51 protein-coding genes and 1 pseudogene (2 of these 52 running past the window's edge) are annotated in these 57,671 nt (G+C 34.3%); 27 read left to right on the top strand and 25 right to left on the bottom strand.

The window, feature by feature from the left end; genetic code table 11:
* Nucleotides 1-960: the final stretch of a glycine--tRNA ligase gene (locus PC_RS03325; protein WP_011175243.1), read on the top strand. It extends 2,094 nt beyond the left edge of the window; only the last 960 of its 3,054 coding nucleotides appear in the window; its start codon lies beyond the left edge, outside the window; it ends in the stop codon at nt 958-960.
* Nucleotides 961-1,798: 838 nt separating this feature from the next.
* Here the strand turns inward: PC_RS03325 and PC_RS03315 are convergent.
* Nucleotides 1,799-2,215: a thiol-disulfide oxidoreductase DCC family protein gene (locus tag PC_RS03315; RefSeq protein ID WP_011175241.1), complete on the bottom strand. Its 417-nt coding sequence runs from the start codon at nt 2,213-2,215 to the stop codon at nt 1,799-1,801.
* Nucleotides 2,212-3,990 carry a DNA primase gene (gene dnaG / locus PC_RS03310; RefSeq protein ID WP_011175240.1) on the bottom strand — a complete coding sequence of 593 codons (1,779 nt, stop codon included), beginning with the start codon at nt 3,988-3,990 and terminating at the stop codon, nt 2,212-2,214. The genes PC_RS03315 and dnaG overlap by 4 nt, the downstream gene beginning before the upstream one ends.
* Nucleotides 3,991-4,305: 315 nt before the next feature.
* Between dnaG and recD2 the strand changes: the two genes are divergently transcribed.
* From recD2 to truA, 9 genes are all read left to right on the top strand, one after another.
* The gene (recD2, locus tag PC_RS03305) at nt 4,306-6,471 is read left to right on the top strand and encodes an SF1B family DNA helicase RecD2 (RefSeq protein ID WP_011175239.1); all 2,166 of its coding nucleotides are present in this window, start codon (nt 4,306-4,308) and stop codon (nt 6,469-6,471) included.
* Nucleotides 6,471-7,595, top strand: coding sequence for a phospholipase D-like domain-containing protein (locus PC_RS03300; protein ID WP_011175238.1), 1,125 nt, complete (start codon nt 6,471-6,473; stop codon nt 7,593-7,595). Before recD2 ends, PC_RS03300 begins: the two co-directional genes overlap by 1 nt.
* On the top strand, nt 7,592-8,263 hold the full coding sequence (locus PC_RS03295) for a 4-hydroxy-tetrahydrodipicolinate reductase (RefSeq protein WP_044044861.1): 672 nt from the start codon (nt 7,592-7,594) through the stop codon (nt 8,261-8,263). Before PC_RS03300 ends, PC_RS03295 begins: the two co-directional genes overlap by 4 nt.
* A gap of 21 nt (nt 8,264-8,284) precedes the next feature.
* Complete coding sequence (gene dapA, locus PC_RS03290; protein WP_011175236.1) at nt 8,285-9,187, top strand: 4-hydroxy-tetrahydrodipicolinate synthase; 903 nt, start codon at nt 8,285-8,287, stop codon at nt 9,185-9,187.
* Complete coding sequence (locus PC_RS03285) at nt 9,180-10,415, top strand: LL-diaminopimelate aminotransferase (RefSeq protein ID WP_044044859.1); 1,236 nt, start codon at nt 9,180-9,182, stop codon at nt 10,413-10,415. Before dapA ends, PC_RS03285 begins: the two co-directional genes overlap by 8 nt.
* Before the next feature lie 669 nt (nt 10,416-11,084).
* Nucleotides 11,085-11,243 (top strand): hypothetical protein, encoded by a 159-nt coding sequence (locus PC_RS11065; protein WP_181679040.1) that lies wholly within the window; start codon nt 11,085-11,087, stop codon nt 11,241-11,243.
* 160 nt (nt 11,244-11,403) lie between these two features.
* Nucleotides 11,404-12,000 (top strand): MarC family protein, encoded by a 597-nt coding sequence (locus tag PC_RS03280; RefSeq protein ID WP_011175234.1) that lies wholly within the window; start codon nt 11,404-11,406, stop codon nt 11,998-12,000.
* 31 nt (nt 12,001-12,031) lie between these two features.
* On the top strand, nt 12,032-12,631 hold the full coding sequence (locus PC_RS03275; RefSeq protein WP_011175233.1) for a MarC family protein: 600 nt from the start codon (nt 12,032-12,034) through the stop codon (nt 12,629-12,631).
* Between the two features lie 14 nt (nt 12,632-12,645).
* Complete coding sequence (truA, locus tag PC_RS03270) at nt 12,646-13,392, top strand: tRNA pseudouridine(38-40) synthase TruA (RefSeq protein WP_044045385.1); 747 nt, start codon at nt 12,646-12,648, stop codon at nt 13,390-13,392.
* 40 nt (nt 13,393-13,432) lie between these two features.
* Here the strand turns inward: truA and PC_RS03265 are convergent, their stop codons facing one another.
* Both PC_RS03265 and PC_RS03260 read right to left on the bottom strand, forming a co-directional pair.
* Entirely contained in the window at nt 13,433-14,599 is a 1,167-nt protein-coding gene (locus PC_RS03265; protein ID WP_044044852.1) for a DUF368 domain-containing protein, read from the bottom strand.
* Nucleotides 14,599-15,042, bottom strand: a complete 444-nt coding sequence (locus tag PC_RS03260; RefSeq protein ID WP_226988475.1) for a helix-turn-helix domain-containing protein — start codon at nt 15,040-15,042, stop codon at nt 14,599-14,601. The genes PC_RS03265 and PC_RS03260 overlap by 1 nt, the downstream gene beginning before the upstream one ends.
* A 235-nt stretch (nt 15,043-15,277) precedes the next feature.
* Between PC_RS03260 and rnhC the strand changes: the two genes are divergently transcribed.
* From rnhC to recN, 3 genes are all read left to right on the top strand, one after another.
* A complete protein-coding gene (rnhC, locus tag PC_RS03255; protein ID WP_011175229.1) occupies nt 15,278-16,183 on the top strand; it encodes a ribonuclease HIII in 906 nt (301 codons plus the stop codon).
* Between the two features lie 94 nt (nt 16,184-16,277).
* Complete coding sequence (locus PC_RS03250; protein ID WP_011175228.1) at nt 16,278-16,718, top strand: hypothetical protein; 441 nt, start codon at nt 16,278-16,280, stop codon at nt 16,716-16,718.
* A 5-nt stretch (nt 16,719-16,723) separates the two neighbouring features.
* Nucleotides 16,724-18,349 (top strand): DNA repair protein RecN, encoded by a 1,626-nt coding sequence (gene recN / locus PC_RS03245; RefSeq protein ID WP_011175227.1) that lies wholly within the window; start codon nt 16,724-16,726, stop codon nt 18,347-18,349.
* A 13-nt stretch (nt 18,350-18,362) separates the two neighbouring features.
* Here recN and PC_RS03240 read toward each other — a convergent pair whose 3' ends face one another.
* On the bottom strand, nt 18,363-20,264 hold the full coding sequence (locus PC_RS03240) for a ubiquitin carboxyl-terminal hydrolase family protein (RefSeq protein WP_044044850.1): 1,902 nt from the start codon (nt 20,262-20,264) through the stop codon (nt 18,363-18,365).
* Between the two features lie 382 nt (nt 20,265-20,646).
* Between PC_RS03240 and PC_RS03235 the strand changes: the two genes are divergently transcribed.
* Both PC_RS03235 and PC_RS03230 read left to right on the top strand, forming a co-directional pair.
* Nucleotides 20,647-21,609, top strand: a complete 963-nt coding sequence (locus tag PC_RS03235; protein ID WP_011175225.1) for a DUF6268 family outer membrane beta-barrel protein — start codon at nt 20,647-20,649, stop codon at nt 21,607-21,609.
* 318 nt (nt 21,610-21,927) lie between these two features.
* Entirely contained in the window at nt 21,928-25,392 is a 3,465-nt protein-coding gene (locus PC_RS03230) for a leucine-rich repeat domain-containing protein (RefSeq protein ID WP_011175224.1), read from the top strand.
* Nucleotides 25,393-25,450: 58 nt separating this feature from the next.
* Here the strand turns inward: PC_RS03230 and PC_RS03225 are convergent, their stop codons facing one another.
* Both PC_RS03225 and PC_RS03220 read right to left on the bottom strand, forming a co-directional pair.
* Complete coding sequence (locus PC_RS03225; RefSeq protein WP_044044849.1) at nt 25,451-26,347, bottom strand: TIGR01777 family oxidoreductase; 897 nt, start codon at nt 26,345-26,347, stop codon at nt 25,451-25,453.
* 81 nt (nt 26,348-26,428) lie between these two features.
* Nucleotides 26,429-27,844: a cryptochrome/photolyase family protein gene (locus PC_RS03220; protein WP_011175222.1), complete on the bottom strand. Its 1,416-nt coding sequence runs from the start codon at nt 27,842-27,844 to the stop codon at nt 26,429-26,431.
* Nucleotides 27,845-28,772: 928 nt separating this feature from the next.
* Here PC_RS03220 and gatC point away from each other — a divergent pair.
* The 5 genes from gatC (at nt 28,773) to rpmB (ending at nt 33,176) form a co-directional block, all read left to right on the top strand.
* Nucleotides 28,773-29,072: an Asp-tRNA(Asn)/Glu-tRNA(Gln) amidotransferase subunit GatC gene (gatC, locus tag PC_RS03215; protein ID WP_011175221.1), complete on the top strand. Its 300-nt coding sequence runs from the start codon at nt 28,773-28,775 to the stop codon at nt 29,070-29,072.
* A gap of 16 nt (nt 29,073-29,088) precedes the next feature.
* Complete coding sequence (gene gatA, locus PC_RS03210) at nt 29,089-30,558, top strand: Asp-tRNA(Asn)/Glu-tRNA(Gln) amidotransferase subunit GatA (RefSeq protein WP_011175220.1); 1,470 nt, start codon at nt 29,089-29,091, stop codon at nt 30,556-30,558.
* Nucleotides 30,555-32,039 (top strand): Asp-tRNA(Asn)/Glu-tRNA(Gln) amidotransferase subunit GatB, encoded by a 1,485-nt coding sequence (gene gatB, locus PC_RS03205; protein WP_011175219.1) that lies wholly within the window; start codon nt 30,555-30,557, stop codon nt 32,037-32,039. Before gatA ends, gatB begins: the two co-directional genes overlap by 4 nt.
* 228 nt (nt 32,040-32,267) lie before the next feature.
* Nucleotides 32,268-32,711, top strand: a complete 444-nt coding sequence (locus tag PC_RS03200) for a hypothetical protein (protein WP_044044847.1) — start codon at nt 32,268-32,270, stop codon at nt 32,709-32,711.
* 189 nt (nt 32,712-32,900) lie between these two features.
* Nucleotides 32,901-33,176, top strand: a complete 276-nt coding sequence (gene rpmB, locus PC_RS03195) for a 50S ribosomal protein L28 (protein ID WP_011175216.1) — start codon at nt 32,901-32,903, stop codon at nt 33,174-33,176.
* Between the two features lie 229 nt (nt 33,177-33,405).
* Here rpmB and metG read toward each other — a convergent pair whose 3' ends face one another.
* The 14 genes from metG to PC_RS03120 all read right to left on the bottom strand — a co-directional run bounded on the left by metG (nt 33,406) and on the right by PC_RS03120 (nt 46,019).
* The gene (gene metG / locus PC_RS03190; RefSeq protein WP_044044845.1) at nt 33,406-35,475 is read right to left on the bottom strand and encodes a methionine--tRNA ligase; all 2,070 of its coding nucleotides are present in this window, start codon (nt 35,473-35,475) and stop codon (nt 33,406-33,408) included.
* Nucleotides 35,476-35,479: 4 nt separating this feature from the next.
* A complete protein-coding gene (locus PC_RS03185; RefSeq protein WP_011175214.1) occupies nt 35,480-36,073 on the bottom strand; it encodes a hypothetical protein in 594 nt (197 codons plus the stop codon).
* A gap of 14 nt (nt 36,074-36,087) precedes the next feature.
* Nucleotides 36,088-36,411 carry a DNA-directed RNA polymerase subunit omega gene (locus tag PC_RS03180; RefSeq protein WP_011175213.1) on the bottom strand — a complete coding sequence of 108 codons (324 nt, stop codon included), beginning with the start codon at nt 36,409-36,411 and terminating at the stop codon, nt 36,088-36,090.
* A 24-nt stretch (nt 36,412-36,435) separates the two neighbouring features.
* A complete protein-coding gene (gene gmk, locus PC_RS03175) occupies nt 36,436-37,029 on the bottom strand; it encodes a guanylate kinase (protein ID WP_011175212.1) in 594 nt (197 codons plus the stop codon).
* Between the two features lie 877 nt (nt 37,030-37,906).
* On the bottom strand, nt 37,907-38,791 hold the full coding sequence (locus PC_RS03170) for a YicC/YloC family endoribonuclease (RefSeq protein WP_011175210.1): 885 nt from the start codon (nt 38,789-38,791) through the stop codon (nt 37,907-37,909).
* A gap of 211 nt (nt 38,792-39,002) precedes the next feature.
* The gene (locus PC_RS03165) at nt 39,003-39,527 is read right to left on the bottom strand and encodes a hypothetical protein (protein WP_011175209.1); all 525 of its coding nucleotides are present in this window, start codon (nt 39,525-39,527) and stop codon (nt 39,003-39,005) included.
* A 151-nt stretch (nt 39,528-39,678) separates the two neighbouring features.
* Nucleotides 39,679-40,347, bottom strand: coding sequence for a ribonuclease HII (locus PC_RS03160; RefSeq protein WP_011175208.1), 669 nt, complete (start codon nt 40,345-40,347; stop codon nt 39,679-39,681).
* A gap of 115 nt (nt 40,348-40,462) precedes the next feature.
* Nucleotides 40,463-40,864, bottom strand: a complete 402-nt coding sequence (gene rplS / locus PC_RS03155; RefSeq protein ID WP_039357365.1) for a 50S ribosomal protein L19 — start codon at nt 40,862-40,864, stop codon at nt 40,463-40,465.
* 97 nt (nt 40,865-40,961) lie between these two features.
* A complete protein-coding gene (gene trmD, locus PC_RS03150; protein ID WP_011175206.1) occupies nt 40,962-41,630 on the bottom strand; it encodes a tRNA (guanosine(37)-N1)-methyltransferase TrmD in 669 nt (222 codons plus the stop codon).
* Nucleotides 41,631-41,636: 6 nt separating this feature from the next.
* Nucleotides 41,637-41,957: a 30S ribosomal protein S16 gene (gene rpsP / locus PC_RS03145; protein ID WP_011175205.1), complete on the bottom strand. Its 321-nt coding sequence runs from the start codon at nt 41,955-41,957 to the stop codon at nt 41,637-41,639.
* A complete protein-coding gene (gene ffh, locus PC_RS03140; protein WP_044044842.1) occupies nt 41,948-43,276 on the bottom strand; it encodes a signal recognition particle protein in 1,329 nt (442 codons plus the stop codon). Before ffh ends, rpsP begins: the two co-directional genes overlap by 10 nt.
* A 237-nt stretch (nt 43,277-43,513) precedes the next feature.
* Nucleotides 43,514-44,365, bottom strand: coding sequence for a peptide chain release factor N(5)-glutamine methyltransferase (gene prmC / locus PC_RS03130; RefSeq protein ID WP_044044833.1), 852 nt, complete (start codon nt 44,363-44,365; stop codon nt 43,514-43,516).
* Nucleotides 44,362-45,438, bottom strand: a complete 1,077-nt coding sequence (prfA, locus tag PC_RS03125) for a peptide chain release factor 1 (protein WP_044044831.1) — start codon at nt 45,436-45,438, stop codon at nt 44,362-44,364. Before prfA ends, prmC begins: the two co-directional genes overlap by 4 nt.
* Nucleotides 45,439-45,665: 227 nt before the next feature.
* The gene (locus tag PC_RS03120; protein WP_011175201.1) at nt 45,666-46,019 is read right to left on the bottom strand and encodes a type B 50S ribosomal protein L31; all 354 of its coding nucleotides are present in this window, start codon (nt 46,017-46,019) and stop codon (nt 45,666-45,668) included.
* 243 nt (nt 46,020-46,262) lie between these two features.
* Between PC_RS03120 and PC_RS03115 the strand changes: the two genes are divergently transcribed.
* Nucleotides 46,263-47,450, top strand: a complete 1,188-nt coding sequence (locus PC_RS03115; protein WP_011175200.1) for an OTU domain-containing protein — start codon at nt 46,263-46,265, stop codon at nt 47,448-47,450.
* Here the strand turns inward: PC_RS03115 and PC_RS03110 are convergent.
* Genes PC_RS03110 through PC_RS03100 form a run of 3 tightly spaced genes read right to left on the bottom strand, consistent with a single transcriptional unit; the run spans nt 47,434 to nt 48,914 of the window.
* Nucleotides 47,434-47,691, bottom strand: a complete 258-nt coding sequence (locus PC_RS03110; protein ID WP_011175199.1) for a hypothetical protein — start codon at nt 47,689-47,691, stop codon at nt 47,434-47,436. The two genes, PC_RS03115 and PC_RS03110, sit on opposite strands and share 17 nt — an antisense overlap.
* Nucleotides 47,692-47,730: 39 nt before the next feature.
* Nucleotides 47,731-48,231, bottom strand: coding sequence for a tRNA adenosine(34) deaminase TadA (gene tadA / locus PC_RS03105; RefSeq protein WP_011175198.1), 501 nt, complete (start codon nt 48,229-48,231; stop codon nt 47,731-47,733).
* The gene (locus tag PC_RS03100) at nt 48,231-48,914 is read right to left on the bottom strand and encodes a hypothetical protein (protein WP_011175197.1); all 684 of its coding nucleotides are present in this window, start codon (nt 48,912-48,914) and stop codon (nt 48,231-48,233) included. The genes tadA and PC_RS03100 overlap by 1 nt, the downstream gene beginning before the upstream one ends.
* Before the next feature lie 631 nt (nt 48,915-49,545).
* Here PC_RS03100 and PC_RS03095 point away from each other — a divergent pair.
* The 6 genes and pseudogenes from PC_RS03095 to PC_RS03070 all read left to right on the top strand — a co-directional run bounded on the left by PC_RS03095 (nt 49,546) and on the right by PC_RS03070 (nt 56,522).
* Nucleotides 49,546-49,914, top strand: a complete 369-nt coding sequence (locus PC_RS03095) for an IS630 transposase-related protein (protein ID WP_011175196.1) — start codon at nt 49,546-49,548, stop codon at nt 49,912-49,914.
* Nucleotides 49,908-50,396: pseudogene (locus PC_RS10295) on the top strand (transposase); the annotation flags it as partial. The gene PC_RS03095 and the pseudogene PC_RS10295, both read left to right, overlap by 7 nt.
* A gap of 980 nt (nt 50,397-51,376) precedes the next feature.
* Nucleotides 51,377-51,646 carry a 30S ribosomal protein S15 gene (rpsO, locus tag PC_RS03085; RefSeq protein WP_011175194.1) on the top strand — a complete coding sequence of 90 codons (270 nt, stop codon included), beginning with the start codon at nt 51,377-51,379 and terminating at the stop codon, nt 51,644-51,646.
* A gap of 614 nt (nt 51,647-52,260) precedes the next feature.
* Nucleotides 52,261-54,354 (top strand): polyribonucleotide nucleotidyltransferase, encoded by a 2,094-nt coding sequence (gene pnp / locus PC_RS03080; protein ID WP_044044826.1) that lies wholly within the window; start codon nt 52,261-52,263, stop codon nt 54,352-54,354.
* A gap of 668 nt (nt 54,355-55,022) precedes the next feature.
* Nucleotides 55,023-55,766, top strand: a complete 744-nt coding sequence (locus tag PC_RS03075) for a glycosyltransferase family A protein (protein WP_042280221.1) — start codon at nt 55,023-55,025, stop codon at nt 55,764-55,766.
* Nucleotides 55,767-55,775: 9 nt separating this feature from the next.
* Complete coding sequence (locus PC_RS03070) at nt 55,776-56,522, top strand: glycosyltransferase family 2 protein (protein WP_011175191.1); 747 nt, start codon at nt 55,776-55,778, stop codon at nt 56,520-56,522.
* A gap of 382 nt (nt 56,523-56,904) precedes the next feature.
* Here PC_RS03070 and ftsH read toward each other — a convergent pair whose 3' ends face one another.
* On the bottom strand, nt 56,905-57,671 hold the end of the coding sequence (ftsH, locus tag PC_RS03065) for an ATP-dependent zinc metalloprotease FtsH (RefSeq protein WP_011175190.1). 1,984 nt of this gene lie beyond the right edge of the window; only the last 767 of its 2,751 coding nucleotides appear in the window; the start codon falls outside the window, past its right edge — the gene reads right to left on this strand; the stop codon is at nt 56,905-56,907.

Genomic DNA, 57,671 nt, shown 5'->3' with positions numbered 1-57,671 from the left:
CTTCTCGGCATTAGCACGCCTATTTTAGTCGAACGTGCAGCTTTATTAAGTAAAGCTGATTTAGCATCTAATATGGTTTATGAATTTCCTGAATTGCAAGGAACAATTGGTCGTTACTATGCTCTTGCCAATCGAGAAGAGGCTGAAATTGCACAAGCGATTGATGAACACTGGATGCCAAGAGGAGAAAATGCCCCTCTTCCTGAAACAGAAACGGGAACCATTATTAGTTTAGCAGATAAATTGGATAACTTAATTGGCTGCTTTAGCATTGGTCTTAAACCGACGTCTTCAAGTGATCCTTATGCCCTCCGAAGACAGGTGTTGGGAGTCATTAAAATGTTAATTAAAGGCCAATATTCCCTGCATTTAGAAGAATGCTTAGAAAAATGTATTAGCCATTTTCCGACTCACATTGTGAAAGACAAAAAGCAAATGACTCAAGATATCTTAAGTTTCATTACAAATCGTATTAAAACCGTTTTCCAAGATTATGGATTTCATAAAGATGAAATTGAAGCTAGCTTAGCAAATGGTTGTCAAGACATCTATGACACTTTTTGTCGGGTGAAAGCGCTTCATAATTTTCGACAGGGTTCTGCTAGCCAATTTCATTCGCTTTATGAGGTTTATAAACGGGCAAAAGGTCAGTTAAACGGTTACCAAACGTCAAATATATCTGCTGAATTATTAAAAGAGCCTGCTGAACAAAATCTCTACTCCTTGCTCGATAGGCAACAAAAAGCTTTTGCAGAAGCTATTAAGAAAAAAGATTACAATCAAGCTTATGCTTTGATTGCAACAATGCAACCCGCTTTAGCTGTCTTATTTGAACAGGTCAAAATTTTGGCTGATGAACCGCAAATTCGAGATAATCGCTTAGCTTTACTCAAACAAGTATTTAACTTTTTTGAGGAAATGTTAGATTTCAGCAAAATTCAAGAAAAAACTCACTATTAAATTAGCTCTATCAAAATGATAGAGCTATGATTGATCATTTATAGAGAAGTTAAAGTATAATTTACTCCTAATGTAAACACTAAGTGATTATTAGAATAAGTACTATTTTTTTAGATAATATTCTCTTATAGATTTTGCTAAACTCATAAAACTTATGTTGATTTTTATGGTACGATCCATCCCGATGAGGATTTGAGGAAATACAATAAGTTAATTCGAAATTCCTTATCATTCCTAGATTGGCAATTTAGATCCTTGTAATTTTTTTGAGCAGCTATTTGCTGAAAAGATAAATAGTTTTTTTGTTAACCCGTTCAAAAACTAAATAAATATCAATAATTTTAACCTTTCATTTTACCCTTGATGGATGCGTGTAAATGGCCATTATTCAATGACATTCTGGCCGGCTTCATTTTCTCCTGGATTTGTCCTTGATGAGCCAGATCAGATCGAATTGCATAGTTTCCACCCCTCGATCCAAAGAACTTAACGTATGGATTTAGGCTTTCTTCTTTTCTTTTGAAATACACTTGTATGGATTTACCTATTAGCACTTTAAAGTCCAAAGTCATGAATTTAAAATTAGCGTTTGCCTCATGCAAAATTTTAAACACCAAGCTATATGCTAGATCCATTAAAAATGACAGCAGCTTGAGAAAAGCCTCTTGTATTAGGAAGTCCTAACAGTTACGCAATTTTTCTTCAACACAGTGCCCTGAGGTAAACGCAAGGTTTTAGTTAAATTTTTTTATACCAATTTTACCTAATGTAGATTTTTGAAACCGATCCTATTAGTACGTGTAAACTTATTTAAATATCATTTAGAGACAACTTATTTTTAAGGAAAGAAACGATCTTTTTGATCTGATAAAGGCAAAGGGCACTCTGCTTTAGACATGAAGCGATGGCGATAACGAGCCACTAAACGATAGATCCAATCAAATAAAAAAGAAGGGAGAAAATATAACAACCCTAGAAAGGTCCATCCTTTTCCAATTAACCAACAAATCCTAAAAACGGCCTGACTGCTAATACAGATTTTGAAATGAGGACTTTTAAAATTTTCAATGAAAATGAGAGTGTCAATATTTCTAGCGGTAAAAGGTAAGTGAGAAAGGCGCTGCTTGGCAGTTTCACCTTGTAAGGGAGCAAAGGCAAATTGTTTATCATGATCGATTTTAATCAAAAACTGAACAAGTGAATCACAAAGTCCACATTCTCCATCATAAAAAACTAAATGTTTGCATTCATTCATTTGACAATAGGGGGATTTCGTTTTAACTCATCAAACTGTTTAATCAACTCCATCACCTCATCGTCTGAGCAATGACCACTTTGCACTTTAATTTTAATTTCTTCTCTTTTGTGCATCCAATTTCGATCTAATATTTTTTTGACTGTTTCAATTAGCAATTGCTCAGCTTTTTCTTTGTTCACTTTTTTTTGCAATAGGTCTGATAAAACCAACTGTCCCTCTGCATCATCTAAGTCAATCGCTAGCGATAATAAATCACAGGAGCGTTGATTCTCATAATTATTACGATAGATATCATAAATTTTTTGACAAATGGCAACGCGAAAATCTTCTTTTACTAAATTTGTTCTGACTATTTCAACCAGCTTTGTCTGTTCTTGACCCAGTAATAAAAGCCATCTTAAAAGATCCGTTTCTAGAATTCGGTCAGGGTCAATCGTTTGTGCCCCAACGCTTGCAGATTTTTTAATATAAATATTGGGTAAATGGTTTTTGCCCACACCGATAATTTCTTCGGGTACTTTCATGAGATGGGCTAATTTTCGAAGAGTTTCATGGACCATGAGAGGATGATCCCATTCACGAATAAGCTTAGTTGCTTTTTGAACTAGCTCATTTTTAGCGGCAGGAGAATCTAAATTTAAGTCTTGAGAGAGATGTTTAATTAAAAAGTTTAAATAATCAGAGCTATTTTTGAGCAATTCTAAAAAGGCTTCAGGTCCTTGCTCTCTCAAAAAACTATCGGGATCTCCCCCAACTGGCAATTGCACAATGCGAACTTCAATCCCCTCTTTTTGAAAAAGATGGCCAATTTTGCTTGTTGCTTCTTGTCCAGCAAGGTCAGAGTCGAGAGCTAAAAAAACTTGATTCACACCTAAATTGATCAGTTCTTGAACATGCCCTTCACCAAATGCTGTTCCTTGCCCTGCCACTGTTAAATTAAATCCCATTTGAATGAGACGAAGGGCATCAATTTGTCCTTCTACAATAATGGCTTTGCGCTCTTTTGCTATTCTGCGACGAGAATAATTCAATCCAAATAAAACCCGAGATTTTTTAAATAGGGAAGTTTCTGGAGTATTGATATACTTTCCTCCAAATGTTTCTTCCTTATATTTCCTTCCTGAAAAACCAATCACTCCTTGAGAATGGTGGTGAATGGGAAAAAGAATGCGATCATTAAAAAACTCTCTGACTTGACCATCTTTATTCACACTCAACAAACCAGCTTCTAATAACGAGTCATCTTTGATTCCTTTTGCATGCATAAATTTACGAAAAATCCCTGCCGTTTTCGGAGCCAACCCCACTTGAAAATGGCAAATAAAATCTAAATCAATGCCTCGATTATAAAGATAATTTAATGCTTCATGCCCTTCTTCTGAATAGAGCAGACAATAATGAAAAAACTGAGAAGCAGTCTCTAATGCTAACTTTAAAAAAGCTTTGGTCACCCCTTTTTTTTCTTCTCGATCTTCCACTAGTTCTAAATGAACCTGAAAGCGTTGGGCTAAACTTTCAACTGATTCGGCAAAACTGAGCTTTTGATGGGACATCAAAAATTGAATTGCATCTCCATGTGCCCCGCAACCGAAACAATGATAATGAGAATCTCCTTTTTGAACGATAAAAGAAGGAGATTTTTCGTCATGAAACGGACAGAGACCTTTATAAGAAGCTCCACTGCGCTTAAGTTCGATATGAGAAGATAATACTTCGACTAAATCGACTCGTTGTCTCAGATTTTCTAAACTTTCTTTATTAAAAATAGGCATCCTTCATTCTCCTTAGTCGAGCCATTATTATAAGGATTTTAACTTAAATTTGCATCGAAGAAGGTTTGAGAAATCTATTTTTTTTAACAAACATAATTAGTTTTTTAACGATTAAAAAAATCGATAACAAACATTTATTTTTGGTAAGTTTCATTTTTAAATTACCTTAAAGCAAGCACTAATAGCAAAAAAACTAAAATTGCGTTATAATAATAAGTCAAGTTTTTAATTCGATGAAGTATTTGAATAAAGAATAAAACTTTCCGTTATATTCAAAGTGTTCGTTATCAATACCGGGCAGAATAAAAGGCAACGATGGAACAAATCTGCGGTTACGTTGAAAGATTGACATTTCATAATTCAGAAAATGGATATACCGTTGCACAGCTCCAACAACCAAAACAAAGTGAATTAACTTGCATTGTTGGATGTATGCCAGGTATTCAGCCAGGAGAAACGATTCGCTGTAACGGAAACTGGAAAACGCATCTCATTCATGGAAGACAATTTGAAATATCTAGTTTTCGAGTCGAAGCGCCCGCCGATATTTTAGGGATCAAGAAATATTTAGGGTCTGGCTTGATTAAAGGAATTGGACCGAAATACGCCACTCGCATTGTAGATATTTTTGGAATAGACACTCTAAAAATTATTGAAGAGTCTCCCCAAAGGCTATTAGAAATTGAAGGACTGGGAACCAAACGAGTTGAAAAAATTCAAGCCTGTTGGATCGAACAAAAATCGATTCGAGATGTAATGATTTTTCTTCAAGGGCATGGCGTTAGTCCAGCGTTTGCTCAAAAAATTTTCAAAAAATATGGTTCGCAAAGCATTTTAAAACTTAAAGATAATCCTTATTGCTTGGCTCGAGATATTTTTGGAGTGGGCTTTAAAACTGCTGATACAGTTGCTCAAAAAATGGGCATTTCTAAAGATTCAGAGCAAAGAATTGGAGCAGGAATTGAGTATGTTTTATCTCAATTATCGGGAGATGGACATGTTTGCTATCCGGTCGATGAGTTTTTAAAAGAGGCTGAAACTCATTTAGAAGTAAAGGCAGATTTGATTGAAAAAAGACTCGAAGGGCTTCAAAGTGAAGAAAGGATTATACTCGCTCAATTAATTCATGAAGGAAAAAAACGGGACTTTATTTGGATCAAGCCATTATTTATTGCCGAAACAGGAATTGCACGAGAACTTAAAAGACTCAAAAATGGAGTCAGTACCTTTCGCTCAATTAATAAAGAAAAAGCTGTGGAATGGGTACAGGCACAATTAAAAATTGAATTAGCTCCTAATCAAAAAGAAGCCGTTGCCAAAGCAATTTCGACAAAATTACATATTATTACAGGTGGCCCAGGAACAGGGAAAAGCACTATTACAAATGCAATTTTACAGATCACTGCGATTCTAACTCAAAAAATTTTGTTAGCAGCTCCAACAGGAAGAGCAGCTAAACGAATGAGCGAAATTACCAAACGAAAAGCCTCTACGATTCACAGCCTTCTGGAATATGATTTCAAATCAACAGGAGGTTTTAAACGAAATCGAGAAAATCCTTTAGATTGCGACTTAATCATCATCGATGAAGCCAGCATGATTGATACGTTTTTAATGTACAGCCTTTTAAAAGCGCTACCCGACCACACGCGAGTGATTTTTGTTGGGGATATTCACCAATTGCCGAGCGTAGGACCGGGTAACGTCTTAAGTGACATGATTACGTCTCTTACCATCTCTGTAACGACATTAAAAGAAATTTTTAGACAAGCGGCAGGTTCTCACATTATTACAAATGCCCATCGAGTCAATAAAGGAATGTTTCCCAGCCTTTATAATGGACAAAACAGTGACTTTTTCTTTATCGAATGTCAGGAAAATGAAGAAGTTTTAAATACTATAGTCAAATTGGTCTCCCAAAGACTTCCTAATCGCTATGGATTTAATCCTAATCAAGATATTCAAGTATTGGCCCCCATGAAAAAAGGGTTAATTGGCACAGAACACCTCAATCAATCCCTACAAATGATTCTTAATCCAAAAGAACACGCTCTTTTTAGAGGAGGGCAAAAATTTCAAGTGGGTGATAAAGTCATGCAAATTCGCAATGACTATCAAAAAGAAGTTTTTAATGGAGATATTGGTTATATTCTCAACATTGATTCAGAAGAACAGCAAGTTTTAATTCAATTTGAAGATAAAGAAGTTGTTTACGATTATACTGATTTAGATGAATTGATTTTAGCTTACGCTATTTCCGTTCATAAATTCCAAGGAAGCGAGTGTCCTTGCGTTGTCATGCCAGTTCATACAAGTCATTTTATGTTACTTCATCGCAATTTACTTTATACAGGCATTACACGTGGAAAAAAACTTGTTGTTTTGGTTGGCACTAAAAAAGCTTTAGCAATTGCTGTTAAAAAAGATGATGTTCAAAAAAGATATACTAGCCTTCAAAATGCTTTAATGGAAATTATTTAATGTCCAAAAAACAAACTACACCTATTTTTAAATTATCCAAATTAAAGAAATCTTCAATCAGTAGCTTACTTGCCTTACTTGTATTTGCTATCTATCAATTTTTGTCCGATGAAAAGCAAGTAACTTCCCCTTCTCGCAACCAAGAAATTGCTTATACTACCCCAGCTTCTATTCCTGTTACTTCTGATACCATTCAGTTTTATTCCAACCAAACGGAAGATGACTTAACACAACTTTATCTTTCTACTATTCAAAATGCTAAACAGTCAATTACCTTTTCGATTTATTCATTGATGAATCCCGAAGTGATTCAAGCTCTTAATCAAAAAGTAGACGAAGGAATTTCCGTTCATATTGTTTGTGACGCCAAAGCTTCTGTTGGAATTTCTCGAAAAATCCCCAAAGCCTCTATCGTGAAAAGAATTTCTGCTGGGTTAATGCATCAAAAAATCTTAATCGTAGATAAAGAAAAAATTTTATTGGGTTCTGCTAACATGACAACCGATTCCTTGAATGTTCATGGAAACTTAGTTTTTGCTTTTGAACATCCTTTTCTTGGCCAGGCTTTGTTTGAAAAAACATTGAGTATGGATGAAGAGGGAAATAGTAAAAAACTCATGCATTGCCAAGCGCAGCTAGGTCAACAAAACCTAGAGCTTTGGATCCTTCCAGATGATCAACAAGCGGTTAATCGCATTTTGCAGTTAATTCAATCTGCAAAAAAAACTATTAAAGTCGCAATGTTTACCTGGACAAGATCTGATTTAACTCAAGAGCTTATCCAGGCAGCAAAACGTGGCGTCAAAGTGGAAGTCGTGATTGATCGTTATTCGGGAAAAGGAGCTAGCGCAAAAGTTGTAAATTCGCTAGCCAATGCAGGAATTCCTATTCGATTGAGCACGGGCCAAGGTCTATTACATCATAAATTTGCTTATATAGATGAGGATACTTTAATTAATGGCTCCGCTAATTGGACACAATCGGCTTTTAAAGTCAATGATGACTGTTTTGTTGTTTTAACTTCCTTGTTACCTCAGCAAAAAATGAAAATGAATCAATTGTGGAGTGCTATTAATAAAAAATCAGAAAAAGTCTCAATAAATAAAAAAAAGGGCCAAAAATGAAAATTGGTTTATTGGGATATGGAAAGATCGGGAAATTAATTGAAAAAATAGCTTTGGAAAAAGGACATGAAATCATTGCTATTATCACACGTGAGGATAACGATTTTCAAAAAAAATTAGAGCAGGTAGACGTATTAATTGACTTTAGTCATCCCGAGGTTGTTTTGGATCATATCAATTGGAGTATTATCTTAAATAAACCTATTGTCATTGGAACGACAGGATGGGAAGATCAATTAGAGCAAGCGCGTGAACAAATTCAAAAAAGTACGACCAGTTGCTTGTATTCGCCTAATTTCTTAATTGGTGTTCAATTATTTAAACAAATAGTCTCTTATGCAGCTCAATTAATCCGTCCTTTTGAAGAATTTGATATTGCTGGAGTCGAGCTTCATCATAACAAAAAATTAGATACACCGTCAGGAACCGCAAAAGCCTTAATTAAAAACATCCAAGAAGTTTTACCCCACTATTCATTGAAATTTAGTAGCATTCGATGCGGACATATGCCTGGTACGCATACCCTTTATTTTGATAGCCCAACGGATACAATTATCCTCACTCATGAAGCAAGAAATCGCGAAGGTTTTGCTATGGGAGCCATCAAAGCAGCTGAATGGTTGAAAGATAAACAAGGTTTTTTTACCATTGAAGATTTAGTATTTTAGACAGTTTAACCGAAGCAAAATATGTATTTAAAAGGTCTTTATACAGCCTTAATTACCCCTTTTACCCCAACTGGTCAATTAGATGAAGAAGGGTTAAAAAAGCTTATTCAGATTCAACTTCACCATCAAGTAGATGGGGTTGTCGTCTTAGGAACAACTGGGGAATCCCCTACGTTAACACAAATTGAAAAAAGACGGATTATTGAAATAGCATTAGAAGAAATTCAAGGCCGAATAAAAGTGATTGTTGGCACTGGAAGCTATTCAACGCAACAAGCAATTGAACAAACTCTTCAAGCCAAACAAATGGGTGCTGATGCTGCGTTGATTGTCACCCCTTATTATAATAAACCAACTCAAGAAGGAATATTCAAACACTTTGAAGCGATTAATCAAGCAGTCTCTTTTCCGATTTGTCTCTATAACATTCAAGGTCGAACGGGACAAAATATTCAAACGCATACGCTTAAACGAATCAGCACTCTTTCTTCGATTATTGGCGTAAAAGAAACATCCGGAGATATCAATCAAATCATGGATGTCATCGAAGCGTTTCGCCAATCTCATCCTAACTTTGCTATTTTATCTGGTGATGATGCTTTAACTCTTCCTATGATTGCTTTGGGAGGGCATGGCATTATTTCTGTTGTCAGCAATTTAGTTCCTGCCGCAATGAAATCTCTAGTGAATGCGGCACTAAATGGAAATTTCAAAAAAGCACGAATAATACATAACCAACTTTATTCTTTCATCAAAGCTGCTTTTATCGAAACCAATCCGATTCCGATTAAAGCGGCCTTATCTTTAAGTAAACTGCCAGCAGGTTCCTGCCGTCTCCCTTTATGTGATCTCAGTCAGAATCATTCCCAAAAGCTAGCTCAAATTCTTAATGAACTTCCTCAAGAGTGGATCTCTCATGGTTAAGCGTAATGTGCATTTGACAAAACTCCAATCAGGGTATTTATTTCCAGAAATCAATCGAAGGAAAAATGAATTTTTAAAAAAACATCCTTCCGCTCAATTAATTAATTTAGGCATCGGTGACACTACGCAACCCATCCCTCTTTATATTTCTGAAGCGATGCAAAATTTTGCCAAACAATTAGCCTCAGAAAAAACTTACAGAGGTTATGGAACAGAACAGGGTTCGATACTTCTTAGAGAAGCGATTGCTGAGCAGTATTACCAAGGCAAAATTGATCCTCAAGAAGTTTTTGTTTCAGACGGATCTAAATGTGATGTGGGTCGTTTGCAAATCCTTTTTGGATCAGATGCAACTATCGCCGTACAAAATCCTACTTATCCTGCTTATGTAGATACCGGTGTGATTAATGGGCAAGCATCCTTCTTTCAAACATCTACTAAACAATATCAGAGAATAACTTATATGAGTTGTTTACCTGAAAACAATTTTTTTCCTGACTTAGCAAATTTACCAAAAACAGATTTGATTTATTTTTGTTCTCCTAATAATCCAACGGGCAGTGCTGCAACAAACGAACAATTAAGGGAATTAGTTCAATTTGCCAAAAAGCGCCAATCTATCATTATTTTCGATGCTGCTTATGCAAGCTTCGTCAGAAGTTCACATATCCCTCGTTCAATCTATGAAATTGAAGGGGCGAAAGAAGTGGCCATTGAAGTAGGCTCTTTTTCTAAAATGATTGGGTTCACAGGTGTTCGCTTGGGTTGGAGTGTTGTTCCAAAACAACTGCGTTTTGAAGATGGTCATTCAGTTCAACAAGATTGGGAGCGAATTGTCTGCACTTTTTTTAATGGCGCCTCAAATATTGCCCAAGCAGGAGGATTAGCCGCCCTACAAAAAGAGGGATTGCAAGCCATTGACGAACTTTCCAGCTATTATATGAAGAATAGCAATATCCTTAAAAAAGCTTTTGAAGAGTGTGGATATAAGGTGTATGGAGGAGAAAATGTTCCTTATCTATGGGTTCATTTTCCACAACTAACGTCTTGGGAAGCTTTTGAAATCCTACTTAAACAATCGCAACTTGTCAGCGTCCCAGGTAGTGGATTTGGATCGGCTGGAGAAGGGTTTTTGCGCTTTAGTGCTTTTGGTAAACAATCTGACATTACTGTCGCTTTGCCCAGAATCAAACATGCTTTATTGAAGATTAAGCCTACAGTTTACTGATTGAAGGAATTTAAGCTTGTTCACTTAAAAATCTTTGATAAGCATCTCAAATAGATCTGGCCATTTTCTGTCGCAATTAGAATCCCTTAAGTTGAATAAAACCTTTAAAACTAGGTCTAATTTGAAGGTTTTTAACTATAAAATACTTTGTTATCCATGCAAGAATTTTGATTTCCTCTTCAATGAAACAATCTCTAAATCCCTTTAAGTTTTTTGATTCAGCTTTAAAGTTGAAAAAATTATAAACAGCTGCAATACAGACTTGGGCGATGGTGATAAGAATAGCTATTTTTTGAAAGATTAGGATTTAAAATCTTCTTTTAGCTTGAGGTTGGGATTATTGTCATGAGTAACGCTATAACGTTGATTTCTATAATAAAAAATTCATCTAGCAAAAACTTTACATTAAATGAACTTTCTCCAACAATTGCATTTTTTATAAAAGGCAAAATATATTCAATATTTTTTATAAATCGATAATAATTAATTAAATAATAAACAATTAAATATTAGACATAAAATTCTTACCAACTATCAATCGCAACAAATAATTAACATACATTATAAATGATAGCATAACAAATAAAATGAAGCATAAATGCGAAATAGATTGCTATTTTTTAAATTTATTTCTATAAAAAATATTTATTTAAACAAAAGGAGTAATCTATGTTATTTAATCGCACGTTCAATATTGGTTTCTTTTTACTTGCTATTTATCTGATTTTAGTTGGATTAGTCTCGATCGTTGGAGGATTAGTTTTGCCTCCTTTATTAATGGGAATTTTAGCTCTTTTGTCAGGAATTTTCATTCTGATGAGACGTTAAACTCAAATCTAAGCTTATACATAAAATATTTATTCATTATTTAAATACTGAGTGTATAAGCTCTCACTCACATCCTTTCGCTCTGGGTAATAATCCTTGCTCTAAAACCTCACCAATGTTATGTTATTTTTCCAATATGATTCTCAGGTGAAGGTTAATCGTGTCTGTTATTCAACTTGCGATGATTTTTTTTATTGTCACTAATCCTATCGGCAACTGCCCTACCATTATTACCCTTATTAAAGACTATTCAATTAAGCAACAGCAAAAGATCTTATTTCGTGAATCGATATTTTCGATGATTTTAGCGATTCTTTTTCTATTTTTAGGCGAGATATTCCTTACAAGTTTTCAAATTCAAAACTATGCTTTGACAATTAGCGGAGGCATTCTTCTTTTCATTGTCGCCCTTAAAATGATTTTTTCTGATCGTTTGAAAACGAAAACGGATACACCCAAACAAGCCCCATTTATTGTTCCTATCGCCACCCCTCTTTTATCAGGTGCTGGACTCCTTACAATGATCATGCTTTATTCCAAAGAAGAAGCTAACGACTTAAAAATGTTATGTGCCATTTTGCTAGCATGGGTTGGAATTACTACCGTCTTAGTCACAGCCCCTTATTTACAAATATTTCTCGGTAAACGTGGTCTAGCAGCCTTAGAACAATTAACGGGGATGTTACTTGCCATGATCGCCATTCAAATGATCGTTCAAGGATCTGGTTTGTTTTTAACTCTTCTATTCGCTGTTTAAACTTTGAGAAGCCCTTTCCAGGAGTATGAGAATGAATATCTTTAACATTGCACTTGTTCTTTTTTTTATCATGGACCCTATTGGGAATATTTCTTCTTATCAAACCATGGTCAAAGAGCTCGATCGTAGACATCAATCTAAAATTATTTTTAGAGAAATGCTCATAGCTCTTGTCGCAATGATTTTTTTTAATTATATAGGAGAGTTTATTTTTGATTTTCTCGATTTATCAGAAACAACCGTGCGTCTTTCTTCAGGGATTATTTTATTTCTGATTGCTATCAAGATTCTTTTTACTGCAAATGATAGCCCACGAGCCAACCTTCCTCAAGGGGAGCCATTCATTTTTCCTTTAGCCATTCCACTGATTGCTGGGCCTGGTTTAATGGCAACCATTATGTTATATGCTCATCTTGAACCTTACCAATCCATTATGCTAGCATCAATCTTGATCGCTTGGACTTTGTCTGTAATCATCCTGTATTTTTCAAAGAAAATCAAATCTTTCTTAGGGGAAAGTGGATTGATGGCCAGTGAGAGAATGATTGGAATGGTGCTCGTTTTGATTGCAGTTCAAAGATTTTTAGAAGGCATTTTACTTTTTTGGACTACACAACCCAATCCGACTTGAGTCTCTCTAAAAGTATGCAAAATATTAAATTGAAGATTGCTTATGATGGACAGGCGTATTTTGGCTGGCAAAAAACTCCTGCCGGCCCAAGCGTTGAAAAAACGCTTCAAAACAGTTTGGAACAAATACTGCAACATACAATTTCTTTGCAGGCAGCAAGCCGTACAGACAAAGGTGTACATGCACGAGGGCAAATAGTCAATTTTTTAACAACAAAGTCTATTACAGATCTACAAAAATTTATTCTCAGTTTAAATAGTTTGCTTCCTACAGATTTACGTATCTTATCGGCAGAAAAAATGCCTTCGACTTTTCATCCCACTTTAAATTGTGTCGCCAAGGAATATTGTTATTATATTTGTTATGATTTTGTTCAACTTCCTGAATACCGTCCCTATTCTTGGCATTGCCCTTTCCCTCTTATGTTAGGAAAAATGACACAAGCTATTTCTGTACTTATTGGCGAACATGACTTTTCTGCTTTTTGTAATTTTAAAAAAAATGTTAACTATACAGATTATATTCGACGTGTCCAAGCAATTCACCTGGAAGTCCTGAATCATAAACGTCTTTGCATTCGTATTAAAGGCAATCATTTTTTATACAAAATGGTGCGAAATATTGTGGGTACTTTAATTTATATAGGAAAGGGAAAGCTAATGGTAGAAGATATCCCTTCAATCCTTCAGTCTCAAGATCGAAAAATGGCTGGTGTGACAGCCCCCGCACACGGACTTTTTCTTCAAACAGTCCTTTATTAAAATTTTAGGTTTATTTGCTTGTGTCTCGTTTTTTTGCCATTTAAGCTTTAGTCGAAAAAGTGGAAAGGTATTCTACAAAAAGAACGACTCCAAATCCTATGGCTATACAAACAATAGACTTTATCAAAATAAATGAAGACAAGGAAGGGAAATAAGGAGTTTCTAAAAACAGTTGAGGCCCTTTATGAAGCTTTAAAGGAGCTAATAGATACTTATAAGTCCAAAAAGGCCAAACCGAGCGCAAGGCTCCAATCATGAAACCTGAAAGAACAGCGATACTGATATCTGGATAATTTTTTAAAAGTGCGCTTGCTATTCTTGCAAAACAAAACCCTCCTATCACAATCCCAAGCAAAAGATTGAAAAGCACCAAAACAGCTTCTTGATCTATATGTAAATATTTCAAACCCGTCACTAAATCTGCTAATGAGGCGATAATCAATGGATACACTCCCAGAAGCACTAACAAATAACTTCCCGACACTCCCGGTAAAAGCAAAGCACATACAGCAATCGCTCCACAGATAATTAACCAACCATCAAAAAAACCAACATGATGAACTTTAGCAAATTGCCGGCTTTCTCCGAGAACTTGACCTTGCCTATCAAAAACAAGAGAAGTAGGAGTAATGTTTTTTTTCGCTGTTAGTACACTTAAATCCGAAGCTGATAAATTTTTAAGCAGTTTTCCATCGTAATTAACAAGTTCAACGGGAAAACTTCCTAAATCTACTCTGACAGCATATTTTCCTTCTCTGCTATTTGAAAGAGTGAAATCTGTTAAAAAGTAAGCTATGCTCAAGCCAATAATCAGAGCGATCACTTTGAGCCAAGACCATTTTTTGACCTGGCGAATACAAAAAACAAAAGAAGCTAAAATCAATCCAAGAAAAAGAGAATAAAGATAAATACGGTAAGTTTCATTTGAAAGAATCCAATGCAGAAAACCGGAAAAGAATATTATTGAGCAAGCAATCCCTGAGACAAGTGTCAATAAAAATTTCCACTGTGTTTTTTTCAGAAATTGACTCCATTGAAAAGTAAATAAAAGTTTTAAAGTATCGGTATTAAAACTTTTTAAGCTTTCTAAAAGAGCTTGATAAAATCCCATAATAAAAGCAATCGTGCCACCGGAAATTCCTGGAATCAAATCTGCCATTCCCATGCATAATCCGCAAAAAAAGAGATAAACTCCCTTAAAAGGCATCAAAGAACTCCCAAGATCTTAGCTACATACCACGCAGCAAATAAAACACCCATAAAAGCCAAAACCCACATGACATTAGGAACCCATTTAACACTCGCACCAGGGTTACTTCTGACCTCTAAAGTCCCAATTCCATAAGCAAATTCCTGTGCTTCTGGTCTATTAAAAATATAGGGTTTTTCCCTGATAATAGATTCCCCATCAATTCCTAAAAAAGAAGCATATTGTTTAAAAAAACCTTGGGCATATACGGGCGAAATTAATTTTTCCATCTCCCCTTCTTCTAAAGCTTGTAAATAGACCATTCTGATTGAAGTTGCATTCTCAGCTTCTTTTAAAGAAATCTTTAATTGTTTTCGTTTTTGCCTTAATTGCTCTCCAATTTCTTTGATCTCTTTTTGGAGAACTGGGTCTAATTCCAAGCTATTTTTTTTACGTTCCACTCTTTTCTCCTCATTTGGGCTAAACTCAAGCATAAACTTATACATGATTTTACATTAGACTTCCTGCTAAATCCATTAAAATTAAAAAATGGATGAGTTCAAATGGGATTTAGATAGCAAGTAGAATTTAAATGTGATAAAGTTTTTTGCAGTTAATATTTAATTTCGTCTGCGCTTTGCAAATGCGTATTCGCAGCTAGTGAAATTCCTTTTTTAGATGATTAATTTACACCTCATGAGCAGTTTGCCTCCTTTCGTTACAACACTTGACTTAAAATTAGCAGAAAAATTGCTGAAAGATCTCCAACAACAAGGTTTTTCCATCACTATACCTGCCTATACTCGCTTTTCTGCCAGTAAAAAAGGATTAACATGTACTCTTTATACATCAGGGAAGTTAGTCGTCCAGGGCAAAGAGCAAGCTCATTTTATTGAGTTTTATCTTGAACCAGAAATTTTAGAGTCCTTTGGATTTAGCCATCCCACAACTAAAATAGATTTAACCCCACATATTGGAATTGATGAATCTGGAAAAGGAGATTTTTTTGGCCCTTTGTGTATTGCAGGTGTCTACATCCAGGCTAATCAATTTTCTAAATTACAAGCTTTGGGAGTCAAAGATTCCAAGACATTAAGTGATAAAACAATTAGACAATTAGCTTCTCAGATTAAAAATCTTTGCCTTTATCACATCGTCAAAATTAATCCGGCAAAATATAATGAAATTTATCAAGATTTCAAAAATTTAAATCATTTGTTGGCCTGGGGGCATGCCACGACTATTGAACAATTGATCCTTCAATCCGGCTGTCAAACAGTGATTGTTGACCAGTTTGCCGATGAAAAAGTAGTTTTATTGGCTTTAAAGCGAAAAAAATTAGATGTGAACCTCACTCAAAGGCATCGAGCAGAAGATGATTTAGCCGTCGCTGCCGCATCCATTTTAGCTAGACAAGCCTTTATTGATGGACTTGAACAACTAAGTAAAGAAATCCAAATTCCACTTCCTAAAGGAAGCTCTTCTGCCACACAAAAGGCTGGAAAAGAAGTATTAAGAAAATGGGGTGAAGAAAGATTAAGAAGCATCTGTAAGCAACATTTTAAAACTCTTGACGCAATTTTAGGTAAAGTCGGAAAATAGTGGCAAGAATTAGACCTTCTAACAAAATAAGTTGAAAAGTTAACATCTCGTTAGCCTTTCACTAACCAAATAATGATTAAATTGCAGGTCGTGCATGACAAATAAAACCTTAGTTTATTTAACTTTTCTTGTTTTAATTGGAATGGCTATTTTATTTGCTTTAAACATGACCTCATTATTAAGTGGTCAACCCGATAATCAAACATATTTAAAATACAATCAAGTGAGAGGCATAGCTGTTTCTCACAATAAAAAGCTTTACACACTTAATTTTAAACAACAAAATGATTTAATTGAGATATTGAACCGTGCAGTTCGGGTTGTTGGAGTTAAGCCTGGTAAAAGACAACGACCTAACATCGATCAAATCATTATTTATCAGTTCAAAGACCAGCCAGATATTGTGATCACTCCTATTGCTTATGTTGATAATAATCTTGTTTTTTCTGCACCCAGCTGGAATAAAGATACTTACTTAATGGAAATTAGTGATGGCCGATTAATGCAATTAATTTCTCAAACTTTTGATCCTTAAAATTCATGCTAAAACAACTCCGTATTCAAAATATCATTTTAGTCGAAAATGCCGATATTTCATTTAGCTCCGGCTTGAACATTCTAACAGGTGAAACAGGATCTGGTAAATCCGCTATTATGCATGGATTAAGTTTGGCAATTGGTGAAAGAGTCGATACCTCATTGATTCGCAAAGGATGCGATAAAGGTATTGTTGAAGCCATATTCGACATTGACCGTCTAGATTTGAACAACCTTCTTGAGGAAGGAGGGATTGATCACGAATCTCACCAAGATCTCATTATTAGACGAGAAATCGCGATTACGGGTAAGAATCGTATCTTTATTAATAATCAATCAGCTCAAGCCTCATTTTTGCGAAAATTAGGATCACAAATTGTTCAAATTGTCGGTCAACGAGCCAATCAAAATCTATTCAATCTTGATTATCATCGAGAGGTGTTAGATATCTATGGAGGTTTAAGTCCTTTTTTACAGCGTTATAAAGAAAGTTATGTTTATGAAAATGAATTAAAAAAACGTTTAGACTTGTTGATTCAGCAAGATGCTCATCGAATGCGTGAAATAGATATTTGTAAAAGTGAATGGGAAGAGCTAGAAGAAGCTCAATTAAAATCTGGCGAAGACGAGGAACTGTTTACTGAATATGCGATACTATTTAATAGTGAAGAATTATCTGAAAAAACCCGAGAAATTAACCAAGCTTTAACAGGAGAAAAAGTTTCTATTTTAGCGATTTTAAATCGCCAAAAACAAAATTTAGAATCTCTTAGTCATTTTGATCCTATTTTAAAAGAAGTTGAACAATCTCTTCAAAGTGTTTTTTTAGAGCTTCAAGAAATTTCCCACACTTTGCGTCATTATCAAAACAAACTTAATCATAATCCAGAACGCCTACAAATTGTCAATGAGCGCTTAAGTCTTCTAAATCGCTTAAAGCGTAAATATGGAGGAACAATTGATGAAGTAATTCATTATCAACAAGAAATTAAACAAAAACTTTACCGATTAGAAAATACCGATATCGAAATAGAAGAACTTAAAATTGAATTACAACAAGTTCAGACAGATACGAATAATTTAGCTAGAACCTTGTCCGAAAAAAGGGTGCTACTAGCTCGTCAGCTTCAAACTGCTCTTAGCACTCAATTACATTCTTTAAATATGCCCAAAGCAGAATTCAAAGTCATAATTGAACCTCAGAAAAGGACATTGATCGGAGATGATAAGATTGAATTTTTTCTTCAACCAAACGTGGGAGAACATCAAATTGCTTTAAAAGATGGGGCGAGTGGGGGAGAAATTTCTCGGGTATTATTAGCATTACAAACAATTTTAGCTGGAAAAGAAAAAATTCTAACTTTGATCTTCGATGAAGTTGATGCGAATATTGGAGGTGAAACAGCTTCCATTGTAGGTGACAAATTAAAAGAAATTGGAAAGCAACATCAAGTCATTTGTATTACACATTTCCCTCAAGTGGCAAGTCTAGCCGACCATCACTTGCAAATTTCCAAAGTAGAAAAAGATGGTCGAACTCTCACTCAAGTCCAGAAACTCGACAAAATTTCTTGTCAACAAGAATTAGCGCGTATGGCAGGTCAAAAGTCTCTTGCTTTCTCACAATAACTCATTAATCACCCTAAGTTTCAATCAATTGTAAATCATTAGGAATGCGCTTTAATACTACTATGTATGCATTTCTATTTTGACAGAATTCTTCTCGAGAGATTCTTTCAATTGTTGACGCAGTATCATTGCAAACCCAATATTCATCACCTTGTTTTACGTAAGAAATATAATGCCCACAATTTAAGCCTCCTTGATGAACAACATAACTAGCTATTTCATAGCGCGCACTTGAATGATCATTTGGTGACGGATCAAGATAAAGAGATAAATCAATTTCTAAATTTTCAGGAAAATCAACAGGATCTGTTATTTTTACTCGTTGTTCAAAATTGCCTGCAAATCTTTTTAGTTGAATAGGTAAGACATCAGGAAGTGATTTCAAACGCATCCAGGTTTGATATCTCTCAGGTCGAATAGGAGCCATTTCATCCTCGACTTGTGTTAAAGCTTGCTCGTTGACAATTATTCCTTCTGATGGAATAAAAGCTCGTCTATCTTCTACATCCGCATGTACACATTCTTCTTTTTCAAATGAACAACGAATTAATTCTTCCAAACTTGATATATTTGTAACAAAAGGAATTTGGAGGATAGAAAGGGTTTCTTCACGACTTATAAATTGTCTCCCAGGCAAATCGACTGTCTCGGCAAATTTTTGAAAAGAATATGTATATTCTAAAATTTCAGTCATCAATACCTCAAATACACTAGAGGCATCTAATTGTCTTTTTAGATTTTCCATTTCTAATTCTGGATGCAATTGAGATTTAAATAATAAATTACGCAATTTAAAAACAGATGAGCTTGGTTCACTAAAACGAGTAGCCAAAAAATAATCTACATAACTAATTTGATTTTCCGAAACTGGTTGATAGCTATTTAGTAGCAAGCTCAATTCATTTTTTAATATTTTTCTTCTTTCTAAACTTGATTTTTTATTTATCAATTCGAATTGTTTGTTATTTAAATCTTGCTCATTCAATTGCCCATTTGCTATTTCAAATTCTAGCTTAGCTATTGTTTCTTCTAAATAATCTTTTTGCAATCTATCTTTTACAATTGGCAAAGCAATCAGGGCCTGCAAAGAGCTATCTAGGTAACAACTGTTTCCTATATTTTTAAAATGAGGGGGTTTTTGTATACTTGAAACTTGATAACCAAGCTTTTCAAATAATAACCAAATGCAATCTTGATACTCAGGAGGTATCATTGAAGTGTAAGGAATAATGGCTTCTTCAATTTTTTTTGAGTCTTCATAAAGCTCTTTCATAATTTCAGGAGGGATGATGGAACCAGCTGGTAATAAAAGATTAAAAATTTCAGAAAACGCTTTAAGAATAGCTGGAGCTTCATAATCTAAATAAGTTGCTAATTGGTTATTTAAGTCGTCATATTTTTCTTTTAAAGCCTTAATATCATAATGAATAGGAAGAGGAGGCTGTCTTCTGCTAGTGATATCACTATAATTTTTTAATTGCTCATAGATACCTGTAAATTCCTTATATAAATTGTAGAATGCATTTAAATCTCTTCTCAGAAGATTTTTTTGTTTGAATTGACAAGATAAAAGGAAAAATTGACTATCAAATTTAGCTCTCTTTAAATCAAAAGAGTTTAAAAGTTTTGTGAAAGAGTCGCTACGGACGTCAACTGAGGGAGAAAAAGCTAATCCAAAAAACGCTTCTCGCAAAACATAAATTTTTCGATCACAAATTTCTTTAATCAAATAATGGCTATTCCAAATAAATTCCCTTTGCCGAATTGAACGGTCCCAAAGTGAATAAATTAATTTCGTAAGGGTAGTAACAATATAAGGAGAATCATTTTTTCTAGAAACTTCTGGGATATGCGTGTCAGAAAATTGTGGTGGATTTGTTTTATCAGGGTATTCGATTCTTTGTAAAATTCCCATTTCATCTCTCAATAATTAAAAGATTTATAAAATTTTAAACAAATTATCTTAGCATATAAATTAAAATTGATCAACAATATTATCAATATTTATAATTTTATAATTACTAATTTAAATTTGTTTTTTCTTACTCATAACTCCAAATATAGTTTAGTTTTAACTAATCAAAATTTAATGAAAAAATATTTTTAATTTGACGAAATTCAAAAAAATCGCTACAAGAGAACCAAATTTTATTTATGATAAGTTGACTGAAATTAGGCTAAAACTAACAGTTATTGTTTTTTCAATAATGGTTAGTCGAAAATTAAATTTTGAGATGCTTGCCTCTAGAAAAAATAAAAACTTGTTAGATATTTGTAAATTTGGGTAGGACAAGAACGTGAAAAAATTTTGGCTTTATGCATGTTTAACATTAAACTGCACTTTTTCTCTTTTAGCAACCGATATCGCTTTAGATTTTAGTGATTATGGAACAGAATCTCTAGTTAGAGATTCCAATAGTGAAACCTTTTATCAACAAACAGGAGAGCAAAAATCATATCCTTATAACTTTAACGTTTATTTTGATAGCATTAGCGATGCCAAAATCGATCGAGGATATTACAAAGGTGATAAGGTTCGTTACAAGGCTGTAGAAGCAGAACTAGGAATGGTTTTCTATAATCGTCCTACCTATTCGGAAGCCGCTAATGTGGCAATCAGCTATACAGAGACATATTTACACTGGTCAGAAAATCCATGGTTTGACCAAGATCGTTTTCACACACTTTCTTTTAGCGTGGGCGGAGTGACTAAAAGGCTTAGAAATTGGTTTTGGAGAAGTCAATTAGACATCAACTACGATACAACAGGAAGCTCTGTAAACTCTCAATATTTATATTATGATCTTCTCTTATGGGGCCGTTATGAATATAGCCAAAATTTTGGATTTCATATCGGTTTTATTGGCCAGACCGGCATGGGTCTAGATAAAGTTTACCCCATTTTGGGAGCTGATTGGCAAATGTCTAGAAACTGGAAATTGAATTTAGTATTTCCTGTTAATGTATCTTTAGAATACAACTTAAACAATCAGTGGTCTTTAGCGATTGCAGGTCGAAATTTTGATATTAGACACAGAGTAAAAAAAGATGAAAGTTACGGGAAATCATTAATTCGTTACCAAAATATAGGAGCAGAATTGGCAGTAAAATACAATACTGATTTTTTAACTGCGAATCTCCATGCTGGAACAACACTCGGCGGTAAGTACCGAATTTCTAATCATAATAACCATCATCCTCATCATTACAATTTACGCCCAAGTGGTTATTTTGGCGGCGAAGTAGACATTAAATTCTAAAGAAAAAAACTTTGTCATTCAAACTTGAATGACAAAGTTTTATAGACCTAATTTCCTCTAAAAATTTATTTCCATAAATAAAAATCAAGTTAACTTTATGTTGACCTTCTAATAATCTATTAAAAATTGCGCTCCTTCTATCTACAAAAAATTTTTATCCTAAGAACAAATTTTAGCTTTCTTCAAATTATTTTCATTCTATTATTATTAAATTCTATTATAAATAAAAACCTATATTCCTTTATAAAATATTAATAAGTTTATGTTTCAATAAACCTTTTATTCATTTTAATATGAATTTTACTATAGAAGGTCTTTATGAGTATCTCACTGCAAAATATCCATCAACAATTTAATGAAGCCCTTAAATCTAATCTCTATATTGGTATAAAAGAGAATAAAATCACTAAGACAAACAAAAAAGAAATTCCTCTTTCGCAAATTTACGCGATAGCTTCTGCTCAAATTTGTATTCATGCAACAAATCTGGAAAATATTAATCATTTACAATTACTCCTTTGCGACGGAGAAAAACTTTATGCCAGATATTGCAGTCACACAAATACTTGGAAACGGTGGTTTCTAAAAAAATTGGAGCATTATTCCCCTGCCATTTTTAAATTTATTTTTCCTTGCTTATTTGCAAATGGAATTGAAGCCGCTGAAAAACAAACTCAACAAGCGCATGAAAAATATCATAGCGAATTAAATAACCGCATTTCTATTTTGAAAACTTTACCTCATCCCCCTCCAGCTCCGTCACAAATTCTTCTACCTTCAAGCCGTCTCACAGGTTCTCCAACACAGGTTACACCATCTAGTCCAAATCCCATTTCGCCTAATTCCTCTTCAAAGCTTCTTCAAACTTCTACTCCTTTTCACACGAAAACTTCAACAAATAACGAGCTGGAAACTGAACATTTACCCCAAGAAACAACTAGAATACCTAGCTCAGAAATTAATGAATTAAGTAAAAAAACAAAAAAATTAGCCCACGATGCAAAAGTTAAGGGTGAAAAGTGCCTCGACGTGGACCAATCACAAAAATCTATTGAACGGATTAAAACATATTTATCGAAATTAAGTTTAGAAACTAAAGAGTCTTTGGAATCTTTAAAGGGTGCGAATCATAGTCAGTTTATGCAGTCATTAAAAAAGATTTGTAAAGATTTTGTCCGTTTGACATTTTTTAAAGAATTGAAACCCTACAAAAATTCTTTTATAACTGAAACAGGCATCAGCCTTGAAGTTTTTGAATTAATTCTAAAACTTAAAACACTGTTTTTTCAAGGTTCAACGATTGATTTAACAGGAACAGTTCTAGCAGACGATTGGAAAGCTTCAAACGAGTTTTTAAAATTTGGTTTACAAAAACTTGGTAACATTCAGAATTATGTCTTTACAGATACATCTGATCGCAAAATTCCTGAGCGACAAGTCTTTCAAAAACCACAACACATTAAATTTGATAATAAGCAACTAAACTATTTTAAACAATTTTTAGAGTCTCATGCTGACTATACGCCTCTTTCCTTAGAAATTCGATGCGAGTTTGAATGCTTTACTTTTGACACATTTAAAGATTTACTTATGCTAAAAGAAAGAATTCCTTCTATTTCTTTAACAGATTTAGAAATTTTAGATTTTAACAAAATGAATTTATCAGAAGAACAGGAAAAATATGTAATTGAAAATCTTTCCCAATTTTCACTCCCTCATCTTAAATCGTTAACTTTAAAATTGCATAAAAAAGCCTCTATTGAAGCAAAGTATTTTTCTCAATTGCTCCAGCTGTGCCCGACGTTAGATGTCATGCGGCAATGCTTATTTGCTTCTCAACAACCTAAAGACATTGATATCCCTTGTACTATTCTTTCTCAATCTTACGTGGATTTAACAGGCTATCCTCTCGAGCTTGTACACCATCTACTTCCTCAATTCATTTATTTAGAACAATTAACACTGGACCAGAACGATTTTACTACTTTAGACTTAGAAAAAATTTATAGAGAAGGATTGTTAAATTCTCTTCATACATTTGTCCTTCACAATGGAAAGCTTTCAACAGACGCGCTTTTTTTCTTAACTAAGCTCAATTCTTTAAAAATTTTAAGCCTTCCTCCTCTTTCACTAGGAAGTTATTCGCTTAGTCAACTGCCAACATTTACAGATCCACAAGCAATTATCCGTTTCTATGCAAACCAACCTCTGACAAGACCTTACGCAATGGCTCTTTATACAGGACTTCCTTTGGCAGCCACTACTTTTCAAATTGTGCTTGCTCAAGGAGGAGAATCGCACGTATTTGCTCCTAATCACTTAATTTTAGATCCTGAAAGTGTTGTTTTATGGCTTCATGACAACCATTATACGCATCTACAACCACAAGCCAGTGTTCAATCAATCATTGCGGACAATGTCGGAGAATTAAACGATTCAAACCTTGTAAGTTTTGTTGAAAAGTTTCCTAATGTAAAAGAATTAAGTTTGCGTAACTGTCCAAGTTTGACCGGTACGGGAATTCGGGCATTAATAACAGAATGCCCTCAAATAGAAAAAATAGACTTGTGTGGATGCTTAGGAATCAATATCCAATTTTTGGAAAATAGTCACTACCTTATTGCAAACTCTCAGTTAATTATAGATATTTCGGATACAGGGATTTCTGCTGATGATGTTTGGATATACACACAATTTTTAAGTAAAAATCTTATTTTTGAGAAACTTTCATTAAAAATTAGGGACGAAGATTTAAAAAATAAAACACTTGAACAAATTTTAAATGAGAACCAACCCTTGCATCATCTCAATCGCATTGATTTAGAAGGTTGCACTACTTTAACAGATAAAGATTTAAGTCAACTGCTTGCCCGCTTAAATGTAGATCAAAAACAATTGGATGAATATCATTGTTTGGTTGATAATCCTCAACGATTAAATATTTCCATTCTCAATCTAAAAGGATGTACACAAATTACAGAAAAAGCTTTCGATGATGAAATCCTTGCCGGTAAAATCAAACCGAAAATTTTAAATTCTTTAAATCAAATCGTTGTTGGCAAAACAAAACTAGAAAATTGTTCTTTATTGAGAACTATTTATCCAAAAGTGATTTTTCAAACAGAATTTACTTCTATCACAATCCAGGTTGATCCAAGTCAGCCTAATATTAATACTGAAAATTTTACCCTATTATTTCAAACTGATGACCAAGCAGAGGGTATTTCTTTCCAAACCTCTAAAAATTTATTAACAACTCAATCTAGTTACTTTAGAAAAGTTTTACATGGTGAGAATGAGGGAACAACCTTAATTCATCAATGCGCAACAGTAGAAGCAGTAACTGTTTTAATTGATTTATTCAAATGTCGTTCTTTTAAAGAAGATCTGGATTGGAAGGTTGCCGGACAAGTTGCTGAATTGGTACGTCCAGAATGTTTAGATTTTCCAGCTATTTATTTTCATAAATTAATTAATCATATTCATTCGCAATTTAGTTTAGATAATGCAACTGACATGTTTTTCTTAGCTGAAAAATTAAATGATGAAAAAGGCAAAAAATTGTTTGAGGAAAAATTAATTGCCATTGCAAAACAATGTGAGGAAACTAAACTCAGCATTTTAAGCCAATTAGCGCAGACGTATAGTTTACAAAAACTAGAAAAATTTCTTAATCAGCAGGCTCTTAGCTTAATAGAATCAGTAAACATGTCAACAGACCAAGAAGAATTAGAAAGACTTAGCTTAGATTTAGCTATACAACTATCAAGGGTAGAAATATAGGCGAACACTCTTCAATACCAAATTATCCAGTATTTTATGTTTTGGTATTGATCGTTCACTAGAAAGCTAGTATGGACTGTAAAGCTTCTTTTAAGTTAGGGTGATCAAAACGAAAACCCTTGTCTTCTAAGATTTCTGGAATCACTCTTCGACTTTTCAACAATACCTCTTCAGCCATTTCTCCTACTATCCATTTTAAAACAAATGTGGGAATTTTAAAAAAAGTAGGTCGATGTAATACGGTTCCAAGTATTTTTGTAAATTCTCGATTTGTTACTGGATTAGGGCTGACAGCATTAATCGCTCCTTGCAACTCCTTTTGTCTAATCACGTAATAAATAATCCCAATCAAATCGTCTATTGAAATCCAACTCATATATTGTTTTCCTGATCCCAACTCTCCACCTAAACCCAATTTAAAAGGAGTTAGCATACTTTTTAAAGCGCCTCCTTGAGTACTTAAAACGATTCCAGTTCTTAAGAAAACCGTTCGAATTCCTGCCTCCGTCGCAGATTGAGTAGCCGCTTCCCACTGCTGACAAACGTCTGCTAAAAATCCCTGCCCCTTAGGGCTATGCTCTGTCAGAATCTGATCTGAGTGATCTCCGTAATAACCAATGGCAGAAGAGCTAATTAAAACTTCTGGGGGAGATTTTAAGCGGATTAGATTTTGGCAAAGAAGTTTTGTTCCCTTAACACGACTTTCTAAGATTTGCTTTTTTTTCTTTTCTGTCCAAATGGAAGCAATATTTTCGCCCGCTAAATGAATGACAGCCTCTACTCCTTCCAATAACTCGGGATTGATAATTCCTTTTTCAAGATCCCAAGCTATTTCACCTGATTTTAAACCAGTTTTTTTTCTGACAAGTTTGGCAATCTGATGTTGGCCCAATTTTAAAAAAGGAATCAAAGCTGATCCTATAAGGCCAGACGAACCTGTGACTAATATTTTCATTTTAATCTTTTTCCAGTCAAAGCTAAGTTTATTTTCCGATTTTTAATAAATCTTTCTCAAAAGACTATTAAAAGATCTTAATTATAAGCGAGAGTAAGCCTGTAAAGCTTCTTCTCTAGCTTTCGCATGATTGACTATAGGTTTGGGATAGTTTATTCCTAATTCAATCCCTGATTGTCTCAATATTTCTTCAGGAGCTTCCCAAGGTTGATGTAGCCACTCCTTGGGAAGATTAATTAATTCTGGAACCCATTTCTTGACATAATTTCCTTCGGGATCAAATTTCTCACCTTGCGTAATAGGATTGAAAATACGAAAATAAGGCGCTGCATCTGCACCACAACCTGCAATCCATTGCCATCCCATTGTATTATTCGCTAAATCAGCGTCAACTAATGTATCCCAAAACCATTTAGCTCCTTCAATCCAATGAATCATCAAATCTTTAACTAAAAAAGAACCGACAATCAATCGGACACGATTATGCATCCAACCTATTTTCCAAAGTTGCCTCATCCCAGCATCAATAATAGGATACCCTGTCTGACCTTTTTGCCAAGCTTTCAAATTTTGCTTATCATTTTTCCAAGAAAAGGAATTAAACTGCGATCTTAATGGCTTTTGCGGTGTTTCTGGAAAATGATAAAGTAAGTGATGGGCAAATTCTCTCCAGCCAATTTGTCTTAAATATCCCTCTGCTCCTTTCGAAGTTGAATTTTCTTTGACAGCCTGCCAAATCATGCGCGGAGAAATCTCTCCAAAATGCAAATAAGGAGAAAGTAAGGATGTTCCATCATGATCTGGTAAATCGCGAATGTCCAAGTATTGATCTATAACTCCTGTTAATCCTTTTTTTAATAAAGCTTTAGCACTTTTAGCACCGGGAGACCAAACTTCTTTAAGTCCTTTATCCCATTTAATTTTAGGTAATAGATTTAAAGAATCAATGGACTCTGTTTGAAGTTGACCTACAAATTTTTTTAACGAATGTGGAACGGGCAAAGGAACTTCTGGATCATTTAATTTTAAACACTGATTCCAAAATGGAGTGAATACTTGAAAAGGTTTTCCTTGTTTATTCGCAATGGTCCAAGGTTCAAACAATAAATTCCCATTAAAACTATGCGCTTTTATCCCCTGCTTTTGCAATTCTGTTTTTATTTTAGCGTCATCTTGTATTAACATAGGCTCATAACGACGATTCCAATAAACTGTATCAGCTCCGGTCTCGTGAGCAATTTCTAAAAGACTTTTTAAAGGATCTTCTTTTCGAATAATTAAAGAGAGACCTAATTCACTTAAATCATTTTTTAAACTTATTAAAGAATAATAAAGCCACCATTGACTGGCACCTCCTAATTGCCATTCTTTTTCTGGGTTAAAAACCCAATTAAATACAGGAATGACCGGCCCACCTTTCTGAGTGGCAGCATTTAAAGCAGGATTATCTTCTAAACGAAAATCTTGTCGAAACCAAACAATGGAGGGATTTGTCATAAACTACCTAAAAAACATTTTTATTACTTTTGGGTATATCCGATAAAAAAAGAAAATCTACAATTTATATAGAAATTACTTGTCAAAATATCTTAATCAAATTTGTGTCAATTAAAGCATAAACTCAAAACAGTAAAAAAACAAAACTTATAATTTATTTTTTAACGATAAATAAATTTATATAAATTTAAAAATATTAAATTTTAATCAATAAAACAATCACATTTAATATTTTAATAAAAAAATAAATAAAAAGGGCGTAAATTTATATCAAATCACTGATTCTTTTCATCCGTATTTAACATTCAACGGATCAAATTAATCAGCAGAATTCAAATTAATTATATACCCAATATGAATTTATTTAACTCAATTCACATAAATTTTGTTTGACGATAGCCTGGATTTATCTATGACAAATTTAATTCTTAACCAGTTTTAGGGCAAAGCCTCATATGGCAAGCATATGACTCGGAAGATTCCGCTCGAGGTTTTTCTAAACATAATCTACAGTTAAACTCTTAATTTAAGTAAAATTATAAAAACCAATTCCAAAAACTTTACAATCCAAGTTCCAAAGCAAAGTTTTTCCATCTTAGAAATGATTTACGACAAATCCATTCAATAAAAAATGAAAGCATTGAATCTCAATCCCACAAATGTTACTGCACTTCAAATATTGATCAAAAAATTTGAAAAATTACAATTACCAGTACTAATCGAAGAAAAATTTAGTTTAATAAAAACTTTTCACAATGCGATTGGCTTGCTTTAAAAATTGTTTTTCATCCTTCTTTTTTTTCTAAAATTTTTAGGTTTGATATTTACTTTTTAAGTAGATTTCATCTTGGACTCTCTCTCTCTTGCATAATTTATATTACCTCATTAAAATGATCGGCATTCTTATTATTACGTTTCAGAGGGACACATGGCAGAATTAGATAAGGAAACCATCCATACTTTAACACGTCTTTGCAGAATTGATTGCACAGAAGCTGAGCAAGAGGCTATTTTAAAAGATTTAAAAAATATCTTAAACTATATTGAACAGCTTCAAGAAATTGATACAGAGCACGTTTTACCTTGTAATCATGTATTAGAAGAAATGTGTAATGTGATGCGAGACGATGAAATTGGGCCTGTTTTAGCAAGAGATGTCTTCTTAGCAAACTCACCATCGCATATCGGAGGAATGATTCGCGTTCCACCTGTGATTAAACAAGCATAACGTTCTACGAGGATTCATGTATAAATTTTCTGCCATTGAAATTCGAGACCAATTCATCCGAGGAGATGTCTCTGCTAGTGCTATTACTCAGCATTATTTAAATCGCATTGCTAAATATGATCAAAAAATTGGAGCTTTTCTGTCAGTTTATGAAGAACAAGCCATGATGCAAGCTAAACAGTTAGATCAAAAAAGGCTAGCTAATCAACCCCTAGGTAAATTAGCTGGAATTCCCATCGCAATAAAAGACAATATTCTTGTGAAAGGCGAAATATCCACTTGTGGTTCTAAATTTTTGACAAATTTCAAATCTCCTTATCAAGCCAGCGTGATTGAGTATTTATTAGCAGAAGGGGCTGTGATTATAGGAAAAACAAATATGGATGAATTTGCTATGGGTTCTTCCACTGAGAATTCTGCTTTGCAAAAAACTAGTAATCCTTGGAATTTAAAATGTACGCCTGGTGGATCATCTGGAGGATCTGCTGCTGCTGTTGCTGGACGTTTATCCCCCCTTTCGTTAGGGAGTGATACAGGAGGTTCTGTCCGTCTTCCTGCATCTTTCTGTGGAGTTGTTGGCTTTAAACCAACCTACGGAAGAGTGTCCCGCTTTGGGTTAGTTGCCTATGGCTCCTCTCTCGATCAAATTGGTCCTTTAGCTACAAATACAGCAGATACCGCTTTATTAATGGAAGTCATCGGACGACATTGCCCGAAAGATTCAACAAGTATTGCCTTAGGACCCGAAGATTACTTGAGTCAGTTTAAAGATTCCATCGCTGGTATGAAAATCGGAGTTCCCTGGGAGTTTTTAGAGAATTTAGCTGATGAACCAAAAAAGATTTTTCAACAATCTGTCAATTTAATGAAACAACTAGGTGCTGAAATCGTTGATATTGATTTGAGCATCTTAAAATATTCTTTAGCTGTATATTATATTTTGGCCACAGCTGAAGCTTCTACGAATTTAGCAAGATTTGATGGAATTCGTTATGGACAACGGTCTCCAAAAGCCAAAACATTAGAAGAAGTTTATGATTTTTCTAAAGAAGAAGGTTTTGGCGCAGAAGTAAAAAGAAGAATTTTACTTGGAACGTATGTTCTTTCGGCTGGCTATCAAGATGCTTATTACAAAAAAGCGCAAAAAGTCCGGACGTTGATTTTAAGAAGTTACAAAGAAGCTTTTGCTAAATGCGATTTAATCGCCTCTCCTGTTTCTCCATTTGCCGCATTTGAAATAGGAGCGATTAAAGATCCATTACAAATGTACTTAGAAGATATTTATACAATTGGTATCAATCTCGCAGGCCTACCAGCTGTGAGCATTCCCAATGGTTTTAGCAAAGATGGAAAACCGATGGGACTCCAATTGATTGGGGCTCAAAAACATGATAGAGAAGTTTTAAATGCTGCCCATATCTTAGAAAAATCGCTAGCTTTTCATCCTGCTATTCCAGAATTAGTTAAAGAGGAGACATCTGCATGAGCCATAAATATTCACATCCCTCTCATTCTGACTGGGAAGCAGTGATTGGACTAGAGATCCACGTTGAATTAAATACGAAATCTAAATTATTTAGTGTAGCCCCAAATCATTTTGGAGACGAGCCTAACACAAATATTACAGAAGTCTGTACAGGAATGCCAGGTTCTTTACCTGTTCTCAATAAAGAAGCTGTTCGCAAAGCGGTCCAATTTGGATGCGCAATTCAAGCCGAAGTTGCCAAATTTAGTAAATTTGATCGTAAATCTTATTTTTATCCAGATAGTCCCCGTAATTTTCAAATTACCCAATATGATCAACCAATTGTTAAAGGGGGAACAGTCATTGCTGAAGTAAATGGAAAGGAAAAATCATTTGCCGTCAACCGTGTTCACCTTGAAGATGATGCTGGTATGCTTAAGCATTTTTCTACTTTTGCAGGAGTGGATTATAATCGAGCAGGATCTCCTTTAATAGAAATTGTGTCTGAACCTTGCATTCATACTCCCGAGGAAGCTGTTGCTTATGCAATGGCTATTAAAGCTATTTTGCAATATATCGATGCTTCTGATTGTAACATGGAAGAAGGATCTCTACGAATAGATACAAATATTTCTGTTCGATTAAAAGGAGAACAAGGCTTAAGAAATAAAATCGAAATTAAAAATATGAATTCGTTCAGTTTCATGGAATTAGCGATTAAATCGGAAATTAATAGACAAATTCAAGCTTATCTTAGCCATCCGACAAAACCCCACGATCAAATCATCGCCCAAGCGACTTATCGTTGGGATCCTGAAAAACAAGAAACCGTTTTAATGCGTCGCAAAGAATCTGCTGACGATTACCGTTATTTTCCCGAGCCCGATTTAGTCCCCATCATCTTAACAGACTCCTATATCGAAGAAATTAGACAAAGTCTCCCCGAGCTTCCGTTACAAAGAGAGCGCCGCTATACAAAAGAGATGGGATTATCTGCTCATCAAGCTTTTGCATTAACTAGCGATAAAGCTCTAGCCGACTATTTTGAAGAAGCCCTTAAAACTTGTTCTAATAGTAGAAGCCTTTCTAATTGGCTGTTAGTGGAATTTCCTGGCAGACTCAAAGAAGGTGGGCAAAATGTGAAGTCCATTAATCTCCCACCATCTCATATCGCTTCTTTAATTAATTTGATTGAAAAAGGGACTATTACAGGGAAAATTGCAAAAAGTGTGGCTGACGAAATGGTAGCACAACCTGGCAAAGATCCTGCGGAGATAGTTGCTGGAAATCCTGATTATCAGCCATTAAATGATCAAAATGAAGTCGAACGATATGTTGATCAAGTTTTAGCCGAAAATAATCAATCCATTGTCGATTATCGAGCTGGGAGAGATAAAGCCTTTGCTTACTTGGTTGGCCAGGTCATGAAGCTTTGTAAAGGTAAAGCTTCTCCTTCACTTGTTAATGAACTTCTTAAGCAAAAAATCGCAAATCTCCCTTAACTAATACGAAAAATAGCGGTTTAATTCACGAGTAATCAAGGATTGACTCTTTATTATTTGTTAAGAAGGCTGTATTAATATTGTTAATACAGCCTTAGTTTTGTCAAAACTAATCATTTGATATTTAACAACTTAAACTTCTATTTTCGATTATTTTTTATAGCTTGTATTGATGATTAATAAAAATAATCATATAATTAAAATTAGAGTTTTTAACTTTGAGGATTTATGAAAATAGACTTTGTAAAAGTTGAAAATATTCTGTCGAATACTCTCAAAAAGATTTATATTGATCATCTTTCTGAGCTTGCAGCGATTGCTGGATTAATTCAAGATCCAAACAAAGTGGCTATTTCCCCTCAATCTATTCAAACAATGATTGCGAGTTTTGAAAAACAGCTAAATAAAATCAAAAAGAAAGACCCTAAACTTTACGTAAAACTTGACATTTCTTTGGAAGATGAAAAACGATTTAAAATCAGTATAGACAGCTATACACAAAACGATTGGCAACGTATTAAGCATTTGAAAGAAAAGATTGAAGAATTAAAAAAAGAGCTTTTAGGTGAAGAGCTTCCGGATGAAAAGCTAGAAGAACACATCAATCGTATTCGTAAAAACCACATCTATAAACGATTTAAAATTCGCGATGGATGGCTTCCTTTGCATTAAAAATTTTTCAAATAAAGACTACGCTCAATCATAATATCCAAGAGGGTACAGTTCTCATTAATGTGAATATTTGTCCTATTCCTTTAGTTTTTGTTAAATTTTTTTATTTCTTTAATTTTTCAACTTGTCCATTAAGAACTTTTTTGGTATATTCCTTATTTTCATTCGTCGACCGCTATTGGAGAAACTATGTCTAAAGTATGTCAAGTTACAGGTAGAAAACCTACACGTGGCTATAAATATGCCATTCGTGGTATTGCAAAGAAGAAAAAAGGAATTGGTCTTAAAGTGACAGGAAAAACAAAACGTCGCTTTCAACCGAATCTTTTTAAAAAAAGAATCTGGTTCGCAGAAGAAAATCGCTTTATTACTTTGAAGCTTTCTACCGCTGCTTTAAGAACTATTGATCGTCTCGGAGTCTTTGCTGTTGTTCGTAAAATGCGTGCAAATGGTCAATCTGTCTAATGAGTTCGATTAAGGTTAAAGACTTAGGAAAATAAACTTTTCTAAGTCTTTTTTTTATTCAATTATTTGGAGTCATCCTACATTCCACTTATACTTTTTCTAGCTGAAGACGACTTATCATTTTCAGAATCTTTTTAAACAAGTAAGAGTTGATGAATTATAAAGAAAGTCGCTACTCCCTTTTCTAAAAATTGCTCTAAAATGACTTGAATAATCACAATATCAAAATTTAACTGACAAGACTTCCAGGAGCAACATCCTCGATAGAAATAAGTTTTAAATTTCCTTCTCCCTTAGCTGCAAGTAGCATTCCTTGACTAGTCACTCCCATCAAATTAGCAGGCTTTAAATTCGCTACAACTACAACGTTTTTCCCAATCAAATCTTCTACTTTATAAAATTCGGCAACTCCAGCTACAACTATTCTTTTCTCAATTCCAATGTCTACAAGTAATTGAAAAAGTTTTTTACTTTTCGGTACAGGATTTGCCTGGATGATCTTGCCGACTCTTAAATCTAATTTTCGAAAATCTTCAATATCTACTAATGGTTTAAGAAGAATATTTTCTGAAATAGATATCTGAGTAGATTGTGGTGTAGATTTTTTTTCTTTTGTAAGAGATAACTGTTGCAATTTAAGAATTTCTCTTTCAACAGCCTCATTTTCAACCCGTTGAAAAAGGATTTGGGGAGTTAAAATCTTTTGGTTAAGCGGAAGCTTTTCTATTTTAACGCGATTCCAATCTTCTTGTTCGAGCGGTGTTTGAAATCCAAGAAATTGCCAAACTTTTGAAGCTGCCGTGGGAATTATGGGAAAAGAAATCAGCGCAAGCGCCTTTAAACACTCCATACAACAATTCAGCGTTGTATGCATTCTGCCCTTTGTATAATCATTTTTAGCGTCTTGCCAAGGCTTTTTACTATCAAAATAAACATTTCCTAATTGGGATAACTCCATCATAATTTGGCTCGCTTTTCGAACTTTAAAAGTCGAATAACTGGCAGCTGCTTGATCGACCAAATCTTGAATATTTTTTAAAAATTTTCGATCTTGTTCTTCTAAAACTCCAGACTCCGGAACTTTTCCCTGACACTGATTGTGAATGAACACTAAAACCCTATTAACCAAATTTCCGTACTTCCCTAGCAAATCACTGTTGCAGCGTAGTTGAAAGTCTTTCCAAGTAAATTCACTATCAGATGTTTCAGGAGCGTTGGAAGCAATAGCATAGCGAATTTGATCGCTGGTATAATGCTTGAAAAAGTCTTCTAAATCAATATACCATCCATCTGATTTACTAAATTGCTTCCCTTCTAAATTATAAAATTCATTGGCTGGCAGTTCGTCCACTAGTTTATAAGGCTGATTTTGTCCCATGATCATAGCAGGGAAAATGGAGGCATGAAAAGGGATATTATCTTTTCCAATAAAATTGACAAGCTTAGTTTCTGGATCCAACCAATATTTTTCCCAAAGCTTTTCTTCCCCTCTTAATAAAGCCCACTCTTTAGTCGCCGAAATATAGCCTATAGGTGCATCAAACCAGACATAAAGGACTTTTCCTTCTGAATCAGGAAGAGGAACAGAAATTCCCCATTTCATATCTCTTGTGATTGCTCTGGCATGGAGATGATCGATGTATCCCCTAATAAAATTAATTACATTTGGCTTCCAGTTTTTAGTTTCCAACCACTCCATTAAAGGTTTTTTAAATTTTTCAAGAAGTAAAAACCAGTGTTTAGTCGGTCGCAAAATCAAGGAAGCATCTGTGAGTTTAGAACGAGGGTTTTTAAGTTCTGTAGCTTCATAGCTTGCACCACAACAAGGACACTCATCCCCCCTTGCATTTTCAAAACCACAACGAGGACACGTTCCCACGACATAACGATCTGCAAGAAATTTCTGATCTTTTTCAGAATAGAGTTGGTCGGTCGTGCGTTCTTCAATATATCCATTCTGCAATAAGTCATTAAAGAACTGATGGGTAGGCTCTACATGTCCTTTCCAGGTCGTACGAGAATAATGATCAAAAGAAATTTGGAGTTGCTCGAAAAAACTTTGATTAATGTGATGAAAAAGATCAACATGTTCTTGAGGTGTTCTACCAGCTAAATCAGCACTTAAGGTGATCGCAATGCCATATTCATCGGATCCACAAATGTAAAGAACATCTTTTTTCATTAATCTTTGAAAACGTGCATAACAGTCAGCTGGGAGGTAAGCCCCTGCAATATGTCCAAAATGCAGAGGTCCATTCGCATAGGGAAGAGCAGAAGTAATCAAAATTTTTTGGGTCATTATCTTATCGCACAGGTTTTTGAACAATTAAAACTTCTAATTCAGTGTCAGGAACAACTTTCCATCCGAGTAAAACTTTCGTTTGAATATCTACATATAAAGGGCCTGGTTTTGAATAAGCATATTCAGGTTCAATAGCTCTTGGAGCAGCAGTTGGGCTAGAAAAATCTGTTTGAAACCCTTCTAATGATTCGTGTACATCTCGAACAGCTTTTTGTTGGTCTTTATTTAAGCTTCCCCAAGAAACATAAATTCCTGGATAACGTTTTTGAATAAACGTCCAGTCTATTTTAATAGTATCTAACCATGTTACACAGTCTGTAAAGATACGGCCTGTTTCTCGACAAAACGCAGCTTTTCTTAATTTAAAAATGCGGTTGTCATACTGTTTAAAATAATAGAGAAAAAGCAATGTTTTTTCAGCGGCAAAATAAGAAAGCTCTGTTGCTTTTCTAAGAGGCAGTCCCGTATAGGGACTGACACCCATTTGTTTGCCAGACATCCACCATCCGAACCAAAATAAAAAAACAAGTAAAGCTAATGTAAAAACAATGACCAAGGATAAAAATAAAACCCATCCTGTTGTTGCTTCCATCATAAGTCGTACGCATCCTATATTTCATCGTCAGAAGAAACACCAGCTGTGCGATACTTACGACGCTCTGTTTTTTCTTCATGAATATATTCATGGGGATGAGTTTCGTTATTATGCGACAATCTGCCACTAACTTCTTTGATTTCATCAAAAATGTCTTTCCCTTCATAAATTTCTTCTAAGATTAACATCGCTCTATTTTGTATATCAGATTTGACTCTTGTGTCACGGCCACTTTTAATCATATTTTCAGCAAGTCGAATAGCATAATTAACCAACTCAAAATTACTTGTGAAATTTTTAGACAAACTTTCATTGGTAAATCGAATCTTTTTTTCCATTATTTAATTCCTTTATTTTAACTCTTAAAGCTTCTTAGATATACGATGGTATTCAGCAATTAGAATGCTTCTTAATACCTGATAGGCTTCTTGGAGATCATCATTGATAATTTCATAATCATAATACTGAGCAGCTTCCAATTCACGTTCTGCACATGCCAGCCGCTTTTCTATCATCTCTAACGATTCAGTTTGGCGGTTAATCAATCTATTTTTTAATTCATCCAAAGAAGGTGGTCGAATGAAGATAAAAGTGGCCTCGCACAGCTTTTGAAGTTGTAATGCCCCTTGTGTGTCAATCACTAAAATAACATGCAAACCTAGCTGCCTTTGAATTTCAACCCACTCTCGTGACGTACCATAATAAGTATCATAAAGTTTAACATATTCGAGGAAATCAGCGGCAGCTATTTTTGCTTCAAATTCAGATTCTGTGATAAAGTAATAATCTTTTCCGTTGACTTCGCCTAAACGAGGAGCTCTTGTCGTGTAAGAAATACTTGCAATCACTGTTGGAAATTCTTGAACTAATAAATTTACCAGAGTTGTTTTCCCCGTTCCGGCTGGAGCGCTTACAATAAATAAAGAACCTTTTTTGTCTTTTCCACCCAACAACATAGTTAGTAAACCTAATTTGGATTTTTTTAGCACATCTACAAAAAGAAAATAGATTGAAAAAATTTACCTAACTATGCTTCGCCATGGATTATTTTGCTTCGCAAGTTTAATAATAAAGGCTAATTTAGGGATTTCTATACCAGAAAATTCACTTTCAAAGATATTCAAATTTTTGCTGAAACGTTGTAAAATTAGTTCTATTCCCCTCCTGTATATCGTTACTTTAAGTTTGAGAGAAAAATTTGTAAGAGAAAGTCTTAGCAATGAGTTATAATCGCATTAAAATTTATGAATTAATTTTGTAAAATAATTTGATGTTATTTTTTTAAAATTAAATTTTATTATTTTTCAATAAATTCAAACCACTCTTAAAATATAGTTACAATTACTAGAATTAAACATAGGAAAAAATTATGCAAATTATGACAGTTGTTTCGGTAAGAGTAGATGGATTAGAACAAGTTTTAATAAGTCTTGCCTCTGTGCCAAGCAAGCAGTCCCTTTAAAAGTGAATGAATTAAGATATTTTCCTGTAACGGCTAAATTATCGCTTTAGAAAGAGTAATATTTGGGGTGATAAAAGCCTTGTTTCTATAGAAAAAAACAATTTTCTATTTTAACTAAGGGTCAGGCAAAGGGATGGAACGAAAGTACAAAAGATGGATTCAAATATAGAGGATATGCATCTGCGGTAATCATTTTTACCTTTGAAGAAATAGTAACTTATTAACACGATCAAGCCAAAATACAAGAAGCCTTTAAAAAAAGTAGTTTACAATATTAAAATGTATTCCAATTTTAAATTTCCCTTGCAGCTTTATCCGTTAAGCGAAAAGCTATATTTAAAAGCTTAAAGCATAAGTAGATTAATTTGAAACTATTCGATATTTTGAATTTGCTCACGGATTCGTTCTAATTCACTCTTGATATCAATGACTAATTTAGCAATTTCTATGTCAGAAGACTTACTCCCAACGGTATTAACTTCTCGTCCAAGTTCTTGCAAAATAAACTCCAGTGTTTTTCCCACACTCGCATCAGCCGATTGAACGCGCTCCTCAAACCTTGTGAGATGGCAGTCAAAACGAACAATTTCCTCCACCACGTCAATTTTCTCAGCAAATAAAGCAATTTCTCTCAAAATGCGTTCTTCATTTTCGATTTGACCAGGCAAAATTTCTTCCAAACGGGCTAGCAACTTTTCGCGATATTTTTTAGTTGCAAAAGGGCTTCTTTCTTCAATCATTTTGATTGCTCGCCGAATCTTTTCTGCCCTAGCTAAAATATCCCCTTGTAAAACAGCCCCTTCATGGGATTTCATTTGGATAAAACTTGTTAAGGCCTGATCCAGGACCTGCCTTAAAATACGCCGATAAGCATCTTCTTCTGAACGGTTTTCTTCAAAAAGAAGAATATCATCCGCTTTAGATAAAAGAGAAAGTTTGATTTCATCCATCTCAAATCCTGTCTCACGAGCGATTTCTTCCCAAGCCGCTTTCATTTGCCTTGCCAAAGCTAAATTAGGGACAATGATAAAAGGCGATTTTCCTTCAAATGAAGCAGTAATTTTGACAGAGACCTGACCTCTAGTAATAAAAGGATGTATCCATTTTTTTATTTCTACATCAAAATAGCTTAATTCTGGAGGAAGAGAGACATTAATTTCTAAAAACTTCCGATTGACGGATTGAATTTCAACAGTAAAATGCCCCATTTCCGTATTAAATGTGGCTCGCCCAAAGGCAGTCATACTTTTAAGCATAAATTATCTCTCTCAATCAAACTTAATTTTTAGCTTATCCATTAATAAATGCAAAAATAATTTTAGCATCACGTATATTCCTATTTTTGAATTGATTTATATATAATCTATCCCTTCAATTTAATCTATCGTTCTCAATAAAAATTCCACAAAAAATAAAATCCTTCAGAAACATGCCTGAAGGATTTTAGGAATAAACGAATGAATAAGTTTAATTTAAAATTTTTACTGAATTAAAGAAAGAGTCGGCTAAATCAAAATTATTCCCTTCTACAATGGCATAATAAAGAGTGTCCTCTGTGGCATAAATACGAGCGACAGCTAAACAGGTGGTTTTAGTTTCGTTAAATTGTTCTACCTGCACCATATATCTAACTTTTCGCTGATCGGGAACCAAAGGATGTATAGTGGCGTTAGGGATATTTTTGAACAGCGCTATGAATTCATCTATTTTTTTTGGTGCTTTGAATTTTTCAGAAGGAGTCAAGTGTACTTCATAATTAACATTTTGATATTGACTATAAAGATAGCATAATCCATTTGAAAATCCTGCTATTGGGCTACCTGGAAGGTCTGCTTGAATGCTTCTTTTTTCATCTTCGTAATAAACTTTCTGCCAAGTATTCCCCTCTCTTTCAAATGGCTCTCCCAATCGCCCCATAGATAGTGCAGCTAAAGGTAGGGCTGTCACAACTGCAAGAATGGTAATTAATAAAATAGTTTTTAAAAATTTCATAAACCTTTTTTCCTTTATTATTTGTTTTTGAATTTTTTAAATCATTTATCATTGAATACTAAATAGTTATGTAATATTAACAAGAAAAAATAACGTTCTCTGCATATTAATTTTTAAAATAGTGACTGAATGTGAGCTATAAAATAGCAACTTAAAAATCATCAGCTATTTCGACTTCAAGCATGGATTTAATGGGATCAAAGGAACGACGATGGATGGGGCAGGGGCCTTGTTTAAATAAAGCTTCTAAATGAAGCTCAGTGGCATATCCTTTATGTTGGTTAAATCCATAACCAGGCCATTCTCGATGATATTGACACATCAATCGATCTCTGGTTTCTTTGGCAATGATTGAAGCAGCCGCAATCGATTGAGAGAGTTGATCTCCTTTGATAATTTTGAGGCAGGGTAAATCCGGATGGGGCAAATTCATTCCATCTACTAATACATAATCAGGTGTAACAGGAAGCTGTTGAATAGCCATTAACATAGCTAGAATAGTGGCTTGATAAATATTTACTCGATCTATCTCCGCTTGACCAATAATGCCTATTCCATATCGAACTGCAGAATCGGTTGTTAAACGTTCAAATAGACGTTCTCTAACCTTTGGAGATAATTTTTTACTATCATTTATCTGAGGCACCAGAAGCCCTTTAGGGAGAATACAAGCAGCGGCAACGACAGGACCAGCTAAAGGCCCTCTTCCCGCTTCATCAATTCCTGCAATCAGTTGATACCCTTGCGAAAAAGCTCGCTTTTCATACACAATCATGTGTTCTAAGCGAGTTAACTCTTCTGTTGAAATTAAATCAGGCATAAGAAGTCAATTGTAAAAGGCAGTGAATTGATAAATTATTTTTTTTCAAATCAGAAAGATGCTTTTGCCAAAGCAAAATTCAACTCTCTGATTATATTTGTAAATCACTGAATAGTTATTCTGCGCTCACGATTTGTTTAGTCACAGCGTTGCTTGAACGACGAGCTCCAAGCCGAGCCTTAACTTTAGAGGCTTTACCAGATGTTCCGCGCAAATAATAAAGTTTGCTACGACGAACATCACCTTCTTTAATAACTTCAATTTTTGCAATACGAGGGCTATGTAACATAAACACCCGTTCCATTCCTTCGCCGTAAGCAACACGGTGAACAGAAAATGTTTCAGAAAGGCCTTGTCCTTTGCGAGCAATGACTGTCCCGGCAAAAACCTGTGTTCTTTCTTTATCGCCTTCAATAATGCGAATGTGCACACGAACTGTATCGCCAATGCGGAAAGGAGTAATATCCTTTTTCATTTGTTCGTTTTGCAATTTTTCTATGATAGCAGATCGACTCATGATCAATTTCTCCTAAATTTCACTCTTTTACTTCGTTTGAAAAGGTTTATTTTTTTCAACCGATGTTATGCAAACCATTTTTAAGTTTTTGACTCAATTAAGCAAGCAAATCTGGTCTTATCTCTTGCGTCTTTTTTAGCGCTTGCTCATGACGCCACTTGGCAATTTCTTGATGATTCCCACTTAACAAAACATTTGGTACAGAACACCCTTGAAAAACTTCGGGTCTTGTGTAGTGAGGATAATCTAATAACCCTCCTTCAAAAGAATCTTCTGCTGCCGCTGAAGGATGGCCTAATACACCTGGAATAAAGCGGGAAAAAGCATCTAGAAGAACAATAGCTGCTAAACAACCGTTAGTCAAGACGTAATCTCCAATACTAATTTCTTCGTCTACTTCTTCATCTAAAACGCGCTGATCTATTCCTTCATAGTGACCACATAAAAGAATAAGATGCTTTTCCAAGGCTAGTTGTCGACATTTAACTGCATTTAATGTTCTCCCTTGGGGGGACAAATAAATGACTTTCGCTTCTGGAGTTTTCACATGTTGAATGGCCATTGTAACTGGCTGCGGCATCATGACCATTCCAGGCCCACCTCCATAAGGTCTATCGTCTACGCGATGAAAGCGATTATCAGCAAAATCCCGTATATCAGTTAAGCGAATCGTTAATAGTCCCTTTTCTTGGGCCCGTTTAAGGATACTTTCATCGAAAGGCCCTTTAAAATACCCTGGGAAAAGAGACAAAATATCAACGATCACCTAAATTTAGTCCTTTTTTTTTCGTTTTGTTGCTGCCTTTGCGAGAGAGTTTAATTTTTTCTCTGTTTGAGCACGAATAATTTCTGGAGAAGTTTTCTTAATCAAAGAAGCAGCACTTTCTGTTAATTCAGCTCCTAAATTAAGCCAATGCTGAATACGATCAGCTTTAAAAAATAATTTCTTATCATCTTCAGCTTCGACTGGATTGTACCAACCGAGGGCTTCGACATACTTTCCATCTCTTGGTGAACGAGCATCGGTCACAACTAAACGAAAGAATGAACGATTTGTGCGACCATGCTGTCGCAGTCTAATTTTTAACGCCATAGGGATCCTCCCATCATCTTTTCTAATTGTTTCATATTTGGCATATTTTTAAAAAATTGCTTCGCTTGTTTAAACGATTTAACTAGTTTATTAACATCTTCAATTTTAGTTCCACTTCCTTGAGCAAGGCGCTTACGTCTCGAGGTTGTTAATTCACTTTTTTCCGTCCTCTCTTCACGAGTCATGGACAAGATCATCGCTTCAACTTTAAAAAATTCTTTCTCATCAAAATCCATTGCAGGAAATTGATTCATTCCAGGTAGCATACCCAATAAACTTTTGATAGAGCCCATCTTTTTGACTGTTTGAATTTGTTTCAAATAATCATCATAAGTAAAAGTTGCCGAACGAATTTTTTGTTCGAGCTTTTGAGCTTCTTCTTCGTTAATATGTTCTTGAGCTTTTTTGACTAAATTAATGGTATCACCCATTCCTAAAATACGATCAGCCATCGAATTAGGATTGAATAATTGAAGATCATCAACTTTCTCGCCAATCCCTTCGAATTTTAACGGTTTTCCCGTTACTTCTCGAATGGATATCGCAGCTCCTCCTCGGGCATTACCATCTAACATAGTCAAAATTGTTCCAGATACTTCTATTCGTTTACTAAACTCTGTTGCAACATTAACGGCATCTTGCCCAGTTGTCGCATTAGCAACGAAAAGTATCTCACCTGGATTTAAAACTTCTTTTATTTTTTCTAATTGTGTCATCAACTCATTGTCGACATGCAGCCGACCAGCCGTATCCACAATCAGAAGATCATGCTGTGCTTCTTGTGCATGCTTTAAAGCATCTTTTGCAATGCGGACAGGATCTTTTTCGCCCACAATTGTAAAAACAGGGACATGAATTTGTTGCCCTAAAGTTTTTAATTGTTCAACAGCTGCAGGCCTTTGTAAGTCACAAGCTGCCAAGAGAGGATTTTTACATAATCCCTTTTTTTTCAGATATTTCGCTAATTTAGCACAATGAGTCGTTTTACCTGCTCCTTGTAAACCACATAACATAATGACAGCAGGTTTTCCTTCTAAATGAAGCGTCGCTTCTTCACCACCCATTAAAGCCACTAGCTCATCATGCACAATTTTAATAAACTGTTGCCCAGGTGTGACAGATTTGATAACTTGCTCTCCCAAAGACTGTTCTTTGAGTCTCTTGACCAGCGTTTTAGTGACTCCATAGTTAACATCTGCTTCTAATAACGCTAATCGAACTTCGTTAACAGCATCAGAAATATTTTCTTCAGTCAAACGCTTTTTCCCGCTCAACTTTGAAAAAACATTTTGTAATTGTGTTGTTAACGATCCTAGCATGAAATCCTCTATGCAACTTTTATCGACATTGAACAAGACTCTTAAAAATCAAAACAAAAATCTTCTAAAGCAACATTTTTTACTTAACGAGCAACTTTTAAAGGTAAAGACAGTCCTTTGCAAACCTTCCACACCGTTCAAGACTTATTCTCATACGAATTTAAAACAAAAAATTCTCATTAATTCAGTCGCCACTTTAGGACTTAATTCTCAAAGGTAAGTAGGATACTCAAAAAATCATTCATTTTCAAGGAAAAAGAAGCGATGATGGCCGGCCCAATCATTTTCAAGAAAGGCTCTTTTCCAATATGAGCTTTTGAAAATTTTCTTTAAAGAATCTCCTTGCTTATAGCCAATTTCAAACCAAATTTTGGCATGAGGATAAAGATAATTAGGAAGTATCTCTGCAAGTCGTTGGTAAATTTCTAAACCAGTTTCTCCACCTACAAGCGCCATTTTAGGTTCAAACTCTTTCACCTCTAAATCTAAATCTTTAAACTCTGCTTCAGAAATGTAAGGAGGATTACAAATAATAAAATGCGCTCTACGCCCTTCAAACGGCTCGAGTAAATCGCCTTGTAAAAACTCTACTTCCACCTGATTATCCTGTGCATTCGAACGCGCTAATGATAATGCGGCAGAAGATAAATCACTCGAAATGACATGTAATTGAGGAAATTTCTTTTTTAAAGCAATTCCTATACAGCCAGATCCCGAACACAAGTCCCAAAGAATTTTTCCACTTAATTTTTTTTGATGAGATAGATAAGTAGAAATTTTATCTACTAAAATTTCTGTTTCTTGCCGAGGAATTAAGACGAAAGGGTTAACTTGGATAGAACAGCCATAAAAATCAATGCTCCCTTGGATATAAGCTAAAGGCTCTCCCTTCATGCGTCTTTTTAAATAATTTTGACAAGTCTGCCATTCCTCTAAACTCAAGTCTTGAGAATGCCGAGTATAAAGAGTTGAACGATCGCATTTGAGAATAGAGCCAAGTAAATCTTGAGCTTCTCGCTTAGCTAGGCTTTTATCTTTTTTTGCTAATTCGTGCGTTAAAAATGTTAGTCCCTCCAAAATAGAGGTCATTCTTCTCTACTTGTTTTTAGCTTTTCCTGATGAAAATAAGCCACAAGAGCTGAAGTGATTTCTTCAAGATCTCCGTTTATTACATAATCTAAATTGTATTTTGTTAAATTGATTCGATGATCTGTAATTCGATTTTGAGGAAAATTATAGGTACGAATTCGTTCGGAGCGATCACCCGATCCCACTTGTTGGGCTCTAGTACTGGCGAGTTCTTGTTGTTTTTTTTGTTGCTCGATTTCGGCCATTTTAGCCTTCAAAAGGCGCATCGCCTTGTCTTTATTCTTATGCTGGCTACGTTCTTCTTGACAATAAACAACAATACCAGATGGAACGTGGGTAATGCGGACAGCGCTGTCTGTTGTATTGACATGCTGACCTCCTGCACCCGAAGATCGGTAAGTATCAATTCTTAAATCTTTCTCATCCAAATCAATTTCTTCATTTTCATCCGGTTCAGGTAAAACGGCAATCGTAATGGCTGAAGTATGCACACGTCCTTGAGCTTCAGTTGCAGGAACTCTTTGTACACGATGAGTTCCAGCTTCATATTGCATAAAACGATAAACATTCTCGCCAGACAAAACCATTACATACTCTTTAAATCCTCCCATTTCAGAAGGAGTGCAAGAGAGTAACTCATAACGCCACCCTTTACGATCTGCAAAGAGCTTGTACATTCTTACACAGTCACCCACAAATAAAGCAGCTTCATCTCCGCCTGTTCCTGCTCTGAGCTCAATAATTGAGGGACGGTTATCTAAAGGATCGGGTGGAACAAGTAAATTTTCAATAAGAAGTTGTAACTCTTGCACACGAGATTGAAGTTGACGAATATCATCTTTTAACACTTCCGCAAATTCTAAATCTTTTTCAATTTTAAGCAATTCTTGATTATCTTCTAATTGCTTTTCTAAATCTTTCTTCTCATCCCAAGATTTTTTCAAATTATTTAAATAGGCATGTTCTTGCGTTAAAGCTCGATATTTTTTTTGATCATCATAAACATGAGGGTTTCCAAGAACTTCTTCAACTTCTGCTAAACGTTCCAAAAGTTCATGAACTTTTTTTTCCATCAAAATACTTTTTATTCCTTATGAAGCTGAGAATGTTTTCTTAGAAATTATCTGATCAAAAAACCTCTCTCTTAGATTTAAACTGAAACGGAAACATCAAAATTAGAATTAAAAAATCTGGTAATCAAACACTGCTATTAGAAATAAGTTTGAATTTGGGCATAACTTTAATAAACAGTTTAATTGACTAATAAATAATTATTTTGACACCAGATTTTTCAAAAAATTTATTTTTTCGAGCCCTTTGCTGTAACGCGTTTCTTCTCTGCTTTTTTCTCAACAGATGCGTTTTCAGTTGTTGAATCAGATTCAGGTGGCGTATCAGCTGGAGAAGCTTCTTTTTTACGTTCAAAACGCTTCTTAAATTTCTCAACACGTCCTTCAGAGTCAACCAATTGCTTACTGCCTGTAAAAAATGGGTGAGACGAAGAAGAAATTGATAAATAGCTAACCGGATATTCTACACCTTCAAACTTTTCAGTTGCATCAGGCTTTAAAGTTGACCCACATACAAAGCGATGTCCAGAAGCAGAATCAATAAACAAAACTTTTTGATACTGGGGATGGGTATTCTTTTTCATTATAAGACTCCTCAAAGAGAAACGTTAATAAAATTAGTGTTCATTGGAAAAAAAACAAGCCCTCATAAATTCCTTTTTGACCAATGGAAATCTATAAGAATAAAGATTCCTTCTAAAAATGACAATCTTTTTTTCTCTTAAAAATAATGTCCCAATCGTATAAGCTCTTTACCAAATCTTTATAAGAAGTTTAATTTATTTAATTAAATAAGTATTATAATAAAACTAAAAAAAGTAAAAATTATGAAGAATATTATTGATTTAATTAATCATTCTCTTCGACAACTTCCTTCATTATCTTTTAAAGAAAAAATCTCTAACTGGCTAGGAAGAATATGGACTAGAATCTTGAGCACCTCCCAAAGGATTTTAGCTATTTTACAACGTGTTTTTAAAAAAGAAAATACTAAACCAGAAAGTACTTCTCAAGCCTTTGCTTTAACTTCCATTCCGCCAAACAATCCAACTGTAAAAGTAGTTGAAATCTTACAGCGTACTCATTTAGAAGAAACCGCTATTCCTAAGCAAACTTTAATACCTCCTCCTTTAGTAAAAGAAGATTTTGCGAAACCAAACGATTTTAATACTTTAGAAGGTGGAATTAATCGACTAAGGAATAGTTCATGGGATGGCACACCACCTTCAAGAGAACTAGTAGTAGATACAAACTTAGTAGATACAAACTCGCCAAACAGTGGCGAAAATAGGCTAATCGGATTAGATGCATCTCAGGAAATAAGTCCGAAGACAGAAGGGCCTTTTGCCCATTCCTCAACAATTGACGTTCCAGATAATGGTAATTGTCTATTCAGTGCTATCGCCATAGGAATAAAGCTCACATACAAAAAACCTGAAATTTTAAATCAATTAAATTGGGATATTGACCCTCAACAATTAACAAAAGATTTAGGAAAAGAAGAAGCTTTACTAAAAGAACCAAGCGCTCATTTAAGAGCTCAAGCTGCTATTTATCTGCATGAGAACACTGAAGAAGCCATGTTACCTCTGCTGGGAAGCATGACTGATCACAATGAAATTATTGAAAGGAAAATTATTGATACTCAATGTGTTATTGCAATTATTAAAGAGGATATCGCTAAATTAGAAAAATCTGCTGGAGATCGAACTCAGGAGTTAAAAGAGAAAAGAGAACATTTAAAAATTTTGTACAGCTCGATACAAGAATTGAATGATCAAAAAATAGGAGGATATGATCCAGAAGAGTATATTAACAAATCCTCTAAAGATCAATTTTATTGTGGAACTGCACATGTGCATGCTTTAGCAATGATTTATAAAATTCCAATCGAAATTATTTTTAATTTTAATACAGCTGACGAAATGAGACAAATTCTTAACCCCTCCGAATCCAAATACCCTATTCTTACTCTCGCTTATGTCAATGGCAACCATTTCAAATTTTTCCATTAATCTTCTCTGAAATTTCTGATTGATTAGCCCTCAATGCTGTTTGAACACTAAGAATCCCAGCTAAAATCCCTTCTTCATAGCGAAAGCAGGGATTATTTTCTAATTCAGCAAAATCATTAGGCTGCAAAATATCGTCCGTTGTCAAAAATGGAATGATCCTTTGACCACAATTCAAAAGAGTTTTTCGCTGCCCTTCCACCATTTCCTGCAAAATTTTTTCTATTTCCTTCCACAAACTCATTTTTTATATCACTTAATTTTATGTAAAGAAGTTTTATCCTTACTTTTTTTCTCTACTTTTTTTCTCTCTTTGTAATTGAAAAAAATCTTTCAAAATTTGTGCACAGGGGTTTTGTAAGACATGTTTTCGTATCTCGATCGCATGGGTAGGATGGATTTCATCAAAGAGATTAACCCAACTGCCATTTGCACCATGTCTTAAATCTGGAGCCCCCCAAACTAAAGTTTTTATTCGAGTTAGAAACATCGCTCCTGCACACATGCTACACGGCTCCACTGTACAATAAAGGGTGGTTTCAGAAAGCCTCCAATTGTCAAGCGCCGATTCTCCTGCAGTCAAACAAAGCATTTCTGCATGGGCAGTCGCATCTTTTAACATTTCAACTTGATTAAAACCACGAGCAATAATGTGTTTATCTTTGACAAGGACTGCTCCCACAGGAACTTCATCTGCTTTAAATGCCTTCCACGCTTCTTTTAAGGCTTCCAACATAAAACGTTCGTCATCGTTTTGCGTGAGAATTGTCCAAGGAAAACTCATTAAGCTTCTTTCCCTTGCAGTTTCTTTTGAAGCTGTGAAATTTGTTTTTTTAAACTTTCCATATCAACAATATACTTTTTTTGCATTCCAGCTAATTTTTTTTCATACTTATCTGTGACTCGAGCCATTTCAGCAGTAAAAGTTTTTCTCATTGTATCTGCGTTCAATTTCTCTAAATTTAATTGAGCTTGTTCTTTTTCTTGCACATCTTGCTTTTGGGATAATTGCTCAAGTTTTTGAAAAATTTCTTTCGGAAATACAACTGAGTTTAAAACAGCGAATAAGTACGTTTTAAGTGCCCCAAACTGACTGACAGCATTATCTACTAAAGGCTGAGCTTGAGAAATAGATAATTCTTCCAAATCAGTGAAATTTGGACTAATTTCAGTTAAACGACTCTCAAAGAATTCATACAGCTCACTATTTTTAAGCAGCCAACGTGAGGTCACAAATTCTGCCAATTCTTCTCCTTTTTCCTCATCATCAATGGCTTTTTGATAAGCCTCTGTTAACTCTTCTGTGGTCAACTTATTAAGGTTTTTTGTCCCTAAAAACTTTTTGACAAAATAAAAGTCTTTTTTTAAATGTTCATTTTTCAAATCTTTTTTTACTGAGTCAATCACGTTTGGCAACAACTCTTTTAGAAGGGTAAATTTTTCTTTATACGTCGTATTTTTGTACATAATTAACCTATTGTTAAGTTTTTCTTATTTCCTTCACAACAATTAGATTTTCGTTATTGGAAATTTGGATTGGCACGTAGAAAAAAAACTCTAGCATGGCCATTTGGTAAAATGCAAGTCAGATCATAGATAATGAAGTGATATTTTTAAATCTGAAATTCAAAATTACATAATAAAAATCGGAGTTTTAAACAGTGTGCAAATTTAGAAATCATTGCTTCAAAATCATTCAATTGGATCAATAGAGGGAGACTTTAGAGGGAAACTTTCGTTTTTTCGTAGGAGATATTTAATTGAATATTTGCAAAAGGAAAAACAAGCGGTAAATAAATGATTACCACTTATTTATCACATTGAAATTCATCAGCATCGCTATTTTTAGGTAAATAATTAAAAATTGGGAAGTTTGAGCTAGGGAAATGGAAAACGTAAAATATCGTTCTTGTTAATCTGTGGTGGATATTTAGAAATGTTTATCTCATCTTTTTGAATTAGGTTTAGTAGATCATTAAGATTACGTTCTATATTTTATCATAACTTGGATAGCTATTGAAATTAGCTTTTTTATGCAAAATCGATGGTATAGTTAATTGAATTTAATCGTGTATAGATACAGTTTGAGTTAAAAATTATGGCATACTCCAAAAATTTAAGGCAAAAAGCATTCAACTATTTAGAAACTGGACATTCTGCAGAAGAAGTCAGACAAGTTTTTGGTATAGCATTAAGAACAGTGTTTAACTGGCTGAAACGTCAAAGAAATGGATGTTTAGAAGATAAACCAAGAAAAAGGCATCCAATTAAAATTGATAATGACCAACTAAAGAGCGATATTAAAAAATATTCTGATAATTATTTGAAAGAGATAGCAAAAGAATTTAAGGTAGATCCTTCCTCTATATTCTATGCTTGTAAAAGACTTAAAATTACTTTAAAAAAAAGGCCTTATTTTACAAAGAAAGAGATGAGAAAAACCGTGAGGAGTTTAAAAAAGAATTAGAAAAGATAGCAAAAGAAGATTGTGTTTATCTTGATGAAAGTGGAATCAATGAATGTCTACAACGTCATAGTGGGCGAGCTTTTAGAGGAAAGAAAGTTTATTCAGCAGTATCTGGCCATCTTTTTGCAAGGGAAAGCTTTATAGCAGCTAAATGCCAATCTAAAATTTTTGCTACTTTTTGCTATACAGGAACGTGTCATACTATCTTGTTTAATACATGGTTAGAAAAAATATTAATTCCAGAGCTTAAAACTGGGCAGTTGTTTATTATGGATCATGCTACTTTTCACAAGTCTAAAAAAACCAAATATCTGATTGAACAAGCCGGCTGTAAAATTTTATTTCTTCCCTCCTATTCACCTGATTTAAATCCAATTGAAGTTTTCTGGGCAAATTTTAAACAATTAGTCCGGTTAAGTTTAAACAAATTATCAAGTCTTGCAAAAGCCATTGATTATTTTTTTTGTCAAATATGCACATAAGTGCACAATTAAATTCAATTAACTATAAATAGTATTAAAATCGAATACGCTGGAAAAAGCTTTAATAAAAATCTCCGATTTAAAGGGCTAAATCTTATAAAAATAAGCTACTAAAATTATATATCCGATTAACAAAAACGAAAACCATTGCTTTTAAAAAATCCATTTTAGAATATTTTTGTAATTTATATTCCATTGAATGCGCTAAATTTATTTTATTAAATAAAAAAAATTAAAAAACATCAATTTATTCATTTTTATTTATTAAAATAATAATAAATAAAGCAATCCAAACTCAGCATTTAGTTATACATATCATTAGAAAATTTTTATTATCCATAATAAACATTTTAGGTAAATGAGAGTGTGAAATAAAATTATTAAGTGAATAAAGTAAAGTTAAGTTTTAAATTTAGGAATATTAATTATGAACCAACATACTGAAGTTAAACACTCTTTTTATAATGTTAAAATCATTTGACAAAAAGAAAAGACCTATATTGACAATTATTAAAAGGATGTCGAAATTTACCTTCTACCTAAAAATTTAAAGAAAGAGTTTAGGATGAATTACAAATGGAAAAATATCAAATGTCCATCAGCATCCTTTCTCAATTAGTGAGTGATGAAACAAGAGAGCTATGAAAAACAGCCTACTTATATTGAAGTTATTTTAGATACAAAAATTTAATTATTTAATCATTGATATAAAATTATTTTTTTTGAAAAATAAGCTTTTATACGTAAGTTCTTTATATAAATTTTATAAAAAAGCATATCCTTTAATTATCCTTACACAAAGATTTTGAGTTAAATTCCCTTCCACATGTATTTTTAAACAACCTCAAATACTTTTCCATGTCCTTTTTTAAGATGTTTCCTTGCCTGAAAATTAAGGTTTTGTTATTATTATATTAGTTATTTACAGAAATCATGTTCAAAACATTAGCCTTTTTGGCTCTAAATACGGGGGATTCCTCATGTCATTAGACAAAGGTACCAAGGAAGAAATTACAAAAAAGTTCCAATTACATGAAAAAGATACAGGGTCAGCAGACGTCCAAATCGCTATTTTAACTGAACGCATTACTGAATTAACAGAGCACTTAAAAAGAGCACCAAAAGATCATGGATCTCGCTTAGCACTTCTTAAGCTCGTCGGCCAACGCCGTCGTTTGCTAGACTATCTTAACTCAACAGATACAAAACGCTATCAAACGTTGATTAACAAACTAAAACTGCGAAGATAATTTAATCTTTAAAGTCAGCAAAAAGGGGCAGCTTTAACTGCCCCTTTTTGCTATTAGGACTCTTGCATAAAACAACCTTTTAAAGTAAAATTTAAAATTTGCAAGAAGCCATATAAGGAGAATTAGCAATTCTTAGAAAGAAATTGTGAAAATGAAATAGAAATCAGAAAATGTCCTTTAAAAGCTTTTGAAGTGCGTTTTCTGAATTCTATTCCTGTTTAATTTCTTGGGTCATACCAATTCTTTTATCCTAATTTTTTTCTAGGATTATCAACTTGGATTAAAAAATTTATAGAAATTGCCATGGGCTAAATTCATTGGTTCTATTAGGGTAGCTCAAGCTATTTCTAATAATATCAAGTTTTTAATAAGATAACCCTTGAAAATAAAATGAATTACTTAATTCAAATAGACGCTAACCCCTCCCATAGATTCTTGCAAATTTCTTATTGGGAATAAACAAAAGTTTTTCTTTGGCAAAACTGTTACAAGGATCCAATGAGAGCTAGGTTAAAAATTGTTGGTTATAAACAATATTTTTTCCTCTCAAAAATGCGTATAGAATTTTCAATTTTGATTTATTAAAGTTTTCTTTTTTTATGGAGTATTATTTAATGCAACGTGAAACTATTTCAGTTCCTGTTGGTGCACAAGAAATTATTTTTGAAACAGGTAAAATTGCTCGTCAAGCTGGAGGAGCTGTTGTTGTCCGATGTGGAGAAACAGTTGTCTTCACAACGGCTTGTGCCGCCCCAAATGCTGATTCCACGACCGATTTTTTACCTCTTCGTGTTGATTATCAGGAAAAATTTTCGTCAGCAGGTAAAACACTTGGTGGATTTATTAAAAGAGAAGGTCGCCCGACTGAGAAAGAAGTTCTTGTTTCTCGTTTAATTGATCGTCCTATTCGCCCAATGTTTGAAGAAGGTTATTACAATGAAGTTCAACTTCTTTCTTTTGTTTGGTCTTATGATGGAATTAACTCACCAGAACCTCTAGCAATTTGTGGAGCTTCTGCAGCTCTAGTCATTTCCGATATTCCTCTTATTAAACCTGTTGGAGCTGTACGTATAGGGTTTATTGATGCTCAATTTATCGTCAACCCAACTATAGAACAACAAAAGCAATCTAAACTAGATTTGTTGATAGCAGGAACCGAGGAAGCTGTTTTAATGATTGAAGGCTTCTGTGATTTCTTAACAGAAGATCAAGTATTGGAAGCTATTGAAATAGGCCATCGTAGCATCAAAACGATTTGCCAAACACTTGAACAGTGGCGTGCAAAAGTGGGTAAACCAAAAAATCGTGAAACTCTTAGACAATTACCAAAAGAATTGTATGCAGATGTAGAATCAATTGCGAATCCCCTCTTAGAAAAAGCACTCCGAATTTGTGAAAAGCAAAAACGGGAAGAAGCCCTAGCTGAAGTCACCAAGGCTGTCAATGATCGTTTGATGCCAGAAAACGAAGAGCCTAAATACCCAGCCAAACATATCGCTTATGTCATTAAAGACGTCTCTTCTAAAATGATGCGTCAAATGATTTTAAATGAAAATGTTCGTTCCGATGGAAGAACATCAACAGATATACGATTTATTGATATTGAACAAAGTCTTCTCCCCCGTGCTCACGGAAGCTCTTTATTTACAAGAGGTGAAACACAAGCATTAGCTGTATGTACATTGGGCGGTGCTTCAATGGCACAACGATTTGAAGATTTAGAAGGAGAAGGTAACAACCGTTTCTACTTACAATATTCTTTTCCTCCTTACTCAGTCGGAGAAGTAGGAAGAGTTGGAGCTCCGGGAAGACGAGAAATCGGACATGGAAAGTTAGCGGAAAGAGCTTTAATGGCAGTCATCCCCACGAAAGAACAATTTCCTTACACAATCCGTTTGGAATCTAACATTACAGAATCTAACGGATCCTCTTCTATGGCAACTGTTTGCGGAGGCTGCTTAGCGCTCATGGATGCAGGTGTGGCTATTAAACGTCCAGTTGCGGGAATCGCAATGGGACTAATATTAGAAAATGAACGCTTTATTATCCTATCAGATATTCTGGGAATTGAAGATGCGCTCGGTGATATGGATTTCAAGGTAACCGGAGATCAAAACGGCATTACTGCTTTCCAAATGGACATCAAAGTAGAAGGCATTACCATTGAAATTATGCGGGTTGCTTTAAAACAAGCTAAAGAAGGCCGCGTCCATATCCTAAATAAGATGCTAGCTGTATGCCCAACGTATAAGGGTGAAATGTCTCGTTATGCACCACGCATTGAAACGATCCAAATTAAACCAAGCAAAATTGCAGTTGTTATCGGCCCAGGTGGAAAACAAATCAGAGCAATCATCGAACAGACAGGTGTTCAAATTGATATTGATGATACGGGTCTTGTTAACATTGCTGCCATAGATTTAGTAAGCATTGAAAAAGCAAAAGCCATTATTCATGGTCTGACCGCTGAAATTGAGATTGGTAGAATTTATTCTGGAAAAGCCATTTCTATTGCACCCTTTGGTGTTTTTGTGGAAATCCTTCCCGGTAAAGAAGGCCTTTGCCATATTTCTGAATTTGATGTAAATCGTATCAACAGCTTAGATGAATTTGTAAAACAAGGTGATATGCTCATGGTAAAAGTTCTCGATATCAACGAACGAGGACAAATTAAATTGAGCCGCAAAGCCACTTTACAAAGTCAATAGCTTTTCTTTTATGGTGCTGAACAAATTCAGCACCATCTATTCCTCTTTTATAAAATTCATAAACCACGCTAATGTCTACAAGCAAAAATATTCTTGATCAAAAGTAAGAAAAGGGCGATTAAACTGCTCGTCTATTCATAAGAGATAAGTTCATTGCTTTACAGATCACAAACATTTCTAAGGGAATGTGGCAACCCTTTAAATAAAAGAAGTTCTTCTTGATAACTTTCAAAAAAAACTTTTTGCTTTAATGGTTAAAGTTCTCGACTTAAGTTTTTTAAGGATCGATCCATAAATCTTTAGGAGTAAATAGTGTAGACTTAGCCAATTATTTTTACATTAGTCGCTATTGGTATGAACAACTATTTCATTTGCGACTACAATTAGCATCGAGCATTACAGTTTAGGACTATCTAATTATTGTATTTATTCAAACATTTTTAGATGTATTTGTAAGCAATTTATTAATTTTTTTAATTAATCTAATTTTTTTTAATAAATTAAAATAAGAAAAATAATACCTAAAAAAATTTTTATTTTTTAAAAAATTTTGCCTTAACGATTTTCTTGTTATTTGTCACTATCCTATCTAGAAATCTATGTTGCTATTTTATTTTTTATCTTCCATGTTGAGGTTAAATAAAAATAACCCAAGCCTTGAGCAAAAAATGAAAGAACGTTTAAAAGTTGTTGTTCCTTCTTTTAATAGTGTTTCATACTTGGATAAAACGCTTCAGTCAATTGAAAATCAAACGATTAGAGACGTGGATGTTTGCGTGATTGATGATGCTTCTACCTTACCAATGCAACGCTCTTTAATTGAAAAATACTGTACGAAAAATGGATGGCTGCCTCTTTTTCATCAAAAAAACCAAGGAGCCCTTGTTAGTATTAAAAATGGAATAGAAGCTTTGAACTGTGATCGGGAAGATATTATTGTGATTATCGATGGGGATGATTGGTTGGCTGATCATCTCGTCTTTTCAACACTTTTAGAGGTTTATGAGTTTCCTTCTGTTTACTTAACTTACGGCTCCTTTGAAACCTATCCGAAAAATTGTTTAAACATCACTTATGCAGCACCAGTCAGCAAAGAAATTATTGATCAGCAACTATATAGGCAAACCCCGTGGATTTACCATCACTTGAAAACATTTAAATATCACCTCTGGAAACATCTTAAAGATTCAGATCTGCGTAACTTAAACGGAGAATATTATATGGTCACAAGCGATCGGGCGTTTTTTTACCCGTTACTTGAACTTGCCGGACACCACATTCGTTTTATAGATCGCATTCTTTATATTTATAATCTTGAAAATCCTTTAAATGATCATAAAATTAGTCGAGATGAACAGCTTTTAGAGGAACATTATATTAAATCACTCCCAAAATACGCAGCTTTGCCGTAAGGTTTTTTTATGAAAGGTCAGTTTAAAATTGTCATTCCTTCTTTTAATAGTGTTAATTTTATTTCAAACACATTAGGGTCTGTTGAAAAACAATTGAACAAAAATTTTGAAGTTTGTGTAATTGATGACGCTTCCACAATTCAAAAACAAAGAGAAATCATTTCAGAATTTTGCCATCGTAATCAATGGAAATCTATCTTTCATTCAAAAAATCAGGGTGCTTTAGCTAGCATTGTGGAAGCAATTCATCATCTAAATCCTCAGGAAGACGATGTTATAGTCATGCTAGATGGGGATGATTGGTTATACGATGAGAATACGCTAAACATTCTTGATAAGGTATACAGTGAAGAAGATGTTTATTTAACCTGGGGACAGTTTCAAACATACCCCCCTGATTGTTTAAAAATGAATTATGCTCTTCCCATTCCCGAATTTGTCATCGAACAACAACTTTATCGAGAAATTGTGGATATTTTTGGCCATTTGAAAACTTACAAATACCGACTTTTTCGAGAAATCAAAGATGAAGATTTACGAGATCCGGAATCAGGAGAATATTTTCGAGTCTCGTGGGATAAAGCGTTGATGTATCCAATGCTTGAAATGGCAGCTCACAAAGTTCGTTTTATTCCTGATAAACTTTATGTCTACAATATTGTCAATCCCCTAAGCGATTATAAAATCAATCGAAAAGAGCAAATCGCAGCAACAAATTTTATTAGAAATAAACCCCACTACAAACCCATCTTTTAGTCACTCATTTGCTGCTAATGCTGCTTCAAATCTGGCGATCACTAAAGGCTTTTCTCCGTAATTAGTTACTTCCTTGAAATAAGTTTTCGCAAAACATAAGCAACCATAGTGTTTGCTAATATTTCCCTTCCATATCCCTTTTGTTTTTGTAATTCATGCTATAGAATTAATGTCTTCTTATCAAATTTCAGGCATTTTAATTCCCTACTTAATATAAAATCAGTTTAATTATTATTCCATACGGGATATACTAATTGATTAGAAGCTGTACATTAAAAGCTAAAAATAAAAATTTTTACCACTTAAAGCATAGATTTATTAGCGGAAATAAAAAACCCTAACCATAGAGTGGTTAGGGTTTAAAGAAAAGAGATAGCCCTTCTTAAGAAGACAATCCTAAAGTGTTCGGTATTGTTCCGGAACTAGAAATATCAACCTCTCTGGGAGGAGGAGGTGGTGGTGTAGCAGCTTCTTTTTTATGTAAATCTGCTGCGCGTTTTAATCTTTCACGTTTACGAACGGCATCCCAGTTATTTTTAACCACAATTTCTTGGATATCTTCACTGTCAAGTGTTTCAAACTCAATCAACATCAGAGTTAATAACTCGACCTGTTCTTTATAATCCAAAATAATTTTACGGGCAATAGCAAGTGCTTCGTCTAAAATACGGCGGACTTCGGAATCAATAGCTTGCGCAGTTTCATCAGAATAAGTTTTCTCGTGATGATCACCAAAGCCATATTGACCGCCACCTTCCGAACGTTCATCATAAGCAACAGCACCTAATTTATCGCTCATACCCCACTTGCAAACCATACTGCGAGCTAATTGCGTTGCCCGTTCAATGTCTTGTTGAGCGCCGCTAGACACATCTCCGACAAAAATTTCTTCGGCGACACGTCCACCCATCAAGACAGCAAGTTGATCATGCAGTTCTTGTTTCCAATAGCTCACACGATTTTTTTTAGGAAGAAACATAGTTGCCCCTAAAGACATTCCTCTAGGTATGATGGTCACTTTATCGACAGGATCTCCGCTTTTCACAATTAATCCGACAACAGTATGGCCTGATTCATGGTAAGCTGTTGTTCTTTTTTCATTTTCATCGATTTCTAAGCTTCGCCGCTCTTTTCCATACAAAACTTTGT

Source organism: Candidatus Protochlamydia amoebophila UWE25 (genome assembly GCF_000011565.2).
GTDB lineage: Bacteria > Chlamydiota > Chlamydiia > Chlamydiales > Parachlamydiaceae > Protochlamydia > Protochlamydia amoebophila.
This window is presented reverse-complemented; position numbering and strand designations above follow the sequence as displayed.

What these genes read in the sequence shown, in the direction of transcription:
- PC_RS03315 (WP_011175241.1), bottom strand. Translation starts at nt 2,215, where the DNA reads ATGAATGAATGCAAACATTTAGTTTTTTATGATGGAGAATGTGGACTT.
- dnaG (WP_011175240.1), bottom strand. Translation starts at nt 3,990, where the DNA reads ATGCCTATTTTTAATAAAGAAAGTTTAGAAAATCTGAGACAACGAGTC.
- recD2 (WP_011175239.1), top strand. Translation starts at nt 4,306, where the DNA reads ATGGAACAAATCTGCGGTTACGTTGAAAGATTGACATTTCATAATTCA.
- PC_RS03300 (WP_011175238.1), top strand. Translation starts at nt 6,471, where the DNA reads ATGTCCAAAAAACAAACTACACCTATTTTTAAATTATCCAAATTAAAG.
- PC_RS03295 (WP_044044861.1), top strand. Translation starts at nt 7,592, where the DNA reads ATGAAAATTGGTTTATTGGGATATGGAAAGATCGGGAAATTAATTGAA.
- dapA (WP_011175236.1), top strand. Translation starts at nt 8,285, where the DNA reads ATGTATTTAAAAGGTCTTTATACAGCCTTAATTACCCCTTTTACCCCA.
- PC_RS03285 (WP_044044859.1), top strand. Translation starts at nt 9,180, where the DNA reads ATGGTTAAGCGTAATGTGCATTTGACAAAACTCCAATCAGGGTATTTA.
- PC_RS11065 (WP_181679040.1), top strand. Translation starts at nt 11,085, where the DNA reads ATGTTATTTAATCGCACGTTCAATATTGGTTTCTTTTTACTTGCTATT.
- PC_RS03275 (WP_011175233.1), top strand. Translation starts at nt 12,032, where the DNA reads ATGAATATCTTTAACATTGCACTTGTTCTTTTTTTTATCATGGACCCT.
- truA (WP_044045385.1), top strand. Translation starts at nt 12,646, where the DNA reads ATGCAAAATATTAAATTGAAGATTGCTTATGATGGACAGGCGTATTTT.
- PC_RS03265 (WP_044044852.1), bottom strand. Translation starts at nt 14,599, where the DNA reads ATGCCTTTTAAGGGAGTTTATCTCTTTTTTTGCGGATTATGCATGGGA.
- rnhC (WP_011175229.1), top strand. Translation starts at nt 15,278, where the DNA reads ATGAGCAGTTTGCCTCCTTTCGTTACAACACTTGACTTAAAATTAGCA.
- PC_RS03250 (WP_011175228.1), top strand. Translation starts at nt 16,278, where the DNA reads ATGACAAATAAAACCTTAGTTTATTTAACTTTTCTTGTTTTAATTGGA.
- recN (WP_011175227.1), top strand. Translation starts at nt 16,724, where the DNA reads ATGCTAAAACAACTCCGTATTCAAAATATCATTTTAGTCGAAAATGCC.
- PC_RS03240 (WP_044044850.1), bottom strand. Translation starts at nt 20,264, where the DNA reads ATGGGAATTTTACAAAGAATCGAATACCCTGATAAAACAAATCCACCA.
- PC_RS03230 (WP_011175224.1), top strand. Translation starts at nt 21,928, where the DNA reads ATGAGTATCTCACTGCAAAATATCCATCAACAATTTAATGAAGCCCTT.
- PC_RS03225 (WP_044044849.1), bottom strand. Translation starts at nt 26,347, where the DNA reads ATGAAAATATTAGTCACAGGTTCGTCTGGCCTTATAGGATCAGCTTTG.
- PC_RS03220 (WP_011175222.1), bottom strand. Translation starts at nt 27,844, where the DNA reads ATGACAAATCCCTCCATTGTTTGGTTTCGACAAGATTTTCGTTTAGAA.
- gatC (WP_011175221.1), top strand. Translation starts at nt 28,773, where the DNA reads ATGGCAGAATTAGATAAGGAAACCATCCATACTTTAACACGTCTTTGC.
- gatA (WP_011175220.1), top strand. Translation starts at nt 29,089, where the DNA reads ATGTATAAATTTTCTGCCATTGAAATTCGAGACCAATTCATCCGAGGA.
- gatB (WP_011175219.1), top strand. Translation starts at nt 30,555, where the DNA reads ATGAGCCATAAATATTCACATCCCTCTCATTCTGACTGGGAAGCAGTG.
- PC_RS03200 (WP_044044847.1), top strand. Translation starts at nt 32,268, where the DNA reads ATGAAAATAGACTTTGTAAAAGTTGAAAATATTCTGTCGAATACTCTC.
- rpmB (WP_011175216.1), top strand. Translation starts at nt 32,901, where the DNA reads ATGTCTAAAGTATGTCAAGTTACAGGTAGAAAACCTACACGTGGCTAT.
- metG (WP_044044845.1), bottom strand. Translation starts at nt 35,475, where the DNA reads ATGACCCAAAAAATTTTGATTACTTCTGCTCTTCCCTATGCGAATGGA.
- PC_RS03185 (WP_011175214.1), bottom strand. Translation starts at nt 36,073, where the DNA reads ATGATGGAAGCAACAACAGGATGGGTTTTATTTTTATCCTTGGTCATT.
- PC_RS03180 (WP_011175213.1), bottom strand. Translation starts at nt 36,411, where the DNA reads ATGGAAAAAAAGATTCGATTTACCAATGAAAGTTTGTCTAAAAATTTC.
- gmk (WP_011175212.1), bottom strand. Translation starts at nt 37,029, where the DNA reads ATGTTGTTGGGTGGAAAAGACAAAAAAGGTTCTTTATTTATTGTAAGC.
- PC_RS03170 (WP_011175210.1), bottom strand. Translation starts at nt 38,791, where the DNA reads ATGCTTAAAAGTATGACTGCCTTTGGGCGAGCCACATTTAATACGGAA.
- PC_RS03165 (WP_011175209.1), bottom strand. Translation starts at nt 39,527, where the DNA reads ATGAAATTTTTAAAAACTATTTTATTAATTACCATTCTTGCAGTTGTG.
- PC_RS03160 (WP_011175208.1), bottom strand. Translation starts at nt 40,347, where the DNA reads ATGCCTGATTTAATTTCAACAGAAGAGTTAACTCGCTTAGAACACATG.
- rplS (WP_039357365.1), bottom strand. Translation starts at nt 40,864, where the DNA reads ATGAGTCGATCTGCTATCATAGAAAAATTGCAAAACGAACAAATGAAA.
- rpsP (WP_011175205.1), bottom strand. Translation starts at nt 41,957, where the DNA reads ATGGCGTTAAAAATTAGACTGCGACAGCATGGTCGCACAAATCGTTCA.
- ffh (WP_044044842.1), bottom strand. Translation starts at nt 43,276, where the DNA reads ATGCTAGGATCGTTAACAACACAATTACAAAATGTTTTTTCAAAGTTG.
- prmC (WP_044044833.1), bottom strand. Translation starts at nt 44,365, where the DNA reads ATGACCTCTATTTTGGAGGGACTAACATTTTTAACGCACGAATTAGCA.
- prfA (WP_044044831.1), bottom strand. Translation starts at nt 45,438, where the DNA reads ATGGAAAAAAAAGTTCATGAACTTTTGGAACGTTTAGCAGAAGTTGAA.
- PC_RS03120 (WP_011175201.1), bottom strand. Translation starts at nt 46,019, where the DNA reads ATGAAAAAGAATACCCATCCCCAGTATCAAAAAGTTTTGTTTATTGAT.
- PC_RS03115 (WP_011175200.1), top strand. Translation starts at nt 46,263, where the DNA reads ATGAAGAATATTATTGATTTAATTAATCATTCTCTTCGACAACTTCCT.
- PC_RS03110 (WP_011175199.1), bottom strand. Translation starts at nt 47,691, where the DNA reads ATGAGTTTGTGGAAGGAAATAGAAAAAATTTTGCAGGAAATGGTGGAA.
- tadA (WP_011175198.1), bottom strand. Translation starts at nt 48,231, where the DNA reads ATGAGTTTTCCTTGGACAATTCTCACGCAAAACGATGACGAACGTTTT.
- PC_RS03100 (WP_011175197.1), bottom strand. Translation starts at nt 48,914, where the DNA reads ATGTACAAAAATACGACGTATAAAGAAAAATTTACCCTTCTAAAAGAG.
- PC_RS03095 (WP_011175196.1), top strand. Translation starts at nt 49,546, where the DNA reads ATGGCATACTCCAAAAATTTAAGGCAAAAAGCATTCAACTATTTAGAA.
- rpsO (WP_011175194.1), top strand. Translation starts at nt 51,377, where the DNA reads ATGTCATTAGACAAAGGTACCAAGGAAGAAATTACAAAAAAGTTCCAA.
- pnp (WP_044044826.1), top strand. Translation starts at nt 52,261, where the DNA reads ATGCAACGTGAAACTATTTCAGTTCCTGTTGGTGCACAAGAAATTATT.
- PC_RS03075 (WP_042280221.1), top strand. Translation starts at nt 55,023, where the DNA reads ATGAAAGAACGTTTAAAAGTTGTTGTTCCTTCTTTTAATAGTGTTTCA.
- PC_RS03070 (WP_011175191.1), top strand. Translation starts at nt 55,776, where the DNA reads ATGAAAGGTCAGTTTAAAATTGTCATTCCTTCTTTTAATAGTGTTAAT.